At 31.7% G+C, this 57,671-nt stretch carries 45 protein-coding genes (2 of these 45 cut by a window edge); 20 read left to right on the plus strand and 25 right to left on the minus strand.

Annotated features, from left to right (window positions below; genetic code table 11):
* The 19 genes from JEY78_RS11295 to JEY78_RS11385 form a co-directional block, all read right to left on the minus strand.
* On the minus strand, positions 1-521 hold the 5' end (the start) of the coding sequence (locus tag JEY78_RS11295) for a DUF262 domain-containing protein (protein ID WP_291851140.1). 1,210 nt of this gene lie to the left of the window's left edge; 521 of the gene's 1,731 nt are visible here — the first part of the coding sequence; the start codon lies at positions 519-521; the stop codon falls past the left edge of the window.
* Positions 522-532: 11 nt separating this feature from the next.
* Complete coding sequence (locus tag JEY78_RS11300; protein WP_291851142.1) at positions 533-763, minus strand: hypothetical protein; 231 nt, start codon at positions 761-763, stop codon at positions 533-535.
* 21 nt (positions 764-784) lie between these two features.
* A complete protein-coding gene (locus JEY78_RS11305; RefSeq protein WP_291851144.1) occupies positions 785-1,240 on the minus strand; it encodes a hypothetical protein in 456 nt (151 codons plus the stop codon).
* The gene (locus tag JEY78_RS11310; RefSeq protein WP_291851147.1) at positions 1,240-2,094 is read right to left on the minus strand and encodes a hypothetical protein; all 855 of its coding nucleotides are present in this window, start codon (positions 2,092-2,094) and stop codon (positions 1,240-1,242) included. The genes JEY78_RS11305 and JEY78_RS11310 overlap by 1 nt, the downstream gene beginning before the upstream one ends.
* Positions 2,095-2,105: 11 nt before the next feature.
* Complete coding sequence (locus JEY78_RS11315) at positions 2,106-3,374, minus strand: restriction endonuclease subunit S (RefSeq protein WP_291851149.1); 1,269 nt, start codon at positions 3,372-3,374, stop codon at positions 2,106-2,108.
* Complete coding sequence (locus JEY78_RS11320) at positions 3,364-5,970, minus strand: type I restriction-modification system subunit M (RefSeq protein WP_291851152.1); 2,607 nt, start codon at positions 5,968-5,970, stop codon at positions 3,364-3,366. The genes JEY78_RS11315 and JEY78_RS11320 overlap by 11 nt, the downstream gene beginning before the upstream one ends.
* Positions 5,971-6,312: 342 nt before the next feature.
* Positions 6,313-7,269: a DUF4407 domain-containing protein gene (locus tag JEY78_RS11325; RefSeq protein ID WP_291851155.1), complete on the minus strand. Its 957-nt coding sequence runs from the start codon at positions 7,267-7,269 to the stop codon at positions 6,313-6,315.
* Between the two features lie 58 nt (positions 7,270-7,327).
* Complete coding sequence (locus JEY78_RS11330) at positions 7,328-7,864, minus strand: hypothetical protein (protein WP_291851158.1); 537 nt, start codon at positions 7,862-7,864, stop codon at positions 7,328-7,330.
* 550 nt (positions 7,865-8,414) lie between these two features.
* Positions 8,415-8,936: a hypothetical protein gene (locus JEY78_RS11335; protein WP_291851161.1), complete on the minus strand. Its 522-nt coding sequence runs from the start codon at positions 8,934-8,936 to the stop codon at positions 8,415-8,417.
* 55 nt (positions 8,937-8,991) lie between these two features.
* On the minus strand, positions 8,992-9,762 hold the full coding sequence (locus tag JEY78_RS11340) for a helix-turn-helix domain-containing protein (RefSeq protein ID WP_291851164.1): 771 nt from the start codon (positions 9,760-9,762) through the stop codon (positions 8,992-8,994).
* Entirely contained in the window at positions 9,752-10,888 is a 1,137-nt protein-coding gene (locus tag JEY78_RS11345) for a site-specific integrase (RefSeq protein WP_291851168.1), read from the minus strand. Before JEY78_RS11345 ends, JEY78_RS11340 begins: the two co-directional genes overlap by 11 nt.
* Positions 10,881-11,474, minus strand: a complete 594-nt coding sequence (locus tag JEY78_RS11350) for a helix-turn-helix domain-containing protein (RefSeq protein ID WP_291851171.1) — start codon at positions 11,472-11,474, stop codon at positions 10,881-10,883. The genes JEY78_RS11345 and JEY78_RS11350 overlap by 8 nt, the downstream gene beginning before the upstream one ends.
* Before the next feature lie 250 nt (positions 11,475-11,724).
* A complete protein-coding gene (gene mnmE, locus JEY78_RS11355; RefSeq protein WP_291851174.1) occupies positions 11,725-13,113 on the minus strand; it encodes a tRNA uridine-5-carboxymethylaminomethyl(34) synthesis GTPase MnmE in 1,389 nt (462 codons plus the stop codon).
* Between the two features lie 57 nt (positions 13,114-13,170).
* Positions 13,171-13,614 (minus strand): DUF4268 domain-containing protein, encoded by a 444-nt coding sequence (locus JEY78_RS11360; RefSeq protein WP_291851176.1) that lies wholly within the window; start codon positions 13,612-13,614, stop codon positions 13,171-13,173.
* The gene (locus tag JEY78_RS11365; RefSeq protein WP_291851179.1) at positions 13,615-14,196 is read right to left on the minus strand and encodes a tRNA-(ms[2]io[6]A)-hydroxylase; all 582 of its coding nucleotides are present in this window, start codon (positions 14,194-14,196) and stop codon (positions 13,615-13,617) included.
* Between the two features lie 2 nt (positions 14,197-14,198).
* Positions 14,199-16,118, minus strand: coding sequence for a cation:proton antiporter (locus JEY78_RS11370; RefSeq protein WP_291851182.1), 1,920 nt, complete (start codon positions 16,116-16,118; stop codon positions 14,199-14,201).
* Positions 16,119-16,155: 37 nt separating this feature from the next.
* On the minus strand, positions 16,156-17,856 hold the full coding sequence (gene dnaX, locus JEY78_RS11375; protein ID WP_291851186.1) for a DNA polymerase III subunit gamma/tau: 1,701 nt from the start codon (positions 17,854-17,856) through the stop codon (positions 16,156-16,158).
* Positions 17,857-17,917: 61 nt separating this feature from the next.
* Positions 17,918-19,699, minus strand: coding sequence for a long-chain fatty acid--CoA ligase (locus JEY78_RS11380; protein WP_291851188.1), 1,782 nt, complete (start codon positions 19,697-19,699; stop codon positions 17,918-17,920).
* A 79-nt stretch (positions 19,700-19,778) separates the two neighbouring features.
* Positions 19,779-21,557 (minus strand): long-chain fatty acid--CoA ligase, encoded by a 1,779-nt coding sequence (locus JEY78_RS11385; protein WP_291851190.1) that lies wholly within the window; start codon positions 21,555-21,557, stop codon positions 19,779-19,781.
* Between the two features lie 170 nt (positions 21,558-21,727).
* Here JEY78_RS11385 and JEY78_RS11390 point away from each other — a divergent pair, with 170 nt between their 5' ends.
* From JEY78_RS11390 to JEY78_RS11405, 4 genes are all read left to right on the plus strand, one after another.
* Positions 21,728-24,595 (plus strand): pitrilysin family protein, encoded by a 2,868-nt coding sequence (locus JEY78_RS11390; RefSeq protein WP_291851291.1) that lies wholly within the window; start codon positions 21,728-21,730, stop codon positions 24,593-24,595.
* 327 nt (positions 24,596-24,922) lie between these two features.
* The gene (gene pflB, locus JEY78_RS11395; protein ID WP_291851194.1) at positions 24,923-27,148 is read left to right on the plus strand and encodes a formate C-acetyltransferase; all 2,226 of its coding nucleotides are present in this window, start codon (positions 24,923-24,925) and stop codon (positions 27,146-27,148) included.
* Positions 27,149-27,227: 79 nt separating this feature from the next.
* Complete coding sequence (gene pflA, locus JEY78_RS11400; protein ID WP_291851197.1) at positions 27,228-27,980, plus strand: pyruvate formate-lyase-activating protein; 753 nt, start codon at positions 27,228-27,230, stop codon at positions 27,978-27,980.
* 32 nt (positions 27,981-28,012) lie between these two features.
* Positions 28,013-28,792, plus strand: a complete 780-nt coding sequence (locus JEY78_RS11405) for a formate/nitrite transporter family protein (RefSeq protein ID WP_291851200.1) — start codon at positions 28,013-28,015, stop codon at positions 28,790-28,792.
* An 88-nt stretch (positions 28,793-28,880) separates the two neighbouring features.
* Here JEY78_RS11405 and JEY78_RS11410 read toward each other — a convergent pair whose 3' ends face one another.
* The 4 genes from JEY78_RS11410 to JEY78_RS11425 all read right to left on the minus strand — a co-directional run bounded on the left by JEY78_RS11410 (position 28,881) and on the right by JEY78_RS11425 (position 35,267).
* Positions 28,881-29,432: a hypothetical protein gene (locus JEY78_RS11410; RefSeq protein ID WP_291851203.1), complete on the minus strand. Its 552-nt coding sequence runs from the start codon at positions 29,430-29,432 to the stop codon at positions 28,881-28,883.
* 261 nt (positions 29,433-29,693) lie between these two features.
* Complete coding sequence (locus JEY78_RS11415; protein WP_291851205.1) at positions 29,694-30,899, minus strand: threonine/serine exporter family protein; 1,206 nt, start codon at positions 30,897-30,899, stop codon at positions 29,694-29,696.
* An 87-nt stretch (positions 30,900-30,986) separates the two neighbouring features.
* Positions 30,987-34,634: a phosphoribosylformylglycinamidine synthase gene (gene purL / locus JEY78_RS11420; protein WP_291851209.1), complete on the minus strand. Its 3,648-nt coding sequence runs from the start codon at positions 34,632-34,634 to the stop codon at positions 30,987-30,989.
* A gap of 114 nt (positions 34,635-34,748) precedes the next feature.
* Positions 34,749-35,267, minus strand: a complete 519-nt coding sequence (locus JEY78_RS11425) for a GNAT family N-acetyltransferase (protein WP_291851212.1) — start codon at positions 35,265-35,267, stop codon at positions 34,749-34,751.
* A gap of 302 nt (positions 35,268-35,569) precedes the next feature.
* On the opposite strand from JEY78_RS11425, the gene hisG reads away from it, so the two are divergent.
* The 10 genes from hisG (at position 35,570) to JEY78_RS11475 (ending at position 44,147) form a co-directional block, all read left to right on the plus strand.
* Positions 35,570-36,427, plus strand: coding sequence for an ATP phosphoribosyltransferase (gene hisG / locus JEY78_RS11430; RefSeq protein ID WP_291851217.1), 858 nt, complete (start codon positions 35,570-35,572; stop codon positions 36,425-36,427).
* A gap of 17 nt (positions 36,428-36,444) precedes the next feature.
* Positions 36,445-37,728, plus strand: coding sequence for a histidinol dehydrogenase (hisD, locus tag JEY78_RS11435; protein ID WP_291851220.1), 1,284 nt, complete (start codon positions 36,445-36,447; stop codon positions 37,726-37,728).
* A 47-nt stretch (positions 37,729-37,775) separates the two neighbouring features.
* Positions 37,776-38,810, plus strand: coding sequence for a histidinol-phosphate transaminase (hisC, locus tag JEY78_RS11440; protein WP_291851223.1), 1,035 nt, complete (start codon positions 37,776-37,778; stop codon positions 38,808-38,810).
* A 1-nt stretch (position 38,811) separates the two neighbouring features.
* Positions 38,812-39,951, plus strand: coding sequence for a bifunctional histidinol-phosphatase/imidazoleglycerol-phosphate dehydratase HisB (gene hisB, locus JEY78_RS11445; RefSeq protein ID WP_291851226.1), 1,140 nt, complete (start codon positions 38,812-38,814; stop codon positions 39,949-39,951).
* A gap of 85 nt (positions 39,952-40,036) precedes the next feature.
* Complete coding sequence (gene hisH, locus JEY78_RS11450; RefSeq protein ID WP_291851229.1) at positions 40,037-40,624, plus strand: imidazole glycerol phosphate synthase subunit HisH; 588 nt, start codon at positions 40,037-40,039, stop codon at positions 40,622-40,624.
* Positions 40,625-40,648: 24 nt separating this feature from the next.
* Positions 40,649-41,005: a four helix bundle protein gene (locus tag JEY78_RS11455; protein ID WP_291851232.1), complete on the plus strand. Its 357-nt coding sequence runs from the start codon at positions 40,649-40,651 to the stop codon at positions 41,003-41,005.
* Positions 41,006-41,064: 59 nt separating this feature from the next.
* Positions 41,065-41,814, plus strand: a complete 750-nt coding sequence (gene hisA, locus JEY78_RS11460; RefSeq protein ID WP_291851235.1) for a 1-(5-phosphoribosyl)-5-[(5-phosphoribosylamino)methylideneamino]imidazole-4-carboxamide isomerase — start codon at positions 41,065-41,067, stop codon at positions 41,812-41,814.
* Positions 41,815-41,885: 71 nt separating this feature from the next.
* Positions 41,886-42,641 carry an imidazole glycerol phosphate synthase subunit HisF gene (gene hisF / locus JEY78_RS11465; RefSeq protein ID WP_291851238.1) on the plus strand — a complete coding sequence of 252 codons (756 nt, stop codon included), beginning with the start codon at positions 41,886-41,888 and terminating at the stop codon, positions 42,639-42,641.
* A 109-nt stretch (positions 42,642-42,750) separates the two neighbouring features.
* Positions 42,751-43,350 carry a bifunctional phosphoribosyl-AMP cyclohydrolase/phosphoribosyl-ATP diphosphatase HisIE gene (gene hisIE / locus JEY78_RS11470; protein WP_291851242.1) on the plus strand — a complete coding sequence of 200 codons (600 nt, stop codon included), beginning with the start codon at positions 42,751-42,753 and terminating at the stop codon, positions 43,348-43,350.
* A 125-nt stretch (positions 43,351-43,475) separates the two neighbouring features.
* Positions 43,476-44,147 (plus strand): DUF2461 domain-containing protein, encoded by a 672-nt coding sequence (locus JEY78_RS11475; protein WP_291851245.1) that lies wholly within the window; start codon positions 43,476-43,478, stop codon positions 44,145-44,147.
* Positions 44,148-44,202: 55 nt separating this feature from the next.
* On the opposite strand, the gene JEY78_RS11480 is transcribed toward JEY78_RS11475, so the two are convergent.
* Complete coding sequence (locus JEY78_RS11480; protein WP_291851248.1) at positions 44,203-47,019, minus strand: endonuclease; 2,817 nt, start codon at positions 47,017-47,019, stop codon at positions 44,203-44,205.
* A 69-nt stretch (positions 47,020-47,088) separates the two neighbouring features.
* Entirely contained in the window at positions 47,089-48,297 is a 1,209-nt protein-coding gene (locus tag JEY78_RS11485) for a methyltransferase domain-containing protein (protein ID WP_291851250.1), read from the minus strand.
* A gap of 95 nt (positions 48,298-48,392) precedes the next feature.
* Here JEY78_RS11485 and recG point away from each other — a divergent pair, with 95 nt between their 5' ends.
* From recG to JEY78_RS11515, 6 genes are all read left to right on the plus strand, one after another.
* A complete protein-coding gene (gene recG / locus JEY78_RS11490) occupies positions 48,393-50,498 on the plus strand; it encodes an ATP-dependent DNA helicase RecG (RefSeq protein ID WP_291851253.1) in 2,106 nt (701 codons plus the stop codon).
* 420 nt (positions 50,499-50,918) lie between these two features.
* Complete coding sequence (pheT, locus tag JEY78_RS11495; protein ID WP_291851256.1) at positions 50,919-53,345, plus strand: phenylalanine--tRNA ligase subunit beta; 2,427 nt, start codon at positions 50,919-50,921, stop codon at positions 53,343-53,345.
* 357 nt (positions 53,346-53,702) lie between these two features.
* Complete coding sequence (locus tag JEY78_RS11500) at positions 53,703-54,737, plus strand: quinone-dependent dihydroorotate dehydrogenase (RefSeq protein ID WP_291851259.1); 1,035 nt, start codon at positions 53,703-53,705, stop codon at positions 54,735-54,737.
* Positions 54,738-55,565: 828 nt separating this feature from the next.
* Positions 55,566-56,435 carry an ABC transporter permease gene (locus tag JEY78_RS11505; RefSeq protein WP_291851263.1) on the plus strand — a complete coding sequence of 290 codons (870 nt, stop codon included), beginning with the start codon at positions 55,566-55,568 and terminating at the stop codon, positions 56,433-56,435.
* Positions 56,436-56,487: 52 nt separating this feature from the next.
* Positions 56,488-56,850, plus strand: coding sequence for a four helix bundle protein (locus tag JEY78_RS11510; RefSeq protein ID WP_291851266.1), 363 nt, complete (start codon positions 56,488-56,490; stop codon positions 56,848-56,850).
* A 43-nt stretch (positions 56,851-56,893) separates the two neighbouring features.
* Positions 56,894-57,671 carry the 5' portion of a polysaccharide ABC transporter ATP-binding protein gene (locus JEY78_RS11515; RefSeq protein WP_291851269.1) on the plus strand. The gene runs 518 nt beyond the window's last position, so only the first 778 of its 1,296 coding nucleotides appear in the window; the start codon lies at positions 56,894-56,896; its stop codon lies off the right edge, out of view.

A 57,671-nucleotide genomic window follows, 5' to 3' on the forward strand; every position in this document is an offset into this window, starting at 1 on the left:
ACTTCGTACCAAATAACCTTTACATTTTCGTTAAAGTACTTGTATAAGTTTATTGTTTTTAAAAACTCATCACCATTTTCATCTTCTTCAAACCAAGTTTTAACAGCATCATACGCATTGTACATATAGAAAAAATCTATATTATCGTCTGCCAACTCTACATCTAATGTTTCTAAAAATTCTTGACTTTTAATACGGGTTTCATAGCTCAAAGAAAAGTTTATCTTCACTTTTGAAACGATGGTTTGCATATATTTAAATATTAGCAACATAGTGGTTAAACGTTGTTGCCCATCAATTAACTCAAACTTATCTTCTGCTAATTTTTTAACTACAATGGGTTGTAAACAATAGTTTTGGTCTTTATTTTCCAAAATATCGTTTAACAACATTTCTACGTGTTCTTTTTCCCAACGATACCCACGTTGGTAGGCTGGTATAAAAAACTCGCCTTTTATATTAGAGACCAATTTTGGTTCTAACAGTGCATTTTCGGTTACTTGTAACTCTTTTTCTAACATTTTTTTATTTTTTATCCTATTGCTGTTTCAATATTTGCTATTGCTTCTTCTAAATTGTTTAGTGCATCTTCTAAGGCAGTTGCGGCATCTTCCATTTGATACCCATTGTCTGTTTCTTGAAGCCCTTCTGGAAGGTTATCAAACTTTTCTTGTTCTTCACTTGCAATTTCTGAAATTTGGTTTTTTAATTCTTCAATTTGTTTTATTGCTTTTCTTAATTGTGTGCGTGTTTTGTTATTCATTTTTTATTTTATCTTTTTCAATTATTTATTTTCACCTCTACTTTCTCGAAATAAATCAACTTGCCCCATCAAATTATTTATCACATTATCAAAAAAAGAACTCTTGAAAAAGTTGCATAATTTTTCCGAAAATTCGTTCTCATTATTGAATTCTCCTTCATTTGAAGGATTTCTTTCAAACAAAATTAATTCTATAGGGTAAGGACTATCTGAACGTTTAGGAACAACCTCGAATAGCTTGTAATTATATCCTTTTCCAATATAGGCAACCAAATAAAATGAATAACTTAGGGTTTCGGAAGAGTTATCTCCTTCGGGAATTTTCGCTGTTTCTGTAACAAAAGCATTAAAATATTTTGGATACTTTTCTTTAATGGCGTCCACAAATAAATTCATTATTTGTCTTGGTGTAGTTTCTACTTTTGAAGTATTTTTCCCCTCAGGTAAAATCTTAATAATTTCTTCTTTAGATTTCATTATAAATTCATTTTAAATGTGATTGGTAAATGATCGGAATAAGCCTCATCTTTTAAGCTGTAATCATCATTAATCAAGGTTTCAATATTATTCTTTTCAATTATTCTTAAAGACTTATAATCAAGTAAATTAATTAAAGATGGTCTCAATATAACTTTATCGAAAACATTCCAATACGTTAAAGTTACATCCCTAGTTTTTCTAAAATAATATGAGCCAGGTAATTTTCTTTCTCCAGTTATATAATTCCTATCCCCCATAAAAGACCACATTGGATTATAGAAATAATCATACTTTTTATACCAATCCGTTCTCTGATTATTTAATGCCTCATCTGCGGAGAGCACAGCATTAAACGCATCTGGTTCAATCATTCCTGGTTCAAATGGATTCATATTAAAATCTCCTAATAATAGAAATCTATTATGACCAATGTCCTTTCTATCTTTCATTGTTTTTAGATCTAAAGAAATCCGTCTAGCATCTTTAAATTGAGTCTCTGAATTACATTCCAATTTACTTGGCAAGTGAACACCTCCAACAATAATTTCCTCTTGACCATCTATATTTAACCTTGCAAAGGTTATACGTTTAGTATCGTGAATTTCCACCAATTGAAATTCATCTATAGATAAGTTTGAATAAAAACGTGGCGTCAAATTAGTTTCACGCCCATCATTAACAAAAATTCTTTTCAATTTTGTATAAGATTCAATTAAAGAATCATCAACATTTTCTGCTTCAATTAATAAAAGAATATCAGCTTCAATTTCTTCGTCTAAAACTAATCTTGATATTTCCTCTTCAAAATTTTTCTTACGATCTATATTCCAACTTAAAAAACTAATACTCATTTTTTATTTTTTTAAACTTTCACCTCAACCTTACCCGTTAACAAATCTTGCATTAAACCTGCTTTTAGTTGTTGGTATTTGGCTAAAGTTTGTTGTTCTGTTTGGATTTTTTCTTGAATAGATTCAATCCTCATAGAAATAACCTTTTGTTCTTTTAACGATTTGGAAAAAGGAATCTTTATTTTCTGAATATCTTTCAGTGTGATCCTTTTAAGAGCACTTCCCGATAATAGGCTATAGAGCGCTTTATCAAAAAATTCACTTTGTAAAGTCCAAGATAAATATTCAGAATCTATAAGCTCGTTTACTCTAATTATTGCAATTGATGATAATAACACAATTCGTTTATCATCAATAAAATGTATAACCTTACCGATAGTTCCATCTTTAGATAATAAAACATCTCCAAATATTGGGCTACAATTCTGTCTTACTAACAACTCAAAAACTTCGGGTAAAATCTTTGTGCAATTTGCATAATTAAAAGTTCCATCAATCATATCTTTAACATTACCAATTGGCATTCCTTTTTCTTGGGGAACAGGACTAAAATGAGAGCCATCTGTAACTAGTTTTGTAAGATTAGTTAATTCGTCTATCTCCCAATCCTTAGGAACCATTCCCAATTCACTTTGTTTATAAAATTCTGGAGCGTCATGGTAGGTTGGGCGGAGTTTACCAGTTTTTAGGTCTATACCACGTGTAAATAAATCGTGCATTAAGCCTTGTTTTAAGGCTTGGTATTTGGCAATCGCGGCTTCTGTTTTTTCTATCACCTCATCGCAGGTTGATAGAATATTGGCTATTTTTTGTTGTTGGGGAAGTGGGGGAAAATCAAATTCAAAATTTAAAATATCCCCACCTTTTAAGTTATTTATAGCTGAGCCTGCTAGAGTAACATCAATATATTTTTGATACTCTCGGCTTTGGAATAATTGGTAAATATAATTTGGTTCAGAATTAATACCTGGACGGAATCCTGCACAAAAAGCTCCTACACAAAAATTGTTGGTGGAACCTTTAAACTGTGCACTTTTACCCACAAGTCTCTTACTGCCATTCGACATACATACTGCTATGTCATTTTTTTCTAATTTTTGAGCAGAAGAAACGCAATTATCATCAACTATTTGAACATCTTTAAATACTAATTTCCCCTCTTTAATATTGTTAGATCTTAATAAATAGAACATGTTACTTTTATAGCTATCTCTTAAATCATAGGGAGAATAAGATACGCCACGAACAACATCGCAATAACTCAATAATTTATCCCTCATAACCCAATTCCATTAAAAAGTTATTTAATTGTGTAGCAGCTTTTTCACGGCCGTTTAAAATACTTGTTAGTGTATTGCAGTATTTGGTATAACGGTTTTCCAGTTCGGTAATGAGTTCTCTTTCGTAACGGTTTACATAATCCATTACTGTTGCGTGTAAGGTTGCTTTCCAACGCGTTAATATTAACGCTTTGGCTTCCTCATGCGTAATTTTTTCTCTTGCTTTCTCCACCAAAGCTTCTTTTTTCTCTTTAATTTCTTTTATTGTAGCATTGCAGTTTTTTAACTCGTTAGTTAATTCGGTATGACGTGCCAGTTTGGTTTCAATGGCTACTTTTTTATTTTCGGTGGTGGTTTGGGCTTTTTCTTTTTGGGTTAATTGTTGCTTTAACCCTTCGACTTGTCCTTCGACAGGCTCAGGATGACTTTGCTTAGTATCCGAAACAGCATTTGCTTTTATTCTAATAGTTAAGGCTTTTATTTCTCTTTTTAAGATGGTGATTTCGCCATTGTAGCTTTTAATATCGTCTTTTAGGTCTTTTAAAACTTCCTTTGGAAATACTTCGTAGTTTTCTTCTTCAAATTCACCTTCTTCCAGTTCATTTACTTCATTAAACATCGCTTCCAATTCATCTCTTCTAGCTTCATTATTTGCCAATTCTTCTAATACTTCTGGAAACTGTGATTGTAAAATGTCATCGGCAGGAATTAACTCAGCATTCCAACCACTTGCAGACACGGATTTTAAATCAGTTTCTAAACTACTCCAATAGGCTGCAAATGCACCACGGCTTTTATGAAGATCTAAAATTCCTAATTGGCTAAAGTCTTGTGCTATGCTTACCGAAAAATCTTTCTGAATTTCAAAAATATTTTGTTTTACAGGCAAGGCTTCAAATTTGGCTAAATTTTGTTGCCACCACGTATTTACACCACTTTCGTATTGGTTGCGTTTGTTTAAAATATCTGAATGTTCTAGTAACAAGGTTTTAATTGTTTCTTTCGTATCAATATTTTTTACAAATTGAGAATAGCCTTCTTTTAAAGGTTCAAAAAGTTGTTTACGAATATTTGGATAATTGTTCCAATACGCTTGTAACTCGTTTACTTCAACTGTTGGAATACCACCGTGTAAATGTGCTTTTACATCTTGCGGTTCAGCAGGTGGACTGTTATCTACATATCTACGAATGTTAAAGTTGTAATCTTCTTTTTCAAGTGCTGCTTTGGAGATTTTTTTAGCATAACCGTCTAAATTTTCTTTATTTTTATAGATGTAGGTTATTTTGGCAATATCCTCTGGGCGTAGCTTGTTTTGGTTTTTCCCTTCTTTGTATTCTCGGTCGGCATTTATAAATAATACCTCGTTGCAAGAACCTGCATTTTTTTTGTTAATTACCAATAAAGAAGCAGGAATACCAGTACCATAAAACAAGCCAGAAGGCAAACCAACCACAGCTTCTAAATAACCGCGTTCTACCAACCATTGGCGCATACTTTTTTCTTCGCTCCCTCTAAACAATACACCGTGTGGCATTACAACCGCCATACGACCATTGTTTTTTAACACACTTACCATGTGTTGCACAAACATAAAGTCGGCTTTTTTCTTTTTAGGCATCCAAAAATGAAAACGATCACGGAAGTTTTTTATATCTCCGTAATTGTTTGAAAACGGAGGATTGGCAATTACAATGTCAAAGTTTTTCAATTCACCATTGTCCACATGCATAGGATCAGCTATGGTATCACCTTGTAAAATCTCAGCATCAAAAATATCATGAAACAGCATATTCATTTTACATAAAGACCAAGTTGTACCGTTTAGCTCTTGTCCTGCAAAACTTAAACGAGATGCATCGCCATAACGAGATGTTACATAATTTTTAGCTTCAATTAGCATACCACCAGAGCCACAAGTAGGATCGTAAATTGTTGCTTCTGGTTCAGGTTCTAATATGTTTACTAATAATTTTACAACTTCATTAGGCGTATAAAATTCACCTCCTTTTTTACCTGCGCTATCTGCAAAATATTTAATTAGATACTCGTAAGCAGCACCCAATATGTCTGGAAACTCAAAACGATCATCGGTTAATACTACTTTATTAAAATGTGTAATAAACTCAATTAATTTTTCATCATTTAATGCATTTTTACTTTTCCCGATGGTTCTATTAAAATTAACGTTGGTTAAAACACCTGTTAATTTATCTGGATTAGCTTCTTCTAAAGCTTCTAGTGCTTTATTTAGCGCATCTCCAACATCTTTTTTAAGGTGTAAAACGCCATCATTTATTTCTTGTCCTTGTTCATTGATGGTTTTGTAATTCCAACGTGCTCTAACAGGTACAAAATATTCGTACGCATTTACCTTTTCCAGGGCTTCTTGAATTTTAGCTTCTGGTATTCCTTTTGCTTGTAACTCTATTAACCGAGTTGCTTTATCTTGTTCAAATTTATCACTCAGTCGTTTTAAAAATAACATTCCAAAAATGTATTCTTTAAACTCCGAAGCATCCATATTTCCTCTTAATATATCACAGGCATCCATAAGGAAACCTTCTAACCAAGACAGTGTTAGTTTTTTACTCATATTAGTTTAATTCGTATTTGATATTTATTGTTTGTAGGCATTTTTTTTGATTTTTTTTTAGGTATTTTGAAAGTTTAATAATTATTAAAAAAATTTGATAGTTGGAAATATCAAACGACCATAAAAGTAATTAAATTAAATAGGCTAAAAAATAAGAATTACTACTTTTTATTCTCTAATGGTATTGCATAAAAAAGTTTAAATTATTATAATAATAATTTAAAAACTAATATATTTGAATTCTAGGTTATTTTCATAGGTAACCTATCTTTTTCATAGCAATTTACCCACCTCTCTTTTTATGCAATTTTTGAGGTGGGTTTTTTTATGAGGTTAAAATTGTTAGATATCATTACCTGGTTTAGATAATTGCTTTATGGCATTAATTCGCACGTCACGTTGATGTATTATTGTAATATCATAGTCTGTTTGTGTATCATTTCCCCATTTGCTTGATACTACAAAAAGTTCAATGAAAACCAAAAATGAAAACCATAAAATCCAAACAAATAAGGCTACTTTTGAATTAAATAAAATGTTAATCATCATTTCAAGTTCATCCAAAAAGCCAACTTTGCTTTTAAATTCTTTTTCTAATTTTTCTCTCATACCTATTTTCATAAGGTTATATGAATCTCTTTTAGAAGAAAGCTCTTTAATTTGCTCGTCTAATTTTGGAATTAATTCAGCTTTTGGATTTACAATAGATTCAGAACTAAAACTTCTTTCAGTAATTATAGTATCCACTTTAATGGTTGAAATATTTCCATTTTTATCTTTAATTACTCTATCTGTTTTAGTTGGTTTTCGTGTAACAACTGTGCCAGGCATAACGATAGTTGGTTTTCGTGTTACTTCATCAATTAAAGTTAAACGTTCGGCACCTTTTTGATTGTATAAAGAATCTAATCTTAATAATTCATTATTGATTTCAGTAACTTTATTGGGTAATGATTTATTAACTCTCTCAATTATTGAAGCTTCTTTTTGAAGTTCAATATCATCTTTAAAAATCATTTGATCAACAATAATAGAACCTAAAATTGCCATAACTAAAGCTATAGCTACTCTGAAATAATGAGCTATTTTGTTTTTACCAACGTTTAAAATAATTTGTTTTTCAATTTGGATAACAATAAATATCATAATTAAGGCCCCAATAATTGAGCCTTTTGTATTTAAATGCATATATCTATTAGCAAAAGAATATCCTATAAATCCCCATATTATTGAAACAATTAGGATTGCTGAAGTGTATTTTTTTACAGATTTTGCACTTGCTTCACTAGAGTTTTTCATTATATCGTAGTTGTATCCTGTAAGAAAACAACCAAATCTTATCCACCACGTTCTCATATTAAACTTCAGTATTTAGAATTTTATTAGACAATGATGCTAATCCGCGATTAAATCCGCGAGTATATGACAGTTTTAATCTAACTATTAAACCCTTTTTATCTTTTGTTTCCTCCTCAATTTTTAAAACTTCCTCAAAATTTTGAACAATAATAGATTTTTTACTTTCTAATTCATCAACAATATCAATTAATCCAGCATCATTTCTTGATTTTATGTGGAAGTCTAGGGTTTTTAATTTAGTTGTGTAATGATTTTTAGCCTGTCTAATTTTAATATATAAATCTTCAATTAAAAGATCAATATTCTCTTGTTTGTATGATGAATCTGGATTGATTAATGCATCTTGATAGCCTCTTTGTTCAAAATCTGTTGATGCGTAATCAAAAATTTGATATAAACCATAGGACTCTTTATTTATTGCAACATCTTGTAAATCCAAAGGCTCAGATTTGTCAATGAATTGTTCTTCTAAAGGTTCTTTTTCCTCAATTATTGGATTTGATTTATCTAATCCTAAAAAACTTAATAATCCCATATTATTTTTATTTAAAACTTACTTAATATATTTTACTGGAACTTTGTACTTTGCATGCCCTTTGTCATGACACTTTTTACATAATGTAATAAGATATCGGGCATTATATTCCCAAGGTTTTTTATAAGTTCTTGAAAGTTCTGAAAAGTGATACTGTTTATGGTGTATTTGTAGGTTTGTTTTGGACTGACATACAACGCACATGTTTTTATCTCTTTCCAAAATTCTCTTCCTAAAATCTAGCCAACGGATATCTAAAAGTAATTTTCCATAGATTTCTCTATTTAAATTATTATTAATGACTTCATTTTTTATATCCTTTTTGAACATCAACTTAGTTTATAAACTTTAGACTTTAATCTAGGCCATACAAATAACCACAAACAAATTAAGCTAAAATTCATTTTAATTATTTACGGGTTTCCGTATAATATGTAATTAAAAGCGTTTGAAATATTTTATTTTGCCAGTTTTTAGCAGTACAAAATCTATTTTTTGGCATTAAAAGAGTTCATTTAAGGCCTATTTACTTAAAATATAAAAATAGTTTTTATGAAATTAAACTAGAAGGATTGAAATAATTTGGATCTTTTAGATAAATAATAGAACTTGTTTCCATATCAAAATGGGGTAGGTAACCGTCATATCTGCGTTCCATATTTTTAATTAAAAAATAACGTTTGTTTACGGAATTAGTTATCTGTTGAATATTTTGAATAAGTATTTGAAAATCTTTTTGTGTTACATTTTTATCCTCTTCTGAAGTTATATAGCCTTTAGCGAAGTCATATAATGCTTGTCCAGCAAGTGTATTTCCTACTCCAGCAAGGCTCATTTGATTAATTTTAGTTTTTTTATTTATAAAGGCATTTAATTTTTTTATTTCTTCTAATAGTTGGGTATGATTTTCTGATATTAGATTATTTTGTACAGAAGATTTCTCATTTGGTTTTGAGTTTTTATGATGATGATTTTTACTTCTACAACTAGGGGAACAAAATTTTTGCACTTTTCTTCTTTTTGGTATAAATTTGGTTTGACAAAATTCACATATGTAAAATTCTTTTTCCATAACATTTTATAATTTAAGCGTTAAATGAACGCTCGTTTGACGCATAATTTAACTTTTATCTATTTTTGAGGATGTATTCGTTGGCTTTTTCGTTTAAATCATCTTTAGTGATTCCTTTTCCTTTTTCAAGCCAAGCTAAAATCTCCGATTTTTTAAATTGCAACTTTGCACCTTTTTTGTAAAATGGAAGTTGCCCTTTATGCTTTAAATCATAAATAGTTGCAACAGCATAATTAGTCAATTCAGCAACTTCTTTAACGTTTAAAAATTCATCATTTTCATCGTTGTTCTGACTTATTTTTGTTTTGCTTGGTTTTGCAGGTGGATACATTTTATTTTCTAACTTTTGATAGAGTGGAGTATTCCGAACATCGCTAGTATATGAAATCAATTTAAACTTTGATAGATCATTTAAATTGTACATTAATTCATATAAATTATAATTATTGGTCATTATTCGTGAGGTTTCCAATAAAGCATCATGTGCTGCAATTCCAGAAATGATAGTATCTAAAGTTTTTTCAAGTTTGATATTTGAATTTTCTAAAAGTGGAAGTATTTTCAAATTAACAATATTATTGATGCTATTCTCGTCATAAATTTCAAACCTTTTATTGAACAAATTGGTTACTTTAGAATAAGGATCTAGTTTTAAGTATTCAAATTTTTTGATTTCAATTGTATTTGTTTCTTTTAAATACTCATTACTCGTATAATTATAAGATTGTAACGCCTTTTTTGCTTCCAAAAGTGTTGTATAAAAAAGATGTTCTCTTTCTTCAAAAGCCTTGTTATAACTATTTTGGTAGAGTTGATTATAATCCATTTAAATCTAAATTTATTCTATTAGCTGCTGCTATTTTGTTTTTATCTAAAACTTTTGTGTAAATCTGAGTTGTATTTACGTTTTTATGTCCCATTAACTTAGATACGGTATAAATATCTGTTCCGTTCGCTAATTGCAATGTGGCATAACTGTGTCTAAAATTATGAAAACTAATTTTCTTATTAATTTTAGCAGCTTTTACCCAAATTTTTACAAATCTGGCTGTTTTTGAATATTCTAAACCTGTAAAAATGATGCCTTCATTTTCACCTTCTTTCAATAATATTTCATAAGCTTTAGTTGAAATAGGATGGTTATAAATATTGCCAGTTTTTTGTTCCTTTAATTTTATATAATAACCTTGGTGAATGTCCCCAAAAACGGTTTCCCAAGTTAAATTTTTAATATCAATAAATCGCAATCCTGTTAAAGCTGAAAAAAGAGCAGCTCTTTTAATTTGTGGGAACTGTATATCAGTATTCCATAGTTTAACAAGTTCTTCCTCAGTTAAATACTCTCTAAATGTTTGTTCTTCTTTTATATATTCAGCGTGTTGAGAAAGGTTTGTGCTAATTATTTGTTCTTTGAAAGCTCGTTTCAACACAAAAATGAAATGTTTATAATATGATGCCGCACTATTAGTTGATAGCGTTGATTTCGCAGACTTTATTGATTTTGTGGTTAACAAAAAGGTTCTATAGTTTTTTACAATTTCAATTGAAATATTTTTTGAGCTAACTTTATTACCTAAGAATTTTTTGAAATATGCATAAGAAGCATTCCATGTTAAATAATTATTTCTGCTTCCTGAATTTAAATACTCGTCTACAATACTTTTATAATACTGTACAAAATTAATGTTACATTCAACATTTTCCTTAAACCCAAATTCTTTGTTTCGTATTTGCACCAATCGTTTGGCTCTAATTATTTCGGCAAACTCAATGGTAGTTTTATTATGTTGTTTTTCAACTTGGTTGATTGGGTTATCGTGAATGGTAAGTTTTAGAAATTCTCTTCGTGTTTCTTTCCCCGTTTTTGGACTTATAATAGGAGGGAAGTAGTCTAAATATAAACTGGATTTTTCGTTAGCAAGTGGTTTTTGTCTTAGAGTTACATTAGCCATTTTTTTGAGGTATTTGAGGTTTGCCAAATATTTTGATGATATCTTTTTTTAGTACGTAAACAAACCTTCCTTTTTTTATTTTTTTAATATCTTTTTCAATAATATGACGGTCAACTGTTCTGTTTGATAAATTATAATACTTTGATATTTCACCTACGCTAAAATAACCATTATTATTTTTTTTAGGGCTTTCATTTAAAATAATTTTTTCTGAAAATTCATTTTCAAACTGGTTATTAATCAATTTTTTCAAATCTTTTTTTCTAATAATTACTCTGGTTCCTAATTTCGCAGCTTTCAGGTGTTTATTTCTAATCAGTCTTTGTACAGAAGACATGCTTATGCCAAGTAAAACCATTACATCTTTCATACTTAAAAGATCTTTTGCTTTTAAAGCACTTAATTGTTCATCAAAAGGAATTATTTCTTCATTCTGAAAAATTGATTTTTCAATATTATGTAAATTCTTTTTTCTTTCCTTTTTCCTGTAGTGCTCTTGATTGCATTTATGGCAACAATATTTAGTTTTTAAGGTTTTTGCCATAAATTGTTTTCCACAATAACTACATTTTTTGGCTATTTTCATTTTTGAATATTATTAGTTTTTTTGGTCCATTTAAGTCCTGATAAGTCTATGTCGGTCCTGATCGGTCAGAAACTCCTCAACATACGTCAAGTCAATAAAATTATTTTTCTTTTATTTAAAAAAGGTACAATAAAGGTACAAAAGGAGCCAAAAAACTACAATATTTTACAAAATGAGAAGTGCTAAAAACAAAGGGAAATTGTTGATAACTAAGGGTTTTTGGATGGTTTTTTATGTAAAATTTTGGTAATTATTTACCGATACAAAAATTAGCAAAAATATTACCTAATAAATCTTCGGTAGTAACTTCTCCAGTAATTTCACCCAAATGAAATAATGCTTGGCGAATATCAATGGCAAATAAATCGGTGCTTATTTGTAAGTCAATTCCTTTTTGAACTTCTTTTATGGCATTGTAGGCATTGTTTAAAGCTTCAAAATGGCGAGAATTACTAACAATAGTTTCATTGTTACTTAATGCGCCTTTGTTTGCTAATTGTGTAAGTGTTGTAGTTAATTCGTGAATGCCTGTTTTTTCTTTTGCAGAAAGTATAAGTAGGTTTGAGAAGTTACTATTCAGAACTGAAATTTGTTCATTAGTTAATAAATCCGCTTTATTGATAATGGTTAATATTTTTTTTGAAGGATATTTATTTTCTAAATCTTGAATTCTTGAAGCGAGTGATTCAATTTTTGAGCTATCAATTAAATGCAGCACCAACTGTGCTTTTTCAATATTTTCGAAGGTTTTTTGAATTCCAATATTTTCTACAAAATCTTCAGTAGCTCTTATTCCTGCAGTGTCTATAAATCGGTATGTTACTCCATCAATAGAAATTTCGTCTTCAATAGCATCTCTAGTAGTTCCTTCAATATGACTTACTATGGCTTTTTCTTCATTTAAAAGTGTGTTTAATAAAGTCGATTTTCCAACATTTGGTTCACCTACAATTGCCACAGGAATTCCGTTTTTAAGCACATTTCCTATTGCAAAAGAATCTATTAGGCGTTTTAAAACAGTACTAATTTTATTCACTAAATTAGTGAATGCTGTTCTGTCTGCAAATTCAACATCTTCTTCAGCAAAATCTAATTCTAACTCAATTAAACTAGCAAAATTCAGCAGTTGTGTACGTAATTCCTGAATTTCGTTGCTAAAACCGCCACGCATTTGTTGCAAAGCTACTTGATGTGATGCCGCGGAATTTGATGAAATTAAATCAGCTACAGCTTCCGCCTGACTTAAATCCATTTTACCGTTTAAAAAAGCGCGTAAAGTGAACTCACCTGGATTGGCATTTCTAACACCGTTTTTTATGAATAATTGTAATATTTCTTGTTGAATATATACGGAACCATGGCAATTAATTTCAACCACATTTTCTCCTGTATATGAGTTTGGATTTTTGAAAACAGAAATTAAGACTTCATCAATAATACGTTGATTATCAATGATATTACCTAGATGAATGGTGTGAGATTTTACAGTTGTTAAATCTTTATTTCCATATTTAGATTTAAAAAATGCATTCACAATTTCTATAGCATTTTCACCAGATAAGCGAATTACAGCAATTGCTCCAACTCCTGAAGAGGTTGCAAGTGCAATTATAGTATCATTTGTAATAGCAGTATTCATAAATGCAAAAATACAGTTTTAAAATAGTATTTAGAAAGTAAAATTTACAAGGATAATTTATTGATAGATAGCTTGTTTTATAAAGTCTTCATAATCTTCATAAAACTCTTCAAATTGATGCATAGCTTCATTAAAAAATAAATAGGCGCCTTGCCACGTATTTTTATTGTAAATATTAAACTCACCATTAAATTTCACATATATTCTGTGAATAATTTTTTCAGTATCTAAAACATAAAGTTCATCAAAAATAATATCTGGTAAATAATCGTCAGTTAAAATGTGTTTTAACTCAAGTACTTGATCAAAAAGAAGTTCGTTTTTAGTTTTATCATACGATTCAATATCTAAACAAACCAAAGCTTGTTTTTTGTCTGCAACAAATTTAAAGTTGAAATCTTTTATTTTGGTATTGTATAATAGCCATTTTCTTGGAAATGATTTTCCAAAGCTAGTCCAAAATTCTTTGCGCAATTGTGCCGATTCTTCTTTGCTAAACATTTATCCGTGAATAGTTTCTTGAGTTCCTAAATTTTTCATTAATTCAGCTTCATATTCCAACAAGTCATTCCATTTTTTATCCACTTCTTTACGTTCACCAAATGTACGAGCAAAATTTAAAAATAAGGTATAATGATTTGCTTCTGAAGCCATTAAGTCTCTATAAAATTTTGCTAAATCTTTATCCTGAATGTTTTCCGAAAGCAACCTAAAGCGTTCGCAACTTCTGGCTTCAATTAATGCTGCATATAATAATCTATGCACTAATTGCGTGGTTCTACTGCCGCCTTTTGGGAAAAACTTCAATAAATTATTAACGTATAAATCTTTTCTGTCGTGCCCTAATTTTATACCTCTTTTTAACAATCGCTCGTGCACCATTTTAAAGTGGCTCATTTCTTCTTTTACCAATGCAACCATTTCTGTAACCAAATCAGAATATTCTGGAAAACTCATAATTAATGAGTTGGCCGTTGATGCTGCTTTTAGTTCACAATGTGCGTGATCAATTAAAATTTCATCAATATTTTTTTCTGCAATATTTACCCAACGCGGATCGGTCGGTAATTTTAATCCTAACATACTTATGTATCAAATTTAAATTTAAGTTCTTCTAAACTACTTTCTGCGCCTACCAAGGTAATAATATCTCCTAAACGCATACGCGTGTAACCATGTGACACCAATAAATGGCCTTTTCGTTTTATAGATAACACTAAAACATCTGATGGTAAGCGTAAATCTCTTAAACGAATTCCGTGAATATCTTTATTACGAATCTCAACATCCATAGAATCTTGCCCATCATCCATACCCAATAACAACGAAGTTGCGTTTGGAGAACGAACAAAATGATCTAATAAACTTACCATTGCCGTAGCAGGTTCTATAATTAACACTCCTAATTTATGAAATTTTTCAAAATTTTCACGTTTATTTAATCTCACAACTACTTCTTTTGAACCAATGTTTTCATAAATAAGTTCAGCAATTTTATAATTATCCTCATCAGAAAGCATTAATATAAAGGCTTCGGTTTTATGGAGTTCTAATGTTTTTAATGACGTATAGTTTATAGATTTTAAGTCAATTACTTCAAAACCTATAACATCTTTTCTATTTCTTTTATCTGTATTTACAATTCTAGCTTCCCATTTATGTTTTTTTAATTGATTAGCTAAAGCTATAGATTGATTTTCTAGTCCGAAAATTAAAGCATCACTTGTTCCATCATAATTGGATTTTTTTGATTTTAAATGACTTTCTTTTACAAAATTTAAAGACCATTTAAATAAAGGAGGCCCCACTAATTGATTTATTACGATTATGGCAATAATAATGGTTTCAAATTGATATCCCCAAGTAGGAAATTCATGAGAAATAATAGTGGCTAATCCCAATGCTACTCCAGCCTGTGTTAAATAAGGCATCCAAGCAATAAATGTATATTTTTTAGGGTCTTTGGCTGCAAATACACCAAACATACCTCCAAAAACCATGGTTATTAATCTTAAGAAAAATAACCCAACGGCAATACCGAATACACTTATTAAAGTTTGAATGGATAGCGATGCGCCTGTAAGTGTGAAAAATACAATATAAATTATTGGACTTATTTCATCTAAAACTTCAGAAAATTCTATTCTATGTTTGCTGTAATTTGTTAAGTAAAAACTTGCTATAATGCATATTAGTAATGGCTCTAGCGAAAAATCATGATGAAAATATTCCATTGATTTTATATGTACAATTTGAGATAAAATATACACACTGTAGCCAATAGCTATAATTAAAATGCCTTTAATTTGACTATCTAACTTGGAGAAAAATGGGATTTGTAAAATTTTTCCATATAAAAACCCAATACCAAATGATGCTATTAATTCTAAAAATAGAATGACAAAAAAGAATATTCCAGTTTCTTCATCATGAATAAAAGCTTTGGCTACTGCTAAGCAAATTGCAAAAAGTATAATTACAAGTACATCTTTTACAACGGTAACGCCCATAACAGTTTTTGTAAAAGGGCCGTTTGCTCTCATTTCATTAATAACGGCTATTGCAGAAGATGGTGAACGTGCAACAAAAATGGTTGCAAATAATAATGAAATTCCAATTTTATGTTTGGATGGAATTCCTTTCATAAAAGGAATTAAATCTGCAATAAAATATATAACAACAGTACTCATAACAAAAGTGATAACTAGTTGCCCAATGGTCATCCACTTTATGCTTTTCATTCTGCTTCGTAAATCATTTAAATATAATTCAGAACCTGCAGAGAAGGCAATGATAGAAAGTGCAATTTCATTTAAAAAATTAAGGTTTTCTAGAGCTTCTTTAGATATAAAATTTAATAAAGATGATCCAGCAATAATACCTGTAATGATTAAACCTGTAATTAAGGGAAATTTAATTTTTTGGAAAACTTTAGATATTTGATTTGCAGCAATTGCTACAATAAAAAATCCCACTAAAAAGTTTATTAATAATTTTATATCCAAATTTTAAATTTTAAGAATGGTTAGCAAGTAAAAAAAACTAAAGATCTAAATCAAACGTAGTTTTTAGCAGCTCCATAGCTTTATTTTTTTCTTTTAATTTCTCGAATTTTTCAAAAGGGGTATACGCGTATTTTTTCGTTTCCTCTTCATTTAAATCAATAACTAAATCTACTTTAAAGTTATTTAATTTTTCTTTAATAAATTTCATTAACGGATTTTTACCAGATTCTAATTGGTCTCTCATTAATGTTGTAGGAACTTCAAAATGAATGGTGTTATTTACAACTTTTGGTTTATTGGTAGTTAAAATGGAAGCCAATATTTTTTTTCCATCCTTTAGCAAATTAGCACTGTATTGATTCCAAAGAAGAATTACTTTATTTTCAGAAAAATCGTCACAAGGTAACCCTTCAACTGTCTCTGCATCTACTTCAATTTCAGCAATTTCCTTGTCTCTGTGAATACTTTTTAAAGATAGTGCGGAACGTCTTCTTACGGTGTTTAAAACCGGTTTAACAATTTTTTTTTCAGTTGTTAAATCGTTGTTTTGAAGGCTGTTAGAAACTTCTTTTTTTACAGGGGTTACAGGAACTTCAATAACTTTTTTAACTCTTTTTCGTGTGTTTTTAAAAGTGACTGATGCAATTATGTATGGTTTGTTATTTTTTTTTTCTCCATCAAAAGTGATAGAGGCTAATTGCATTAAAGTGAGTTCAACTAACAACCGCTGATTTTTACTGGTTTTATATTTTAAATCGCAATCATTTGCTAAATCCATAGCTTGTAATAAAAATCGTAAGTCAGATTTTTGCGATTGTTCTAAATATTTCATTTTGGCATTATCACCAACTTCTAGCAATTCCAGTGTAATTTTATCTTTAGCAACCATTAAATCTCTAAAATGAGAAGCCAATCCGTTTATAAAGTGATGCCCTTCAAAACCTTTAGAAAGTACGCTGTTAAAATGGAGTAAAACTTCAGGTATTTTATTTTCAATTAGCAAATCGGTTGTTATAAAATACTCATCGTAATCTAGCACGTTTAGATTTTCAGTAACCGCTTTTCTAGTTAATTTATTACCCGAAAAACTAACTACTCGGTCAAAAATAGACAAAGCATCACGCATAGCGCCATCTGCTTTTTGCGCTATAATATGAAGTGCATCATCTTCTGCAGTAATATTTTCTTCTAGCGCAATTTTTTCTAAATACTTTTTAGCATCTAACACACCAATTCTTTTAAAATCGAAGATTTGACAACGTGATAAAATAGTTGGAATAATTTTATGCTTTTCGGTAGTTGCTAAAATAAAAATTGCGTGTTTTGGAGGTTCTTCTAATGTTTTTAAAAAGGCATTAAAAGCCGCTTGAGATAACATGTGAACCTCATCAATAATATATACTTTATATTTTCCTGTTTGTGGTGGTATTCTAACCTGATCGGTTAAGCTTCTAATGTCATCAACAGAATTGTTAGAAGCCGCATCTAATTCAAAAATATTGAAAGCAAAATCTTCATCCAAATTGGATGAAGTTGTGCTATTCTGATTTATTTTTTTGGCTAAAATACGTGCACAAGTAGTTTTTCCAACTCCACGAGGACCTGTAAAAAGCAAGGCTTGCGCTAAATGATTGTTTTTTATAGCATTTTCAAGCGTGTTTGTAATAGCTTGTTGCCCAACAACTTCCTCAAAAGTTTGAGGTCTGTATTTACGGGCTGATACTATAAAATGTTCCATTTTTCTTAATTAGGTTATTGTGCAAAAATATAAAACGTATGGTTGATAACGTAATTAAAACTTATTTTATTTCGTAAATTTTATTGTATAAATGTTGGTATTTTGCTAAAATTTCAGTTCGTTTAGGTTTCATTGTAGGTGTTAAAAGTCCGTTATCAATTCCCCAAACGTCTGGTGTTAATTCAAAACGTTTAATGGTTTCCCATTTTCCAAAAGCTTCGTTTCCTTTATCAATTTCTAATTGAATACGTGCAATTACACTTGGATTTGCAATTAAATCAACATTATTTCCAGAAATTGGTTCATGATGTATTTTTGCCCAGTCGCGTAAAAATTGAAAGTTTGGTTGAATTAAAGCTGCCGGCATTTTTTGTCCTTCCCCAATAACTAAAATTTGTTCAATAAAACGAGATTGTTTCATTTCGTTTTCAATAAAACCTGGAACAATATATTTTCCACCAGATGTTTTAAATATTTCTTTCTTTCTACCTGTAATTTTTAAAAATCCTTCGTCATCAAATTCACCTTTATCACCAGTATGAAAATAATCACCAGTCATAACACTTGCAGTTTTTTCTGCGTCCTTGTAGTAACCTTGCATAACATTTGGTCCTTTCACCAAAATTTCACCATCTTCTGCAATTTTAACTTCAACATTATTAATAAGTTTACCAACAGTACCTATTTTAAGCCCCTTGTTCTTATATTCATTAACAGAAACTACGGGAGAAGTTTCTGTAAGTCCATAGCCTTCCCAAACTTGCATTTGAGCCGCTGAAAAAACTTTAGCCAACCTAGGTTGAAGAGGAGCGCTGCCAGACACCATTATTTCTAAATTTCCACCCAAAGCTTCACGCCATTTACTAAAAATTAATTTATTAGCTATCGCAAGTTTTTTTTGATACCACCATCCATTTTTACCATAAGGCTCATATTTTAATCCAAGATCTACAGCCCAAAAAAACAAAAATCGTTTTATACCTTTTAATTCAGAACCTTTTGCAATAATGCTATCATAAACCTTTTCTAATAAACGAGGCACAACGGTCATTAAATTAGGTTTTACTTCTTTAATATTTTCACCGACCTTTTCAATACTTTCTGCAAAATAAATTGAACAACCCGCATTTTGATACAGGTAAATTAACATTCGTTCAAAAATATGACAAACAGGTAAGAAACTAAATGTAACTGATTCGCCTTTTTTAATTGGGATTATTGGAGTACAATCCATTACGTTACTAACAATATTTTCATGAGATAACATTACACCTTTTGGTCTTCCAGTGGTTCCAGAAGTGTAAATAATAGTGGCTAAATCATGAGGCTCAATAGAATTTTTAATTGATTCAACATCATTTTGATTACTGGTATCTTCACCCAGTTTTAGTACTTCTTCCCAATTTTTACAATTTTTATCATTTTCAAAAATGTAAATTTCTTTTAAGGTTGGAACTTTAGATTTTATAGCATTCGCTTTTTCAAATAATTCAGTATCTGATAAAAAACAATACGTAATTTCAGCGTGGTTAAAAATATATTCGTAATCTTCTTTTGAAATTGTTGGATAAATTGGAATGTTAATTGCTCCAATTTGCGTAATTCCAAAGTCAATTATATTCCATTCAGTTCTATTATTAGAGGAAATAAGACCAATTTTATCACCTGGTTTTACACCTAAACGGAGTAAGCCTCTACTTATAGCATTTCCTTTGTTTAAAAATTCTTGAGAGGAAGTTGAAATCCAGTTGCCATTTTTTTTAACATTAAATGCTTTCTCTAAATGGTAAGTTTCTTGCTGGTAATAAGCAAAATCGAATAATCTTTTAATTTCTATTGACATTTGGTTTAGTTTAATTGCAATTTGCAAAGTATAAAATATAATAGTCTTGTACAAGCTACTATGTTACCTAAATATAATATTATTTTTGATAGATAGTATTGTATAAATTTTTAAATTTATGTTTAATTTCTTTTCGCTTCATTTTTAGTGTTGGTGTAAGCAATCCATTTTCTATAGTCCAAACTTCTGAAGTTAGTTCAAATGCTTTAATTTTTTCCCAATCGCCAAAGTTCAGATTTGCTTTATCAATTTCTTTTTGAATTCTTTTTAGAATCTTTTTATTGGTAATAATTTTTTCAAAAGAAGTTGTATTAATTTCTAATTTTTTATGTTTAATCCATTCCACTAAAAATTCAAAATGGGGTTGTATTATAGCAGCAGGCATTTTTTCTCCTTCACCAATAACCATTACCTGTTCAATAAATCGAGATTCTTTTAGTTTGCTTTCTAAAACAGCGGGAGCAATGTATTTTCCACCAGAGGTTTTAAACATTTCTTTTTTTCTGTCGGTAATTTTCAGAAAACCATTTTCGTCCATTTCCCCAATATCTCCAGTATGTAAAAAACCATTTATAATAGTTTTTTTAGTGAGTGCATCTTCTTTGTAATAACCCATCATAACATTGCTGCCTTTTACTAAAATTTCTCCATCTTCAGCAATTTTAACTTCAATATCATCTAATACTTTTCCTACAGATCCAATTTTAAAACCTTGATTTCTAAAATCGTTGATGGAAATTCCCGGAGAGGTTTCTGTCATTCCATAACCCTCAAAAACTGGGATTCCTGCAGCTGTAAAGACTCTAATTAAAAGTGGTTGCAAAGGGGCGCTACCTGAGACTAAAAATTTAATATGGCCACCAAAAGCTTCTTGCCATTTACTAAAAACTAGTTTTTGAGCAATTTTTAATTGAAAATGATACCACCAGCCATTTTTTTGATAAGGTTCATATTTCTTACCTAAATTTAATGACCAGAAAAAAAGCATTTTTTTAATGCCTTTTAATGCGCTGCCTTTGTCAATAATTTTGTCGTAAATTTTTTCTAAAAGTCTTGGAACAACTGGTATAAAATGAGGTTTTACTTCTTTTAAATTATCAGCCAATTTATCAATAGATTCTGCAAAATATATTTCAAAACCCATCATTTGATAATAATACATTGCAAATCTTTCAAAAATATGGCAAATAGGTAAATAACTTAAAACTCTTAAGTTTTCTGAATTTAAATCTAATGCGTTGGCACTGACCAAGGTGTTTTCAACAATATTTTTATGTGAAAGCATTACACCTTTAGGAGTTCCTGTTGTTCCTGAAGTATAAATAATGGTTGCTAAATTTATGGGTAAAACCGCTTCTTTTAAACTATTTACGTCGTTTTGATTTGCAGGATCTTCCCCTAATTTTAGTAAAGATGTCCAGCTTGATACGTTTTCAATCGTATCAAAAGAATAAATATCAATTAAGTTGGTTTCTTCTTTTATTTTAAATACTTTCTCATACAATTCTTTGTCGGATACAAAGCATAAAACCGAGTCGGAATGTTGAATTATATATTGATAATCTGAGGAAGAAATTGTTGGGTATAGTGGAACATTAACAGCTCCAATTTGTAAAATGGCAATATCTAAAATATTCCATTCAACCCTATTATTAGTAGTTACAACGGAAATTTTATCGTTAGGTTTTACGCCTAATCTTAGCAAAGCACGGCTTACGGCATTTGCTTTTTCAAGGTATTGTTTTGTTGAAGTAGCAACCCAATCATCCCCAATTTTTGAGTTGAAACATTTTAATTGAGGTTTCACCTCTAATTGATTGTACGCAAAATCAAACAATCGAGTTTTTTTCGTTGTCATAATATATATATTTGGTACTGCGCAAAGTAGAAATAAAAATGGAATTTGCAAAAAATAATTTTTTTATTAAAAATAATAAAGTACAGTTAAAGGTTAATTTTGAGTATTTAGTGATAAATGATTTTAAATATAATGTTTGTATATTTATCGTAATCTAAAATAATTGTATGATGACAAAATTTAAATTAAAACTATCCGTATTATCTTTATTAATTGTATCGTTTTTGGTACTCTCATGTAAAGATTCTTTAAAACAAAATACCGCTGAGGATGCTAAATTCTCTATTGAGTTTGAAAAGTATGAACTTGCAAACGGTCTTGATGTGATATTACATCAAGATAAAAGTGACCCAATTGTATCGGTAGCCATTCAATATGGAGTGGGTTCCAACAGAGAAAAAACTGGTAGAACAGGTTTTGCTCATTTATTTGAGCATATGTTGTTTCAAGAGTCTGAAAATGTTCCACAAGATCAATTTTTTAAAAAAATTCAAGATTTAGGAGGAACATTAAACGGAGGAACTTGGAAAGATGGAACAGTATATTATGAAGTTGTTCCAAATAATGCTTTAGAAACTGTATTATGGTTAGAAAGTGATAGAATGGGGTATTTAATTAATACCGTAACTGAATCTGCTTTTTACAACCAACAAGAAGTTGTTCAAAATGAAAAAAGACAACGTGTAGACAATAATCCTTACGGACATACAGACTGGGTGTTAGATAAAAATATCTATCCAGAAGGCCACCCTTACAATTGGCAAGTGATTGGTGAGTTAGAAGATTTACAAAATGCCACTGTGCAAGATGTAAAAGATTTTTATAATCAGTACTACGGACCAAATAACGCAACACTAGTTTTAGCGGGTGATTTTGAAATGGCAGATGCGAAAGCGTTGGTAGAAAAGTATTTTGGTGAAATTAAAAGAAGAGAAGAAGTAAAAAAACTAGAACCTCAACCTGTAACAATCACTGAAACAAAACGTTTCTTCCACGAAGATAATTTTGCTACTGCACCACAATTAAATATGGTTTGGCCAACATTACAACAATATACAGATGATGCATATGCGCTAAATTTTTTATCAGAAATTTTATCAAGTGGTAAAAAAGCACCTTTATATAAAGTGTTGGTGAAAGAAAAAGACTTAACATCAAGAACAACTGCGTATAATAATTCGCAAGAATTGGCAGGTGAATTTCATATTATAATTACTGCTAATGCAGGTAAAGATTTAAAAGATGTGGAAGCTGGGATTTTTGAAGCATTTAAACTCTTTGAAAAAGAAGGTGTTACGGATAAAGACGTAGAGCGAATTAAAGCTGGTTTAGAAACAGGTTTTTACAATGGTATAAGTAGTGTTTTAGGAAAATCGTTCCAATTAGCACAATACAATGTTTTTGCTGGCGATCCTGCATTTATTGAAAAAGATATTGAAAACATTAAAAAAGTTACCAAGGAAGATGTATTACGTGTTTACAATACATACATTAAAGATAAACCCTATGTAATGACAAGTTTTGTTCCAAAGGGTCAGCTAAATTTAATTACTGAAAATTCTGTAAAAGCAGAAATTGTTGAAGAACAAATTAAAGAAAATGTAGTAAAAACTGTGACAGATGTAAAAGAAGAAATTATTAAAACACCTTCTAAAATAGACAGATCAAAAGCACCTGAAACAGGAGTTTCACCAAAACTAAAAATTCCAGCAAGTTGGAATGCAACATTATCAAATGAAATGAAAGTGTATGGAATTGAACAAAATGAAATTCCAACGGTAAACTTTAGTTTGGTAATTGATGGAGGTCATTTATTAGATAATAAAGCCAAAAATGGTATCGCAAATTTAATGACCGATATTATGATGGAAGGGACTGCAGATAAAACTCCAGAACAATTAGAAGAAGAAATTGAAATGTTAGGGGCAAGTATACGAATGTATACAACCAACGAATCTATTGTAATTAGTGGAAATACATTGGTTAGAAACTTTGATAAAACAATGGATTTAATAGAAGAAATTTTATTGAAACCACGTTGGGATGCTGAAGAATTTGCAAGAATAAAAACCAAAACTATCAACCAAATAAAACGTTCTGATGCAGATCCTAACTCAGTTGCAGAAAATGTGTATAATAAAATATTATACGGAGAAGATCATATTTTCGCGTATCCAACTAGTGGAACAGAAGCTTCAGTTGAAGCAATTACAATGGATGATTTAAAAGCCTTTTATGCCGCTAATTTTTCACCTTCAATAAGTAAATTTAATATTGTTGGGAAAGTAACAAAAGAGCAAACTTTAAAAAGTTTAAAAAAATTAGAAGCAAACTGGAAAGCTAAAAAGGTTGAAATTCCAGCGTTTCCAATTGCCAATAATAGAGACAAAGCATCTTTGTATTTTGTTGATATACCAAATGCTAAACAATCTGTAATTAATATTGGTTATATAGGTTTACCTAGAACTGATGCCGATTTTTATCCTGCTGAAGTTATGAACTATAAATTAGGTGGTTCATTCTCAGGAAATGTAAATTTAATTTTACGTGAAGAAAAAGGGTATACCTATGGTGCAAGAACTGGATTTAGCGGTTCAAAAACACCAGGTACTTTTACAGCAAGTTCAAGTGTTAGAACAAATACTACTGGAGAATCTGTTCAAATTTTTAAAGATGAAATAGCTAAGTATAAAAAAGGTATTAGTCAAGAAGATTTAGATTTTACTAAAAACGCATTAATAAAATCAAATGCACGTAGATTTGAAACACAAAATTCTTTATTAGGAATGTTACAAGAAATTAGCAACTATAATTTAGCGCCTAATTATATTGAAAAAGAGGAAGAAACAGTAAATAATATGACTTTAGAACAACACAAAGCGTTGGCTAATAAATATTTAGATGAATCTAAAATGGTGTATGTTGTTGTTGGAGATGCTGCAACACAATTTGCACAATTTAAAGCCATGGGATTTGATGAAGTAAAATTAATTACAAAAGATGCCAAAGAAGTAAAATTAGAAAATGTAAAGCAATAGTTTTATTTTTAAAGTAAAAAAAAAGGGATGCCATGTAGGCATCCCTTTTTTTGTTTAATTCAGTTTTTCAAAGGTGAAATACTAAAAATAAGCCAAAAATTTAGGCTTATTTTGCCCACAATGATTTTTTTTAATTTTTTTTAAATAAAATGATTTTTTTGGAACTATATACTTCAAACGTTTTAGTAAAACATTGAAAAAACAAAAGATAAACATCTCTTTTTTTATATGATATTTATCATATTTTTCATTTTTAAATGCCCTAATTTTGCGCCGTTATTGAGAATTTCAAGAACTATAAAAAGAATCAAAATTTAAAATAAATACATGAAAACTAAAAAATTTAACGAAGGAATTTGGAATGAATCTATAAATTTAAGAGACTTTGTTACAAAAAATATTACCCCTTATCATGGAACTTACAACTTTTTAGTAGGCCCAAGTGACAAAACCCAAAAATTATGGGAAATCTGTAAACTAGGAACAAAAGAAGAAAGACAACGTAATGGAGTTCGTTCTGTTGATACAGATGTTATTTCTGGAATTAATGCTTTTAAAGCTGGTTATATTGATAGAGAAAATGAAGTAATTGTTGGTTTACAAACCGATGAATTATTAAAAAGAGCAATGAAACCTTTTGGAGGTTTTAAAGTAGTTGAAAAAGCATTATCAGAACACGGTTTAAAACCAAATGATAGTTTATCAGAATTATTTTCAAAATATGTAAAATCCCATAACGATGGTGTATTTGATGCCTATACAGATGAAATTAAAAAATATCGTTCTTTAGGGTATTTAACTGGGTTACCGGATAATTATGCCCGTGGAAGAATTATTGGAGATTATCGTAGAATTGCGTTGTATGGAGTTACCCGTTTAATTGAAGCAAAAAAGCAAGATTTAGCGGCAATTACAGGTCCTATGACAGATAAAGTGATTCGTTTGCGTGAAGAAGTTTCGGAGCAAATTAAAGCTTTAAAGGAAATGATAGGAATGGGTAAAGCTTATGATTTAGATTTATCTCGCCCTGCAGAAAATGCACAAGAAGCTGTACAATGGACGTATATGGCGTATTTAGCAGCTGTAAAAGAACAAGACGGAGCTGCCATGTCTTTAGGAAATGTGTCGTCATTTTTAGATATTTTTATTGAAAGAGATTTAGAAGCAGGTTTAATTAATGAAGAGGAGGCACAAGAATTTATTGATCAGTTCGTTATGAAATTACGTATGGTGCGTCACCTGCGTATGGAAGCTTATGATGAAATTTTTGCTGGTGATCCAACGTGGGTAACTGAAGCAATTGGAGGAATGTTAGCAGACGGAAGAACAAAGGTTACAAAAACTTCGTTTCGTTTCTTAAATACCTTATACAATTTAGGAGCATCTCCAGAACCAAACATTACTATATTATGGTCAGAAAGTTTGCCTCAAAACTTTAAAAACTATTGCGCAAAAGTTGCGATTGATACTTCTTCAATTCAATTTGAAAATGACGATTTAATGCGTAACACTCGTGGTTCTGATGATTATGGAATTGCTTGTTGTGTATCTTACCAAGAATTAGGAAAATCAATTCAATTTTTTGGAGCACGTACCAACTTAGCAAAAACAATGTTGTTAGCTTTAAATGGTGGTCGTTGTGAATTTACAGGAACTCAAATTGTAGAAGGTATTCCTGAATATACAGATGAATATTTAGACTTCGATAAAGTAATGGCAAACTTTAGAATTGCAATGAAAGAAGTAGCAAGAGTATATAATGATTCTATGAACATTATTCACTATATGCACGATAAATACTATTATGAAAAAGCGCAAATGTCATTAATTGACACAAATCCTGGGATTAATATTGCCTACGGAATTGCAGGTTTGTCAATTGTAGCCGATTCATTATCAGCTATTAAATATGCAAAAGTGAAGCCAATTAGAAATGAACAAGGTTTAACCATAGACTTTGAAATTGAAGGAGAGTTTCCAATGTACGGAAATGATGATGATAAGGTAGACTTTTTAGCAAGTAATGCAGTTGCAGAATTTAATAATGAATTAAAACAATTACCTGTGTATAAAGATGCAGAAGTTACTATGTCTGTATTAACCATTACATCTAACGTTTCTTACGGTAAAAAAACGGGAGCAACACCTGATGGTAGAGCGCAAGGAATTCCTTTTGCACCAGGAGCTAATCCAATGCATGGTCGTGATTGTAATGGAGCAATTGCTTCCTTAAATTCAGTGTCAAAAATTAATTATGACGATTCTAAAGATGGAATTTCTAATACATTTTCAATAGTTCCAAAATCATTAGGATCAAACGAAGAGGAGCAAATTGAAAATTTAGCAACTACTTTAGACGGATATTTCTCAAGAAATGCACAACATTTAAATGTAAATGTATTAAATAAAGAAATGTTAATGGATGCCATGGAAAACCCAGATAACTATCCACAATTAACCATTCGTGTTTCTGGTTATGCTGTAAATTTCGTTCGTTTAACAAAAGAACAACAATTAGAAGTTATTACACGTTCGTTCCACGAATCAATGTAATACGATTTATATATCTTGAAAGCATTGAAAAGTTATCATAACTTTTCAATGCTTTTTTACTAACTACTAAAAAAATATAATGATCAAAACAACAGAAAATACTATTAGAGTACATTCGATTGAATCGTTTGGAACTCACGACGGGCCAGGTATTCGATTGGTTGTTTTTTTACAAGGTTGCAAACTAAAATGCTTGTATTGTCATAATCCAGACACCATAGAAACCTCAGGAGGAACTGAATATGAAGTTGAAGAATTGGTTAAAATATCGCTTAAAATGAAACCTTACTTTGGCAAAAAAGGAGGGGTGACCGTTTCAGGTGGCGAGCCATTATTACAAGCAAAAGAATTAATTCCATTTTTTAAAAGGCTGAAAGAAGAAGGTATTCATACCAATGTTGATACGAATGGGCGAATTTTAAACAGTTATGCAAAAATATTAATTGATGAGTATGCCGACTTGGTAATGCTTGATATTAAACATATGACCGAGGAAGGTTATGTGGCTTTAACAGGTGTTAGTTGTAAAGAAACCACATTTAATTTTGCTGCGCACAGAGAAGCGTCAGGTAAAAATATGTGGTTGCGTTACGTATTAATTCCTGAAATAACAGGGAAACCTGAATTGTTACACGATATGGGAAATTATTTCAAAGATTATAAAACAATTGAAAAAATTGAAATTCAGCCATATCACAAATTAGGAATACATAAATGGGAAGCTTTAGGTTGGGATTACCAATTAAAAGACGCGCGTGAAAATACACCGGAAGAATTAGAGGAAGCGGCAGCTATCTTAAAACAATATTTTAGAGAAGTAAAAATAAATTAAGAAGTGTTGTAAAAGCAACAAAAAGTTTTAAAATGAATACACCTAAAGAAGTTATAGAAATTGTAGGGAAAATTGCAGAAGCTAAAGGTAATTATAAAGTACGTAAAACCTTAATTTTAGCCTTTTTGGCAGGTGCTTATATTGCATTTGGTGGTTTATTAGCCATCATTGTGGGTGGTGGTTCACCCGGTATTGCAGCAAGTAATCCCGGAATTACAAAGTTTCTTTTTGGCGCAATGTTCCCACTTGGACTTATTTTGGTTGTAATTGTAGGCGCTGAACTTTTTACAGGTAACAATGCTTATTTTATACCAAATGTGCTCCATAAAAAACAAGGTGTTTTTACGGTTCTTAAAAATTGGGGCTTGGTGTATGTTGGGAACTTTATTGGTGCTGTATTTGTGGCGTATGTGATTACACATTTAACTCATTTAGTAAGTAGTGCTCCATTTGTAGATTCTGTGTATCAAATTGCTATCGGAAAAACAAGTCATACGTTTTTAGTAACTTTTTTAAAGGGAATTGGAGCAAACTGGTTGGTATGTTTAGCGGTTTGGCAAGGAATGGCAGCAAAGGATACTACAGGAAAAATATTGGCAATTTGGTTTCCAGTAATGGCTTTTGTGGCAATGGGATTTGAACACAGTATTGCTAATATGTATTTTATTCCATTAGCTATTTTTGAAGGAGCTGATATTACGTGGACAACCTTTATTGTGAAAAACTTAATTCCAGCTACATTAGGAAATATGGTAGGAGGCGCTCTCTTTGTTGGAATGCTTTACGGCTATTTATTTGGGAAAGAAAAGTAATTTTTACTTTAAGTTAGCCTAAAATAAAGATAAATATTTTAAAAGCCTTTTCAAATGTAATTGGAAAAGGCTTTTTTTATAGATACAATTATTTATTTAATTTTTTAACGCTCATTACAAAAACGCCTAATTTGGTATTTAAGCCATTTATTGGAGTTGCTAATTCAAAACTTGTAGAATCTTGTGAAATGGTTTGTGAAGTAAGATTATTATATTTTAAATCGGATTTTCCTTCATCTTTTTTATCTGTTGAAATTTGAATTTCATTGGTTTCAGCATTAATATATTGAAGTTTTACAATATCATCATTTTTTACAAAATCATTAAAAAATTGATTGACTTGTTCAGAATTTTCTCTCAATAGTTCACTTCTTATAGCCCATGAAAATGTTTTGGCGGTTAACTGAAGCCTATTACTATTTAAACTATCTAGTTTTATTTGATAAGTAGTTTCAATAGTGGTTTTTTCCTTGCTAAAACTATTTTTTAAACTTAAAACACTCATATAGTGCCAAGCTAATAAAATTAGAATGACAGCAATTAAAGCGGTATTTAATTTATGTTTTTTTATAAACTCCCATATTTTTGAAGGTTTATTAGAAGTAATTGCAGTTTCTTGATTATTTTGTTCTGTTTCCATAATATAAATTAGGTATAAATGATATCTGTTAGACCATATAAATGTAAATAAGTCACACTTATAATAAAAAATAAAATTAATCAATTTTATAAATTAATTTATGAACCTTTATATGAATCTCATAAGTTGTCAACAGTTTTAAAAAGTCATTTTATGAACACATAGAATAGTTTTTTATTTCAATTTTAAAAAAAGAAAAATTAAATATAAGTGTCAAATAAAAATGAAGAATTTCTTTTGAATAAATAAAAATAATATAACTTATTTAGTAGAATGTTGGTTTCTAAACACTCCTGAAAATAAAAGTCCACCAATAATTCCCATTAAAATAAAAACTACTTGTTGGTATAAATTATCCGCACTTATAATCGATGAATTTAAAAAGGAGTTGCTCAATCCCATAAACGATTTACTACCAGGAACAAGCATAACTATGCCTTGCGTTAGATACACTGTTTTAGGAGATTTGGTGAATCTGCTAAATAAATTACTGATGGCTACAGCAGCAATTGTACCAATAAAAGTACTTAATAAAACACCGAAGCCTGAAAACAACACAGTCAGAAAAAATACTAAAACGCCTGTAAAAACACCTAATAACATATCCTTTTTACGAACCTGAAAAATAGCTAAAAGACTAATTGAAAATAGGGGAATTCCACAAAACATAATCCATTGAGGCATTGTAGAACTATGAACTAAAAGCTTAAAATCAATAAAAGAAGACATCACAGCCAACCCTAATAAAACGCCAAAAAATTGTTTAAATAAAGAAATAATGGAATCGAATAATTTAGCGACTCCAGACACCAAATTTTTTGAAGTAATTTCTTCTAAAGCCGTTGTTATAGCTAAACCGGGAATAAAAATTATAATAGCAGAAAGTATGGTGATACCAACATTAAATTCGGGAAAAACTAAATGCAATAAGCAAGCAAGAATGGTAACCACAAAAGAAATTAGGGATTCTAAAATAGTTTCTAAATAATTTGATTTACTTGATAAATACACTATAAAATAAACCAAAGCGCCTAATAATATTGAAAAAATAAATGAGACCCAATTCGTACCAATCATTAAACTAAATGCTCCAGAAGCTATAGCATAGGATAAGGTTTGAACTAAATGATTTACTTTTTTTGTTTCTGTATGAATTAATTTTAATTCATTTTCAACTTCTGAATGCTCAATTTTTTTTGCTATTATTTTATTGGTTATTTCTTCCACATGAGATAATGCACCTAAGTTTAATACGCCAGGAGGAATGCATTCAATATAATTATAGGTTTGTTCATCTTCGTAAAAAACATAATTTATCCAAGTCGGTAAATCCATAAAAGTCCCTGTTATTCCTTGCGCTTTAGAAACTTTAGTTAAATAGGACTGAATTTTATATGAAGGAATGCCATACGTATGCAAGGCTTTTCCTAATTCAATTATAAACTTGTACTTCTCAGGTATTTTCATGATTCACATAATATAGAGAGAAAAAAGACAGTCTTTTAAAACTGTCTTTTTGTAAGGTTTTATTTTTAGAAAAAATGGAAGTAAAGATTATTTTGTTAACCATTTTCTGGCATTCACAAAAGCTTCAGCCCAAGGCGAAACTTCGTCTTTTCTACCTGCAGGATAATGTGCCCAGTTCCATTGAAAAATTGAACGCTCAATATGTGGCATCATCACTAAATGTCTCCCATCTTTACTGCTCATCATTGCCGTATTAAAATCAGAACCATTCGGATTTGCTGGATAATTTTCATAGCCATATTTAGCAACAATATTGTAAGCGTTTTTTTCCATTGGTAAATTAAACTTTCCTTCTCCGTGAGAAATCCAAACACCTAAAGTACTACCCGCTAAAGTTGAAAGCATTACAGAATTGTTTTCTTGAATAGTAACTGAAGTAAAATTACTTTCGTGTTTATGAGAATTGTTATGTAACATTTTTCCGTGAACTTCGTGTTCTGGATTAATCACTTCTAATTCCATAAATAACTGACAACCATTACAAATTCCAACAGATAAGGTGTCTTTTCTTTTAAAGAAGTTGTCTAAAGCTGTTTTTGCTTTTTCGTTGTATAAAAATGCACCAGCCCAACCTTTTGCTGAACCTAATACATCTGAGTTAGAGAAACCTCCAACAGCACCAATAAATTGAATATCTTCTAAGGTTTCACGACCGCTAATTAAATCGGTCATATGTACATCTTTTACATCAAAACCAGCTAAGTACATAGCATTTGCCATTTCGCGTTCACTATTACTTCCTTTTTCGCGAATAATAGCCGCTTTTGGACGCGGTTTTGTAGCGTCAATCTCTGGAAGTTTTCCAGTAAACTGACTTGGGAATGTATACTGTAACGGTTGCGTTTTATAATTATCAAAACGATCTTTCGCCAATCCGTTTGCAGTTTGCTTATTATCTAATAAGTACGATGTTTTATACCAAATATCTCTGTATGTAGGAATGTCTAATTTACAAGGTCCAAAATCTAACGTTTCTTCGTTTGTTACTGTTCCTAATTTATAAAATTCAACAGTATTAGCTTTTAATGCAGCTTCAACACGAGCGTCTTCTTTTGCTTGAAAAACAATTCCAATATTTTCAGAGAATAAATACTTTATAATGTCTTTTTCTTCAAAAACGGAGAAATCTATTTTTAAACCGAGATTAGTATCAGCAAAACACATTTCTAATAACGTAGTAATTAAACCACCACTTCCAATATCGTGACCTGCAAGAATATTGTCTTCTAAAATTAACTCTTGCATGGAATTGAATGCTCTTTTGAAAAAATCAGCATCTTTAATAGTAGGAGCATCGTTTCCAATAGCATTTAACGTTTGTGCAAATGAAGAGCCTCCTAATTTAAATTCATCTTGTGAAAGATTGATATAATAAATTGAACCACCCTCTTTTTGTAAAACAGGTTCCACTACTTTTTGAATGTCTATACAGTTTCCAGCAGCAGAAATAATAACCGTTCCCGGAGCAATAACCTCCTCATTCGGATATTTTTGTTTCATGGAAAGGGAATCTTTTCCTGTTGGAATATTGATTCCTAATTCTATGGCAAAATCAGAACAACTTTTAACAGCTTTATACAATCTAGCATCTTCTCCTTCATTTTTACAAGGCCACATCCAGTTAGCTGAAAGTGACAATCCTTTTAAACCATCTTTAATTGGCGCCCAAACAATATTGGATAATGATTCTGCTATGGCAGTTCTACTTCCTGCAGCAGGATCAATTAAGGCTGCTACTGGCGAATGACCAATAGATGTTGCAATTCCTTCTTTACCAGTATAATCTAATGCCATTACACCACAATTATTTAGTGGCAATTGCAACGGGCCTGCACATTGTTGCTTGGCAACTTTACCACCCACACAACGGTCTACTTTATTTGTTAACCAGTCTTTACAAGCCACAGCTTCTAATTGAAGGACTTCTTCTAAATAGGTTGAAATATTTCTAACTGAATAAGTTAAACCAGCATAGTTATAAGTAACCGTTTTATCGTTCATAATGGTTTTTGGAGAACTTCCAAACATATCCATCATTTCTAAATCCATTGGTTTTTCACCCGTAGTTTTAGATTGAAACGTAAAACGATGATCATTGGTAACTTCACCTACTTCATAATAAGGAGAACGCTCACGATCTGCAATTTTATGCAAATATTCAGCATCTTTTTCACCAATCACCAATCCCATACGTTCTTGAGATTCGTTTCCAATAATTTCTTTTGCAGAAAGGGTAGGGTCACCAACAGGTAATTTATCTAAATCTATCAAGCCACCCGTTTCTTCTACTAATTCAGATAAACAATTTAAATGTCCACCGGCTCCGTGATCGTGAATAGAAACAATGGTATTCACATCACTTTCAACCATTCCACGAATAGCATTTGCAGCTCTTTTTTGCATTTCAGGATTGGAACGTTGCACAGCATTTAATTCAATACCACTTGCAAATTCACCAGTATCTGCGGATGAAACTGCAGCACCACCCATTCCAATTCGGTAATTATCTCCACCTAAAATTACAATTTTATCACCTGCTGTTGGTTTATCTTTTAAAGCTTGATCTGCTTTTCCATATCCAATTCCACCAGCTTGCATAATTACTTTGTCAAATCCTAGTTTTCTCGCTTCCTCTTGGTGTTCAAAAGTTAATACAGAACCTGTAATTAAAGGTTGACCAAATTTGTTTCCAAAATCGGACGCTCCGTTAGATGCTTTTATTAAAATATCCATAGGTGTTTGGTACAACCATCTACGTTCTTCCATTCCCTTTTCCCAAGGTCTGTTTTCTTGCAAACGGGAATAAGAAGTCATATAAACCGCTGTTCCTGCTAATGGTAAAGAACCTTTTCCACCAGCCAAACGGTCTCTAATTTCCCCACCAGAACCTGTTGCAGCACCATTAAAAGGTTCTACAGTTGTTGGAAAGTTATGTGTTTCTGCTTTTAAGGAGATGACTGATTTGTATGCCTTTTTCTCATAAAAGTCTGGTTTGTCTGCGGAATTTGGTGCAAATTGTTCTACAACAGGTCCTTCAACAAAGGCAACGTTGTCTTTATAAGCAGAAACAATAGTGTTAGGATGTGTTTCAGAAGTTTTTCTAATTAATTTAAATAGGGAAGAAGGCATTTCTTCGCCATCAATTATAAAAGTTCCGTTAAATATTTTGTGTCTGCAATGTTCTGAATTTACTTGTGAAAATCCGAACACTTCTGAATCGGTTAATTTTCTACCAATTTTATCACTAACGCCATTTAAATAGGCCACTTCATCATCATTTAAACTCAAACCTTCTTGTTGATTGTACGCAGCAATATCTTCAATGGCTAAAATTGCAGCGGGTTGCGTATGAATATCAAAAATGGTTGGATTTAACGCCTCATATTTTTGAAAAATCATAGGATCAAATTTTTCATCTTGTGTTGAAGTTGTAAATTCTTCAATTCTAATGATGCCTTTAATCGCCATATTTTGTGTTATTTCAACGGCATTTGTACTCCAAGGAGTAATCATAGCAGCACGTGGACCAATAAAAAAAGCATCTATTGATGCCTCATTTATGTGTGGTTGATTTCCAAAAAGCCAAAATAATTTTTTTGAATCTTCTGCCGTAAGTTCTTTTGACGTTTGCACAGCATAAATTTTGCTATTTGTGTTTCCAAAGAAGTGAATCATATATCGATTTTTTTAGTGATTTATAAGAAAATGCAAATTTAATCAAATATTTAGAATCATAGTTGTCCTAATTTTGAATTTCTTTATACTTATCAATAGAGTTTTAAACATTCATTAAAAATTAATGTTATATAAAAGCAATTCCTCTTCATCATTTGGAATTTTAATGGTAGCTTCATAAATCAGGCCTAATTTTAGAATTAATTTTTGGGAAATTACATTTTCTTTGGTAGTGATGGCGTTTACTTTCTTTAAATTAAAGGTGTTTTTAGCGGCATGCAACAATTCTTTGGATGCTTCAAAACCGTAGCCATCATTATTATAAGCTGGTAAAAATGCAAATCCAATATCAACGCCATCAATACCTTCTCTATCGTATAATCCACAACTTCCAATTTTTTCACCATCTAATTTTCTAATAACGGTATAATTACCAAATCCAAGTTTTTCATATTGTGGTAACATTCTGTTTTTAATATATTCTTCAGCTTCTTTAATGGTATGCACATTTCTATCGCCAATAAATTCAATCCATTTGGGCGTATTTAATAATTCAAGAAAAAATGCAGCATCTTCAGTGGTCGAAGGGCGTAAAATAAGTCTATTCGTTTTAAGGTTGTTATTTTTAATCATGTTATATAGTTAGTGGTTATTTTTAAACATTTTGTTATATAATTAACAAACTATTATTTTTTGTAAATAATTTACAAAGCGCATTGGTGTATTTTAAACAAATGTATATATTTGCATTATAAAAATTAAGAAACAATGCGTTTTATTCAATCACATCATCATCATTTCCATACTTGCACTCGAGCGAGCTAGAAATGTATTGAATAAAAATAAAAAAGATATATTTATAACCCGTTTGAGTCAATCAAGCGGGTTTATTATTTTAATACCTTAAAGGTTGCTCAAACATAACAACAAAAAAAATGAGTAAAATTAAAATTGCAGTTCAAAAAGCAGGGAGATTAAACGAAGATTCCTTGCAATTATTAAAAGATTGTGGCATTTCTATAGATAATGGAAAAGATCAATTAAAAGCTTCAGCAAGCAACTTTCCTTTGGAAGTTTTATACCTTAGAAACGGTGATATTCCGCAATATTTAAGAGATGGCGTAGTGGATATAGCTATTATTGGTGAAAATGTTTTAATAGAAAAAGGAAATGATATTAATATAGCGGAGCGTTTAGGGTTTTCTAAATGTCGCGTTTCTTTAGCAGTTCCAAAAGGAACGAAGTATAAAGGAATTAAAGATTTAGATGGCATGCGTATTGCTACTTCCTATCCGAATACGGTGGAACAATATTTCAAAAAATTTAATGTAACTCCAGATATTCATATCATTAGCGGATCGGTTGAAATAGCACCAAATATTGGCTTAGCAGATGCTATTTGCGATATAGTTTCCAGTGGAAGTACCTTATTTAAAAATAATTTAAAGGAAGTGGAAGTGATGTTAAAAAGTGAAGCTGTGTTGGCAGTTTCTCCTAACATTTCAGAAGAGAATAAAGTAATTTTAAAGAAACTTCAATTCAGAATTCAATCGGTTTTAAAAGCACAAAGCTCCAAATATATTTTAATGAATGTACCTAATAATAAAGTACAAGATATTATTAAATTATTGCCAGGAATGCGTAGTCCAACGGTTTTACCTTTAGCAGAAGAAGGATGGAGTTCTATTCACACCGTAATAGAAAAAAATTCATTTTGGGAAGTGATTGATGAATTAAAAGCCAATGGCGCAGAAGGATTATTAGTAATACCTATTGAAAAAATGGTGTTATAAAAGCTAAAATTGACACAATGAAAAAAGTTATAAACCCTCCAAAAAGTGACTGGTTAGCATTATTACAGCGACCAACACAAACTGTTGAATCTATTGAAGAAACAGTAACAGCTATTTTTGCAGATGTAAAAAGAAATGGAAATGATGGCGTAAAAAGATATACTTCCATTTTTGATGGCGTTGAACTAGATGATTTATTTGTTTCGGAAGCAGAAATTGAAGAAGCCACTCAATTAATTTCAGAAGAATTAAAGCAAGCTATTACTGTAGCAAAAGCAAATATTACAGCTTTTCATACTGCTCAAAAAACCGCTAAAGTGGTGATTGAAACTACCGAAGGTGTTGAATGTTGGCAGGAAAAAAGACCGATTCAAAAAGTAGGATTGTACATTCCAGGTGGAACAGCCCCTTTATTTTCATCGGTTTTAATGTTAGCAATTCCAGCAAAAATTGCAGGTTGTAAAGAAATTGTATTATCTACACCGCCAAATAAAAAGGGGAAAATTCATCCGGCAATTATTTATGCGGCGCAACAATGTGGCGTAACAAAAATTGTAAAAGTGGGTGGAATTCAAGCCATTGCAGCATTAACATTTGGTACGGAAACCATTCCGCAAGTGTATAAAATATTTGGACCTGGAAATCAGTTTGTTACGGTAGCTAAGCAATTAGCAACTAAATATGGTGTAGCAATAGATATGCCTGCAGGGCCGAGTGAATTATTAGTGGTTGCAGATGAAAGTGCCAATGCAGATTTTGTGGCGTCCGATTTATTAAGTCAGGCAGAACACGGAACTGATAGTCAGGTTATTTTGGTTTCAACATCATTAGAAAAATTAAAGAATGTTGAAATTGCGCTAGAAAAACAGCTGGAGCAATTATCAAGAAAAAAAATAGCTAAAAAAGCCATTGAAAACTCCAAGCTAATTTATGTAGAAACGAAAGAAATTGCGTTGGAGTTGATTAATGAATACGGTCCTGAGCATTTTATAGTTTGTACTCATAATAACGACTTTTATGTAAACGGAATAGAAAATGCAGGTTCTGTTTTTATTGGAAATTACACTCCTGAAAGTGCGGGAGATTATGCTTCGGGAACAAACCATACCTTACCCACAAACGGCTATACAAAAGCATATTCTGGGGTAAATTTAGATTCGTTTTTAAAAGCGATTTCTTTTCAGAAAATTTCAGAAATAGGAATTCAAAAGATAGGGAAGGCCATAGAAGTTTTGGCACAAGAAGAAGGATTAGATGCGCATAAAAATGCCGTTACTTTGCGATTAAACAGTTTAAAATAAATAATTTAAGAATATTTTTTAAATTTGAAAATAAATAATTGTTACCTATGAAAATTGAAAAATTACTAAGAGAAAACATTAAAAACATGTCACCATACTCGTCTGCCAGAGATGAGTTTAAAGACGATGTGACCAACATGGTATTTTTAGATGCCAATGAAAATCCATTTGAAAGTGGTGTAAACAGATATCCAGATCCACAACAAAAAGCCTTGAAAGCAGAACTTTCAAAACTTAAAAATGTTCCAGTAAATCAAATTTTATTGGGCAATGGAAGTGATGAAATATTAGATTTAATTTACAGAGCTTTTTGTGAACCAAAAGTAGATAATGTAATTACATTGCCACCAACGTACGGAATGTATAAAGTGTTGGCAAATTTGAACAATATTGAGGAAAGAGAAGTCTTGTTAACCACGTGTTTTCAACCTAAAGTTAAGGAAATCTTAGAGGTGGCAGACAAACACACTAAAATATTGTTTTTATGTTCTCCTAATAATCCAACAGGTAATTCTTTTTCAAATGAAGCTGTTGAGGTATTGTTAACTACTTTTAAAGGGTTGGTAGTTTTAGATGAGGCTTATATCGATTTTTCTTCTGAAAAAAGTTGGCTGGAACGGTTGAATGAATTTCCAAATTTAATAATCACACAAACGTTGTCTAAAGCCTATGGTTTGGCAGGAGTTCGGTTGGGAGTCTGTTATGCATCAGCAGAAATTATTGCTATTTTAAATAAAATTAAGCCACCGTATAATGTAAACGAATTAACCCAGCATAGAGCCTTAAAACGATTGTTGGTGATTAAAAAAGTACAGGAAGAAATTGACGCGCTGTTGGAAATGCGTGCAAAAATGATGGAAAAACTAAAATCACTTCATTTTGTTGAAAAAGTATATCCTTCAGATGCCAATTTTATATTGATAAAAGTGGATGATGCAGTGAAAAGATACCAACAATTGTTAAAAAAAGGAATTGTAATACGAAATAGAACTACTCAACCTTTATGTGAAAATACATTAAGGATTACGGTAGGAACAAAAAGAGAAAACAAAGCAATGTGCAGTGTTTTAAATGAACTATAATATGAAGAAAAAAAAGGTATTATTTATAGACCGAGACGGAACTATTATAAAAGAGCCTGCAGATGAGCAAGTTGATGCTTTTGAAAAAATAATCTTTTATCCTAAAGCATTTACCTATTTAGGGAAAATAGCAAAAGAATTAGATTTTGAACTGGTGATGGTTACCAATCAAGATGGTTTAGGAACAGCAAGTATGCCGGAAGCAGATTTTTGGCCTGTTCAAAATTTTATAATTCAATGTTTTGAAAATGAAGGTGTTAAATTTGAAAAAGTGTTTATAGATAAAACATTTGCGAAAGATAATGCGCCTACAAGAAAACCGAATACCGGTTTATTAACTGAATTTTTCTCCGATGCTTATGATTTGGAAAATTCATTTGTTATTGGTGATCGATTAACAGATATTGAATTAGCCAAAAATTTAGGAGCTCAAGGAATTTTTATCAATGATGACACCAATTTAGGAACGGATGAAATTACGGTCAAAAGAGCTGAACTAGATCAGTTTATTGCCTTAGAAAGTAACGATTGGCAAAAAATTTACGAGTTTTTAAAATTGGAAAACAGAACTGCTGAACTCACAAGAAATACCAACGAAACAAAGATTTATATCAAATTAAATTTAGACGGAACTGGTAAAAGTGAGATTGCAACTGGTTTGGCATTTTTTGATCACATGCTCGATCAAATTGCGCGTCACGGGAGTATGGATTTAATCATTAAAGTACAAGGCGACTTAGAAGTAGATGAACACCATACTATTGAAGATACTATGATTGCTTTAGGTGAAGTATTTGCCAAAGCTTTAGGAAATAAATTAGGAATTGAACGTTATGGATTTTGTTTGCCAATGGATGACTGTTTAGCGCAGGTGGCGATTGATTTTGGAGGAAGAAACTGGTTGGTTTGGGAAGCAGATTTTAAACGTGAAAAAATTGGTGAAATGCCAACAGAAATGTTTTATCATTTGTTTAAATCGTTTACAGATGGTGCGCGTTGTAACTTAAATATTAAAGCGGAAGGAACCAATGAGCATCATAAAATTGAAGGAATTTTTAAAGCTTTTGCAAAAGCAATGAAAGCCGCTGTTAAAAGAGATTCTGAAAAAATGATTTTACCAAGCACCAAAGGGCTTTTGTAAAGTAAGATTTTAAACATTAGAAGTATGAGGGAAATCTTATAATTCAACTTTTAACTTCTAATATCTAACTTTTAAAATTAATAAATTGAAAATAGTCATTATAAATTACGGAGCCGGAAATATTCAATCTATCAAATTTGCCATTCAACGTTTAGGATATGAAGCGGTTTTATCGAACGATGAAGCGGAAATAAGAAATGCAGATAAAGTTATTTTTCCAGGAGTTGGAGAGGCAAGTAGCGCTATGGAAATGCTAAAAGCAACGGGATTAGATAAAGTAATTCCAACCTTAAAACAACCCGTTTTAGGAATTTGTTTAGGAATGCAATTAATGTGTAACTATTGTGAAGAAGGTGATACGCAAGGTTTGGGAATTTTTAATTGCGATGTTATTAAGTTTGATGCAACAGAAAAAGTACCTCAAATTGGTTGGAATCAAATAGAAAACTTAAAATCAGATTTATTTAAGGGAATAAAAGAACAAGAATATATGTATTTGGTACATAGTTTTTATGTGCCTTTAAATAACGAAGCCATTGCAACTACCAATTATGGAATTAAATATGCCTCAGCTTTACAAGAAAAAAACTTTTACGGCGTACAATTTCACCCTGAAAAAAGTAGCAAAGCAGGAGCGCAAATATTACAAAATTTTCTAATGTTAGATATATAATATTAAATATTAGAAGTTTTTGCTATGAAAAAAGAAATATTGAATAGAACAAAAAAGTTTGCAATTGACTGTTGGATGTTTTGTGAAAAAGTACCTAAGTCGAGAGAATATAATGCTTTTGTAAACCAGTTGATACGGAGCTCTAGTTCTGTTGGGGCAAATTATAGAGCGTCTCAAAGAGCAAAATCAACAGCTGATTTTATTAATAAATTAAAAATAGTGGAAGAAGAGGTTGATGAAAGTGTTTATTGGTTAGAAATATTTGAAGAAGTTAGTTCTGAATTTTTAGAAGAAATACAAGTTTTAAAAAAAGAAGGGAATGAGTTGTTAGCAATTACGGTAGCTTCCATAAATACGGCAAGAAGAAATAATAATAAATAAGTTAAAAGTTCAATTATAGATGTTTCAAATATCAAACATCTAATATCATATATCAATAAATGAGAATTATACCAGCAATAGATATCATCAATGGGAAATGCGTACGCTTGTCAAAAGGCGATTATACAACCCAAAAAATATACAATGAAAATCCGCTAGAAGTAGCAAAGATGTTTCAAGATCACGGCGTAAAATATTTACACTTGGTAGATTTAGATGGTGCAAAAGCAAGTCATATTGTAAACCATAAAGTGCTGGAAACTATCGCTTCAAACACTCATTTAAGTATCGATTTTGGTGGCGGATTAAAATCGGATGACGATTTACGTATTGCTTTTGAAAGTGGCGCATCTCAAATTACAGGCGGAAGTATTGCAGTTAAAAATCCTGACACGTTTAAAAGTTGGTTGCAAAAATTTGGAGCTGATAAAATTATTTTAGGTGCGGATGCGTTGGATGAAAAGGTGGCAGTGAGTGGTTGGCAAGAAGAAAGTAAGGAAGAATTGATTCCTTTTATTCAGAATTATAGGAAAGAAGGAATACAATATGTTATTTGTACAGATATTTCAAAAGATGGGATGTTACAAGGACCTTCGTTTGAGTTGTATCAAAAAATATTGAATCAAACAAGTGTTGTCACTTCAAGCGGAGTCGAGAAGATTAAACTAATTGCCTCAGGAGGAATTTCAACGTTTAATGAATTGCCTCGTTTGGCTGAAATGGGTTGCGAAGGAACTATTGTTGGGAAAGCCATTTACGAACATAAAATTAGTATGAAAGAGATAGAAAAATTTATATTACAAGGTTAGATATACAATATTAGAAGTTTAAAATAAATTAAGACTTCTAATATCTAATTTCTAACTTATAACTTTAAAATATGTTAACAAAAAGAATAATACCCTGCTTAGATATAAAAAACGGAAGAACCGTAAAAGGCGTTAATTTTGTAGATTTACGCGATGCTGGTGACCCTGTTGAATTAGCAGAAATATATGCCAATGAAGGCGCAGATGAGTTGGTGTTTTTAGATATTACCGCTACAGAACAAAAAAGAAAAACCTTGGCTGAATTGGTCATGCACGTTGCTGAAAAGGTAAACATTCCTTTTACTGTGGGTGGCGGAATTTCATCGGTGGAAGACGTGGAAGTATTACTGAATTCTGGGGCAGATAAAGTTTCTATTAATTCTTCTGCAGTAAAAAATCCGCAATTAATTAACGATTTAGCGGCAAAATTTGGCAGTCAATGTGTGGTAGTTGCTATTGATGCTAAACAAATACATGGTGAATGGATGGTGCATTTAGTTGGTGGAAAAGTACCAACAGAAATAAAATTATTTGATTGGGCAAAGGAAGTGGAACAACGTGGTGCTGGTGAAATTTTATTCACCTCTATGGATCACGATGGTACTAAAAATGGTTTTGCAAATGAGGCATTAGCACATTTAAGTGAATTGGTTAATATTCCAATTATAGCTTCAGGAGGCGCCGGGAATATGCAACATTTCACAGACACTTTTATTGAAGGAAAAGCAGATGCCGCGTTGGCTGCAAGTGTTTTTCACTTTAAAGAAATTGAAATAGTAGATTTAAAAAACGAATTAAAAAGAAATAATATTCCGGTAAGGTTATAAGATGACATCACCCTGAACTTGATTTAGGGTCACATAATAATTTAACATAATTTGATGAGATTCTGAAACAAGTTCAGAATGACGATTTGAAGAAATAAAAAATAATAAAATGAACATAGATTTTAATAAAAATAACGATGGACTTGTTCCAGCAATTATTCAAGATGCCAAAACAAATAAAGTATTAATGTTAGGCTATATGAATGCAGAAGCATTTGAAAAAACTACAGCAACCAATAAAGTAACTTTTTTTAGCAGAGCTAAGAGTAGATTATGGACAAAAGGTGAAGAAAGCGGTCATTTTTTAAATGTTGTTTCTATAAAAAATGATTGTGATAATGATACCTTATTAATTCATGTAAATCCGGTTGGTCCAACGTGTCACACAGGTTCAGATACTTGTTGGAATGATGTCAATGAACAATCGTTTGGGTTTTTATCAGAACTTGAAAATGTTATTACAAGCCGACGAGAAAATGCTGATTCTCAAAAAAGTTATGTAGCTTCATTGTTTGAAAAAGGCATCAATAAAATTGCACAAAAAGTAGGAGAAGAAGCCGTGGAAATTGTGATTGAAGCGAAAGATAATAACGATGACTTGTTTTTAAATGAAGGCGCAGATTTATTGTTTCATTACCTAATTTTATTGCAAGCTAAAGGATATACCTTAAAAGATATTGTGAGCGTTTTAGAAGGCAGACATAAGTAATAAAACGTCACCCTGAACTTGATTCAGGGTCTCATAATTATTAACTTGTTGTATGAGGTGCTGAATCAAGTTCAGCATGACGACTGGTAAATATTAATAACTTTAAAAACTGAAATTTAACTCATATGACTTCAATATCAAAAACGACCATCGATTTTTTAAAAGCGTTAAAAGAAAACAACAACCGCGATTGGTTTACAGAACATAAAACGGAGTTTCAGCAAGAACAAAAAAAGGCGAAGGGTTTTTACAATGCTGTCATGGAGAAATTGAAGCAGCACGATGAAATTGAAAGTGTAAAAATATTTAGAATTTATAGAGATGTGCGTTTTTCACCCGATAAAACTCCTTACAAACCTCATTTTGCAGGAAATTTTGTGAGAGCTACCAACAAACTTCGAGGTGGTTATTATTTAAGAATACGGCCAGGGGAAAGTTTTTTAGCAGGTGGTTTTTGGGAACCTAACAAAGAAGATTTACTAAGAATCAGAAAAGAATTTGAAATGGATGCTTCAGAAATTCGTGAAATTATAAGTAATCCCACCTTTGTCACCTATTTTGAAAAATTGGAGGGTGATGCTTTAAAAACAGCACCACGTGGTTTCGATAAAGAACATCCAAATATGGATTTAATCCGAATGAAACAGTTTATTGTCACACGTAAATTTACGGATGATGAAGTTTTAGCCCCTAATTTCTTACAGGAAGTAAATGAAAGTTACAAAGCGATGCGCCCGTATTTTAATTATATGAGTGATGTGCTTACTACGGATTTAAATGGAGTTTCAATACTTTAATAAACTTTAAAAACAATCATAAAAAAAGCGACTCACATTTTGAGTCGCTTTTTTATTAGTTAACAATTATTTTTTTTGTTGAAAAGTACTGGTCGTTAAATACTTTAATGATATACAATCCAGTTGGAATATTTTTAACTTCTATTTTATTTTTAAAAGTGGTACGAGTATCCATAGCATACAGTAATTGTCCCATAAAATTAAATAGTTGAACTTTATGGTTGCCAAATTCTTTTTTAAACGAAATGGTTACAGAATGCGTATTGGTGGGATTTGGGTACACCGAAAACAAGTTTTCAACAAATTCTGGCACAGATAAAGAACTTACAGTATGCGTTCCTAAACCATCCGCGATATCAGTAGCAAAAGAATCCCATTCCGAAACCGTGTAGGTAGTATTAGGAGCTGTAATAGTGCTTTTTCTACGTAATGTAACATTTTCTGCAAAAATTGAGGAGCTAGGGTAAACTCCAACAATATCAATTAATACATTGTTTTTAAATAATCCAACAGGATCATTTCCATTAAATGAGATTACACCAGAAGTTACATCTGTAGCACTTAAAATTGTTGCATTTGCTGAATTGTTAGAAATTACGAATACATCATTTGTAGCTAATATTCCAGATAAATTTATTGGTGAGCCCCATGCTGCACCATTCATACTTAATTTTAATGTATAAGTCGATAAATCTACAGGACTCCCAGTAAAATTAGCTATTTCAATGGCTTTATTATTGCCAGAACCCTCTAAATATTCAGATATAAAAAGTTCGGAAGCTGTGATGGAAGTATTGGTTGTAGTAATAGTTACAGTATTACTTACTTCTGAAGTATTTCCTGCAGCATCTTTAGCATATACGGTAAAATGATAAGAGGTATTTGCTATTAAACCAGTAACATTGTATGAATTTGTTGCGGTAGCTGCTAAAAACACACCGTTCTTATAAATATCATAATGAGAGACACCAACATTATCTGTTGAAGCTGACCACGATAATGAGGCAGTTGTATTTGTAATAGAAGCGGCATTTAAATCAGTTATGGCAGTAGGAGCTTCTGTATCTGCAACACCTGAGTAGCACGACCAAGAAATATCATCAAACATAACACGATTACTTGTTGCGCTATTGCCATCAATAGTGATGATCACATTCCCACTGGTATTAATACCTGATATGGTTGTGGTTTGTTCTGTAGCATCATATGGAATGGTTCCTACTAAATTACCATTTACTTTTACATTAAACGTTCCAGAAGTACCTGTAAATACCAATTGTGTAGTCATAGTTAAATTGGCAATTCCATTTGCTGTAGTCGGAGAAGTGATTGCACCATTTCTAATAGTTATGGCTTTTCCATTTAAAACCTGATCTGTACGAGCATCCGAAGCCACCCAAGCACCGCTGGTATCACCAGTCCAGTTTACCGTTGTATAACTGGAACTATTGGTACTTAAATTAGTAAAGCTTTCCGTACCACAAACTATAGGCGTATCGGTTGTTGTGCCATTTACAGCGTCACTGGTAGCTGAAGCATTGCCTGCAGCATCTTTTGCACTAATGGTAAAGCTATAAATGGTTAATGCTGTTAATCCTGTTACAGTATAAGATGTTGCTGCGGATGTAGCAGTATATGTACCATCTACATAAATATCATAATTGGCAACTCCAATAGCATCTGTTGATGCTGTCCATGTTAATTTTATAGAAGCATTTGTTTCATTGCTAACAATAACATTAGTAGGAATTGTTGGAGGAGTAACATCAATAATATTGGTGGTAGTTGCAGTTTCGGTGTTACTTACTAACGAGGTATTTCCATAGGCATCTTTAGCATACACAGTAAAGTTATATGTAGTATTCTGCGTTAATCCGGTAATTATGTGTGAATTTGTTGCTGCGGAATTATACAACACACCATCTTTAAAAATTTCATAAGAGGTTACCCCTACGTTATCTGTAGAAGCTGTCCAATTTAAATCGATAGTGGTATTTGTTTCATTGGAAGCAATTAAATTAGTGGGAGCAGAAGGAGCTTCTGAATCAGGTGTTGAGCTCCAAATTTGCGCCACATATTCAGGATGGTCAATAAAAGGGTTTCTATTATTTTGTCTGGTATAAATAGCATTATTTCTAGCAATTTCATAAGAACTCACTGGATCTTGCTGATGCCAAGTCATTAAAATAGTTAAAAAAGGTTCGGTAAAAACTTTATCTGAAGTATCATCAAACATGGCGTAAGCAACACCCCAAGTAGTGAGTTCATTCTCATATCTGGTGGCAAAATAGAAGTACATCCGAGCAATATCTCCTTTAAATTCATCAATAGGTTCAAATACAGTACCGGTATAACCAGCGGCATATCCAGTATTTGAAGCGGCGCCAAGTTTAGATCCATTTAGTGACGTATAGGTAGCTGTTCCCACCATTCCGTGTGGATAATTGGAGCGTATACTATTTACCTTTCCGTCAGTGGCTATAATAAAATGTGCGTCATTCCGTTCAGGAGAAATCTGATTGAATACTGATTGCGGTATGATGTGCTCTCTGTTATAACAGTTACCTTCAACACTATACGTTCCACATTGATCCGTAGTGATGGTATAATTATAAGGATCTGAAGATGATGGATTTTCAGAATACATATCTAAAATAGTACCATCATTTTCATAAAAATAATCTCTATCGGAGGTTTCATAGGTTACCCATAAACCTGAATACCCATTATCGGTATGCCCGTTAATAATGGTATGAAGTTGGGTTTTTAATGTATAGCCAGTACCAATAGCACTATCATAATAACCTGCGGGAATTTGACAATATACTGATAAGGGGACTAATAAAAAGAAGCATAAAAGTTTTTTCATCATTGGGTTTAGAAAATTTCAGCCCAAATTTACAATCCTATTGTTAAATAAGTTAGATTTTTTAATAAAAATCTAACTTATTCTTTCTAATAATGCCATATAAAATCCGTCAAATCCTGATTTATAGGCAGATACTTTATTTTGTTTTTCCAATTGAAACTCTGGATGATTTTTTAAGAACAGTTGCACTTGTTTTTCGTTTTCCGAAGGTAAAATAGAACATGTAGCATACACCATTTTTCCACCCACTTTAACCAACTGCGAATACTCTTCTAAGATTTCAGCTTGCGTTTTAATGATATTGTCCACAAATTCTGGTTGTAATTTCCACTTGCTATCTGGATTTCTTTTTAAAACCCCAATACCGCTACAAGGGGCATCAATTAAAACTCTATCTGCCGTACCTTTCATTTTTTTAATCACCTTTAAAGAATCTATTTCTTTGGTGGTAATATTATGAACACCGTTTCTTCTGGCTCTAATTTTTAGTTTTCTTAACTTACTTTCGTAAATATCTGTAGCAATTAATTGCCCTTTATTTTCCATCAACGCTGCTAAATGTAAGGATTTTCCTCCAGCACCAGCACATGCATCAATCACTTTCATTCCTGGTAGAACATCTAAATATTCCGCCACTAATTGAGAAGAAGCATCTTGTACTTCAAAAAAGCCTAATTTAAACGCTTCGGTTACAAAAACATTGGCGCGTTCTTTTAGTTTTAAAGCATATTCATATCCTCTAATGGTTTCGGTTTCAATACCTTCATCTTCTAACTTTTTTTGCAAAGCTAATTTGGTGGTTTTTAACGTATTTACACGTAAAATAACTTCGGCTTGTTCATTTAATGCACTTATTTCTTGAGTCCATTTTTCAACGCCTAATTCTTTTACACATAATTCATCCATCCAATCTGGAATAGATTCTTTAAACACACGTTCTTTTTGAAGTTCATCAAATTTTCCTTTAATTCTGCGTTCTGGAACCCCTTGTAATTGATTCCATTCCGGCAGTTTATAGCCTTTTAATACCGCTAAAACTGCAAAATTTTTCCAAACATTTTCAGTAGTGTAATGAGATTTTGTTCCTGCAATTTCATTATACAAACGTTTCCAACGCACCATATCATAAATAGTTTCCGCCACAAATTTACGGTCTCTTGCGCCCCAACGTTTGTCTCTTTTTAATGCTTTTTCAACAACTTTATCGGCATATTCTCCTTCATTAAAAATTAATTTCATGGAATCTATAACCGTAAACACTAAGTTTCTGTGTAATCTCATATTAAAATTTTGGACTGCAAAGATACATAATTAGATTATAAGATTTTGCAATTGTTTATTGTACATTGAATTGTTACCTTCGTATTTTATAAAAAATGGCAATTTACACAGGAAATACTTCTATCGCTTATTTAAAAGGTGTAGGCCCTAACAGAGCAGATTTATTAAAATCGGAGTTAGGGATTCACACGTTTAGTGATTTGGTAAACTTTTTTCCGAATCGGTATTTAGACCGTACACAGTTCTATAAAATTAGTCAATTACAGCAAAATGCTGCGGAAATTCAGGTCATTGGTAAAATAACTTCTATAAAAACGGTTCAGCAAAAAAAGGGAAGTAGGCTAGTAGCCACCTTTGTAGATGAAACGGGCGCTATGGAATTGGTTTGGTTTAGAGGTGTTAAGTGGATTAAAACAGCCTTAAAAGTAAATACACCTTATGTTATTTTTGGAAAAACAAATTACTTTAACGGAGCTTTTTCAATGCCACATCCAGAAATGGAATTGTTAGCAGATTATAAAAAAAGTTTGCGAACAGCGCTGCAACCGATGTATCCGTCTACAGAAAAATTATCAAATAAAGGGGTGACCAACAGAGTCATTTCTAAAATGGTAGAAAATTTGTTTGAAGAATTAAACGGCTCATTTACAGAAACATTATCGGCAGAACTGCTTCAACAATTAGGATTTATTTCTAAAACAGCCGCTTTATTAAATATTCATTTTCCTAAAAGTCAGGAATTATTAACCAAAGCGCAACAACGCTTAAAGTTTGAAGAATTATTTTTTATTCAACTGCAACTCATTCGAAAGAAAATCATTCGAAAAGCAAAGATTAAAGGCTATAATTTTGATAAAGTAGGGGATTACTTCAATCATTTTTATGCCAATAAATTACCGTTCGATTTAACCAATGCTCAAAAACGGGTATTAAAAGAAATCCGTAAAGATATGGGTTCTAATGCTCAAATGAACAGATTGTTACAAGGCGATGTAGGTTCTGGAAAAACAATTGTAGCATTGTTGAGTATTTTAATAGCCTTAGACAATGGCTTTCAAACAGCGTTTATGGCGCCTACGGAAATTTTAGCCACACAACATTATAATTCTTTGGTTGAATTATTACAAGGCATGGATGTCACCGTTAAATTGCTAACGGGTTCTACCAAAATAAAAGAACGGAGAAGTATTCATGAACAATTGCAATCGGGTGCATTGCACATTTTAATTGGTACGCATGCATTGATTGAAGACAAAGTGCAGTTTCATAATTTAGGATTGGCAATTATTGATGAGCAACACCGTTTTGGTGTTGAACAACGCTCTAAAATGTGGAAAAAAAATGAACTGCCACCGCATGTATTAGTCATGACCGCCACGCCAATACCTAGAACCTTAGCTATGAGTGTGTATGGCGATTTAGATATTTCTGTCATTGATGAATTGCCACCCGGAAGAAAAGAAATTGTGACAGCACACAGATATGATAAAAACAGATTGTCGGTTTTTAAATTTTTGAAAGAAGAAATTGCAAAAGGTCGGCAAGTATATATTGTGTATCCATTAATTAATGAATCCGAAGCCATGGATTATAAAGATTTAATGGATGGCTACGAAAGTATTTCTCGCGAGTTTCCAAAACCACAATACCAAATAAGTATTGTACATGGAAAAATGAAAGCCGATGATAAAGAATATGAAATGCAACGCTTTTTAAAAGGGGAAACTCAAATAATGGTGGCAACCACAGTTATTGAAGTAGGTGTGAATATTCCCAACGCAAGTGTCATGGTGATTGAAAGTGCCGAACGTTTTGGATTATCACAATTGCATCAATTACGTGGTAGAGTTGGGCGAGGAGCTGAACAAAGCTATTGTATTTTAATGACTAGTTTTAAATTGTCTGAGGATGCTAAAATAAGGCTTCAAACTATGGTAGATACGAGTGATGGCTTTAAAATATCAGAAGTCGATTTAAAATTACGAGGCCCTGGAAATTTAATGGGAACACAACAAAGTGGCGTGTTAAATTTAAAAATTGCAGATATTATTAAAGATGCAGATTTGTTGAAATTAGCCAGAAAACAGGCGATTGCATTGCTCACAGAAGATCCTTCTTTATCAAAACCTACGCACGCAATGATGAGAACAGCCTATATTGAAATCACCAAAAAAAGTACCCTTTGGGCAAATATAAGTTAACCTTTACACGCAACTATGTATCCATAACCTCTTGTTATTTGTATGCATAGTGTTTCAAAATGTACTGCAAAAAAAGAAGGTTAATATGAAGTAAAAGAGTAGTTTATGTGGCTACCATCTTACTTCACACAAACCTTCGATAACAATCAATCAAAAAGTTATATGTTGAAATTTAATACAAGTTCCAAAAGTGGAATGCTACCGTATTAAATTATTTAGTGTAATTTTTAAGAACTTTCTCTGCTACAAGTATACAATAACGAAATCGATATAGATGTTAAAAAAAATATAAAATATGAATATTAAATTGTGAAATAAACGTTAATTAATTTTATAAATAAGATGAAAAAGTAACGCTTGTAGTTACCCATCTAAATTGTATTAATTATCTTTGCAGTTCGTAAAAAAAATAAAACAGAAATGAAAATATCATATAATTGGTTAAAACAGTTTTTAAAGATAGATTGGGAGGCAGAAAAAACGGGTGAATTATTAACCGATTTAGGACTTGAAGTAGAAGGTATAGAAACCGTGGAGTCTATTAAAGGAAGTTTGGCAGGCGTAGTGGTTGGGAAAGTATTAACGTGTATTCAACATCCAAATGCAGACCGCCTAAAAATCACGACTGTAGATATTGGATTAGAAGCACCTGTGCAAATTGTTTGCGGAGCTCCCAACGTAGCTGCAGGACAAACAGTACCAGTAGCCACTATTGGAACAACTCTATATGATGATAAAGGCGCACCTTTTGTTATTAAAAAAGGAAAAATAAGAGGAGAAGAAAGTCACGGAATGATTTGTGCTGAAGACGAATTAGGTTTAGGCGCCAGTCACGAAGGAATATTAGTTTTAGAGGATACCTATAAAGCAGGAACACCAGCTTCAACAGTGTTTAACGTAGCATCAGATCAGGTTTTTGAAATTGGCTTAACGCCAAACAGAGCCGATGCTATGAGCCATTTAGGAACTGCACGAGATTTAAGAGCAGGGTTAATTCAAAATAAAATATCCTTAGAATTAATTTCGCCTTCTGCCAGTAGTTTTAGTGTTGATGATAGAACCTTAAAATTTGATGTTGTTGTAGAAGATACAGAAAAAGCACCAAGATATGCAGGGGTAACTATTTCTGGAATTACAGTGAAAGAATCTCCAGATTGGATAAAAAACAGACTAAAAGCTATAGGATTAAGTCCTATCAATAATATTGTAGATGTGACTAATTATGTATTGCATGAATTAGGGCAGCCACTACACGCTTTTGATGCAGCGAAAGTAAAAGGAAATAAAGTAATTGTAAAAACCTTGCCAACCGGCACTGCATTTACAACCTTAGATGGTGTTGAAAGAAAATTACACGAAGAAGATTTAATGATCTGTAACGGCAATGAAGAGCCAATGTGTATGGCGGGTGTATTTGGTGGATTAGATTCTGGCGTGTCAGAAAATACCCACGCTATCTTTTTAGAAAGCGCGTATTTTAATCCAGTAGCTATTCGTAAAACAGCCAAAAGACATGCTTTAAATACCGATGCTTCTTTTAGATTTGAAAGAGGAATTGACCCGAACATTACGGAATACGCATTAAAACGTGCTGCCAATTTAATTTTAGAAGTGGCTGGTGGTAAAGTATCTTCAGAAATTGTGGATTTATATCCAAAAAAGATAGAAGACTTTCAAGTATTTCTTTCTTTTGAAAAAATGAACCGACTGATAGGAGCAGAAATTCCTAGAGAAACGGTAAAAAATATTTTAGCTTCTTTAGATATTAAGTTTAACAGTGTTACCGAAGCTGGAATGGGGTTAACAATTCCTGCTTATAGAGTAGATGTTACCAGAGAAGCTGATGTTATTGAAGAAATTTTACGTGTATATGGCTATAATAATGTGGAGTTTTCACATAAACTAAATACGTCTATTTCTTTTTCAGATTTTGATCCAACTAAAATTGAAAACATTGCAGCCAATCAATTAATGGCACAAGGATTTAATGAAACTATGGCCAATTCTTTAACAAAGCCTAGTTATGTTACCTTATCAGATGCGTTAAATGAAGATCACAATGTTCAAATTTTAAACCCGTTAAGTAATGATTTAGGTGTCATGCGTCAATCCTTATTATTCAGCGGTTTAGAATCTGTTTCTTATAATATCAACAGAAAAAACAGTGCGTTAAAATTCTTTGAATTTGGTAAAACCTACCACCGTTTTGAAAGTGGCTATAGCGAACAAAAACACTTAACCTTATTTGTTTCAGGAAACCGTGCTAAAACACGTTGGAACACCACAGATCAACCGTCAGATTTCTTTTATTTAAAAGGAATTGCCATCTCTTTGTTAGAACGTTTAGGTATTAAAAACGTAAAAACAAGTCCTACAAAAAATGATGTTTTCTCTGAAGGTATTACCTTAAGTTTAGGCAAAATTAAATTGGTAGACGTAGGTGTTGTTAAAAAGCCTATTTTAAAAGAATTTGGAATTAAGCAAGCGGTATTATTTGCCGATTTTGATTGGGAAAACGTTTTAAAAGTAGGCGGTAAAACGCAGGTAAAAGTAAGTGAATTGCCAAAATTCCCATCGGTAAAAAGAGATTTTGCATTGTTGTTAGATACCACAGTTTCATTTGGTGAAATTTACAATTTGGCATTTCAGGCAGAGAAAACCTTCTTAAAAGAAGTCGATTTATTTGATGTGTATGAAGGCGATAAATTAGAATCCGGTAAAAAATCCTACGCGGTTAGTTTCTTATTACAAGACACTTCTAAAACCTTAAATGATGTACAAATAGATAAAATTATGCAAAAATTGCAACAAACTTTTGAAAAGAATGTGGGTGCAACCTTGCGTTAATACACTATAAACAACTATTTTAAAATGACGGCAGTAATGGCCGTCATTTTTTTTGTTCCAAAGCGTTTTTATAGGCTGGAGAGGTGCAAGGGGTGTGTTTTTGAACATCGTCAATTCGAGTGCCGCAATGTAATGGAGGTGTATCGAGAACCGTTCCGCCTTACTTCTCGATACAATTTTATTTCGCTTGGCTACATAAAACCACTCGAAGTGACGGGTTGAAATTATTGTCAGTTCTAGCCCTTCAACTGCACAGGAAACGCTGAAGCTTGAACAGCTAGCCTTGTGTTATTATATTTTTTTTAATAATAGCCAGCAATCAAAACACTTTTATTAATTTTGCACAAACCATAGCACATGTATAAAAGTATCATCCGGCCTTTATTTTTTCTTTTTGATCCAGAAAAGATTCATCATTTCACTTTTTCACTTATAAAAACACTTTCTAAAATACCAGGAATACCATTAGTGTTTAGAACGTTGTTTCAAGTGAATGATAAAAAATTAGAGCGTCAATTATTTGGATTAACCTTTAAAAACCCGGTGGGATTAGCCGCTGGATTCGATAAAAATGCGGTATTGTACAATGAGCTTTCAAATTTTGGCTTTGGATTTATTGAAATAGGAACCGTAACCCCAAAAGCACAGGAAGGAAACCCTAAAAAACGGGTGTTTCGATTAAAAGCAGATAACGGCTTAATTAACCGTATGGGGTTTAATAACAATGGGATAGCGACAGCTATTGAAAAGTTAAAACACAATAAAGGAAACGTATTGATTGGTGGAAATATTGGAAAAAATACCGACACGATGCCAGCGGAGTATACCAGCGATTACTTAGCATGTTTTGAAGCCTTACATCCGTATGTAGATTATTTTGTACTGAATGTAAGTTGTCCAAATGTGGGGAGTCATGCCAAACTAACAGATAAAGATTATTTGGTAGAATTAATTACAGCGGTTCAAAAAGTGAATGCTACACACGCTCAACAAAAACCTATTTTATTAAAAATTGCCCCAGATTTAAATACCGTTCAGTTAGATGAAGTGATTGAAATTGTGGCAGCAACAAAAATAGATGGTATTATAGCATCTAATACCTCTACCATTAGAGAAGGACTCAAAGCAACACAGGAACAACTAGCAACTATAGGCAATGGCGGATTGAGTGGGAAACCAATAAAAGATAGAAGTACCGCAGTGATTAAATACTTGGCCGACACATCAAACAAGGCATTTCCAATTATTGGTGTTGGAGGTATACATTCAGCTGAAGATGCCTTGGAAAAATTAGCGGCTGGCGCAGATTTGATACAGATTTATACCGGTTTTATTTATGAAGGCCCTGCCTTAGTTAAGAAAATAAACAAAGCTATTTTAGCGAATGCATAATTGCTTCTGACACGGTTTATTTCCCCTCTCGAGAGGGGTTAGGGGTGTGTTATTCATAACAAATTTTAAATTCAGCAGGAGCAGATTGCTTCATTTCACTTTTTTTTATTAGGAATGACGTTCCTTTTGTCATTCCGACAACGGAGGAATCGCATAATAGCACTCATTATGATGAGATTTCTCGACTGCGCTCGAAATGACAATACAACAATGCTTGTCAGTTCGAGTGCCGAAGTGCAACGGAGGTGTATCGAGAACCGTTCCGCCTTACTTCTCGATACAATTTTATGCCATTTCATTTCATAAAACCACTCGAAGAGACGTAGCAATGTATTCGTCATTGCGAGGAGCGATAGCGACGAAGCAATCTGTAAGTTAAGTGTTTCATTTCCCTATCAAAAGATAACTTCAGTTATTTCTTCCGCATTGCTTCACAAATATCTTCGCAATGACGTTTCAATGTCAGTTCGAGCCCTTCGACTGCGCTCAGGACAGGCTGAAGTCGAGAACCAGTTATGGATTTCCCCTCTTGAGAGGGGTTAGGGGTGTGTTTTTAAGCAACGTCAGTTCAATTGCCGCAGTGCAACGGAGGTGTATCGAGAACCACGTTACTCATTTCTAATACAAAAAATCATTTTCCCCACATAAGTTCAACGTTCAGCATTGACTTAATATATGTAGGAGTATGTAAACAACGTTCCTTTTGAGATAACGAAATTAAAAAGGAACCTAATTTTTTAGATTCCTTATAAAAAAGTATATTTACACTCAATTTTACATAATAAATAAGCCAAAAACCTCAATAAAATAGGCTGATTACGAGTTTTTATGAATAAAAAGACCACAGATACCAACGAATGGTTATTTGAAATAACCCCTAAAAATAAATTACTAGCCCTAAACTTAAAAGAAGTTTGGCAGTATCGTGATTTACTACTCCTTTTTGTAAAAAGAAATATTATTACAGCTTATAAGCAAACAATTTTAGGTCCACTGTGGTATTTAATTCAACCGTTGTTTACCTCGGTAATTTTTACATTAATATTTAATAATGTTGCCAATATATCTACGGGTAGTGTACCGCCGTTTTTGTTCAATTTGGCGGGGATAACAATCTGGAACTATTTTACTTCCTGTTTTTCAGGCACATCAAACACTTTTAGCGCCAATGCAGGAATCTTTGGAAAGGTATATTTTCCAAGGGTCATTATGCCACTCGTTGCAGTAATTTCCAATTTGGTACGATTTGGAATTCAGTTGTTTATTTTTATGGCATTTTTCTTATACTATTATATAAACGGGGCAGCCATCAGTATTAATATATATGTAGTTTTATTTCCAGTAATGGTTTTAATTATGGGCTTGTTAGGCTTAGGTTTGGGAATGATTATTTCGGCCATGGTGACTAAATATAGAGATCTTAATATTTTAATTGGCTTTGGAATGCAGTTGTTAATGTATATTTCAGCAGTGATGTATCCAGTGTCCTATTTTGTAGAAAAACTACCAAAATATGCGTGGGTGGTTAAATATAATCCATTATCCTTTGTAATTGAATCTGTAAGATATATGTTATTAAATACGGGGGTTTTTGATGTTAGTATGTTTATATATACGTTAATTACCACCATTATCGTTTTATTTTTAGGCATAATCATTTTTAATAGGGCTGAAAAGAGTTTTATTGATACGATTTAGGGAGTTATATGTTGTTGGTTATAAGTTATAAGTTGAAAAAGAAAAATAAGCTATGAAAAGTTATAAAGATTTAGATATCTATAATTTGTCTTTTGAATATGCGGTTGAAGTTCATACAATGACGCTAAAATTGCCAAAATATGAATTATATGAAGCAGGAAGTCAATTAAGAAGGTCATCAAAAAGTATTGTGAATAATATAATTGAAGGCTATGGAAGAAGAAAGTATAAAGCTGATTTTATCAAGTTTTTAATATATGCACAAGCTTCTTTATTAGAAAGTACGAGCCAGTTAGAAATGATAAAAAAAATACATAACACAGAAGGAATAGAAAATATTATAGAAAATTATAAGAAGTTGGGGACTAAAATTTTTAGTTTTATTAATTATGTTGATAATAATTGGAAAACTTAACCTACAACATAAAACCAATAACTTATAACATTGAACGAATACAATGAGTAAAGTAATATTAAAAATAGAAAACCTAAGCAAACAATATCGCCTCGGCTTGGTAGGCACAGGTACGCTGGGTGATGATTTAAAACGCTGGTGGGCAAATATACGCGGTAAAGAAGACCCATTTTTAAAAATAGGCGATGTAAATGATAGAAGCACCAAAGGTAGCAGTGATTATGTGTGGGCATTAAAAGATATTAATTTTGAAGTGCAACAAGGAGAAGTTTTAGGGATTATAGGTAAAAATGGCGCAGGAAAATCTACCTTATTAAAAATATTGTCTAAAATTACCAGCCCAACTACCGGAAGTATAAAATCTAAAGGGCGTGTGGCTTCTTTATTAGAAGTAGGCACAGGCTTTCATGGAGAAATGACGGGTAGAGAGAACATCTTCCTAAATGGAGCTATTTTAGGGATGACCAAAAAAGAAATTAATGGAAAGCTAGATGAAATAATTGAGTTCTCAGGATGCGAAAGATACATTGATACGCCCGTAAAGCGTTATAGTAGTGGAATGACAGTTCGTTTGGCATTTGCCGTAGCCGCTTTTTTAGAACCTGACATTTTAATTATTGATGAAGTATTGGCAGTAGGCGATGCCGAATTCCAAAAGAAAGCCATTGGTAAAATGCAAGAGATTAGTAAAGGCGCAGGGCGTACCGTGTTGTTTGTAAGCCATAATATGGCAGCGGTTCAGAGTTTGTGTACTAGGGGTATATTATTGGAAAATGGTATGATTTCCTTTAGTGGGACTACTGAAGATACCATAGCAAAAT

This window comes from Lutibacter sp. (genome assembly GCF_016342705.1).
Taxonomy (GTDB): Bacteria; Bacteroidota; Bacteroidia; order Flavobacteriales; family Flavobacteriaceae; genus Lutibacter.

Coding starts and splice junctions, on each gene's coding strand:
- JEY78_RS11300 (WP_291851142.1), bottom strand. CDS start 763: ATGAATAACAAAACACGCACACAATTAAGAAAAGCAATAAAACAAATT.
- JEY78_RS11305 (WP_291851144.1), bottom strand. CDS start 1,240: ATGAAATCTAAAGAAGAAATTATTAAGATTTTACCTGAGGGGAAAAAT.
- JEY78_RS11310 (WP_291851147.1), bottom strand. CDS start 2,094: ATGAGTATTAGTTTTTTAAGTTGGAATATAGATCGTAAGAAAAATTTT.
- JEY78_RS11315 (WP_291851149.1), bottom strand. CDS start 3,374: ATGAGGGATAAATTATTGAGTTATTGCGATGTTGTTCGTGGCGTATCT.
- JEY78_RS11320 (WP_291851152.1), bottom strand. CDS start 5,970: ATGAGTAAAAAACTAACACTGTCTTGGTTAGAAGGTTTCCTTATGGAT.
- JEY78_RS11325 (WP_291851155.1), bottom strand. CDS start 7,269: ATGAAAAACTCTAGTGAAGCAAGTGCAAAATCTGTAAAAAAATACACT.
- JEY78_RS11330 (WP_291851158.1), bottom strand. CDS start 7,864: ATGGGATTATTAAGTTTTTTAGGATTAGATAAATCAAATCCAATAATT.
- JEY78_RS11335 (WP_291851161.1), bottom strand. CDS start 8,936: ATGGAAAAAGAATTTTACATATGTGAATTTTGTCAAACCAAATTTATA.
- JEY78_RS11340 (WP_291851164.1), bottom strand. CDS start 9,762: ATGGATTATAATCAACTCTACCAAAATAGTTATAACAAGGCTTTTGAA.
- JEY78_RS11345 (WP_291851168.1), bottom strand. CDS start 10,888: ATGGCTAATGTAACTCTAAGACAAAAACCACTTGCTAACGAAAAATCC.
- JEY78_RS11350 (WP_291851171.1), bottom strand. CDS start 11,474: ATGAAAATAGCCAAAAAATGTAGTTATTGTGGAAAACAATTTATGGCA.
- mnmE (WP_291851174.1), bottom strand. CDS start 13,113: ATGAATACTGCTATTACAAATGATACTATAATTGCACTTGCAACCTCT.
- JEY78_RS11360 (WP_291851176.1), bottom strand. CDS start 13,614: ATGTTTAGCAAAGAAGAATCGGCACAATTGCGCAAAGAATTTTGGACT.
- JEY78_RS11365 (WP_291851179.1), bottom strand. CDS start 14,196: ATGTTAGGATTAAAATTACCGACCGATCCGCGTTGGGTAAATATTGCA.
- dnaX (WP_291851186.1), bottom strand. CDS start 17,856: ATGGAACATTTTATAGTATCAGCCCGTAAATACAGACCTCAAACTTTT.
- JEY78_RS11380 (WP_291851188.1), bottom strand. CDS start 19,699: ATGTCAATAGAAATTAAAAGATTATTCGATTTTGCTTATTACCAGCAA.
- JEY78_RS11385 (WP_291851190.1), bottom strand. CDS start 21,557: ATGACAACGAAAAAAACTCGATTGTTTGATTTTGCGTACAATCAATTA.
- JEY78_RS11390 (WP_291851291.1), top strand. CDS start 21,728: ATGACAAAATTTAAATTAAAACTATCCGTATTATCTTTATTAATTGTA.
- pflB (WP_291851194.1), top strand. CDS start 24,923: ATGAAAACTAAAAAATTTAACGAAGGAATTTGGAATGAATCTATAAAT.
- pflA (WP_291851197.1), top strand. CDS start 27,228: ATGATCAAAACAACAGAAAATACTATTAGAGTACATTCGATTGAATCG.
- JEY78_RS11405 (WP_291851200.1), top strand. CDS start 28,013: ATGAATACACCTAAAGAAGTTATAGAAATTGTAGGGAAAATTGCAGAA.
- JEY78_RS11410 (WP_291851203.1), bottom strand. CDS start 29,432: ATGGAAACAGAACAAAATAATCAAGAAACTGCAATTACTTCTAATAAA.
- JEY78_RS11415 (WP_291851205.1), bottom strand. CDS start 30,899: ATGAAAATACCTGAGAAGTACAAGTTTATAATTGAATTAGGAAAAGCC.
- purL (WP_291851209.1), bottom strand. CDS start 34,634: ATGATTCACTTCTTTGGAAACACAAATAGCAAAATTTATGCTGTGCAA.
- JEY78_RS11425 (WP_291851212.1), bottom strand. CDS start 35,267: ATGATTAAAAATAACAACCTTAAAACGAATAGACTTATTTTACGCCCT.
- hisG (WP_291851217.1), top strand. CDS start 35,570: ATGAGTAAAATTAAAATTGCAGTTCAAAAAGCAGGGAGATTAAACGAA.
- hisD (WP_291851220.1), top strand. CDS start 36,445: ATGAAAAAAGTTATAAACCCTCCAAAAAGTGACTGGTTAGCATTATTA.
- hisC (WP_291851223.1), top strand. CDS start 37,776: ATGAAAATTGAAAAATTACTAAGAGAAAACATTAAAAACATGTCACCA.
- hisB (WP_291851226.1), top strand. CDS start 38,812: ATGAAGAAAAAAAAGGTATTATTTATAGACCGAGACGGAACTATTATA.
- JEY78_RS11455 (WP_291851232.1), top strand. CDS start 40,649: ATGAAAAAAGAAATATTGAATAGAACAAAAAAGTTTGCAATTGACTGT.
- hisA (WP_291851235.1), top strand. CDS start 41,065: ATGAGAATTATACCAGCAATAGATATCATCAATGGGAAATGCGTACGC.
- hisF (WP_291851238.1), top strand. CDS start 41,886: ATGTTAACAAAAAGAATAATACCCTGCTTAGATATAAAAAACGGAAGA.
- hisIE (WP_291851242.1), top strand. CDS start 42,751: ATGAACATAGATTTTAATAAAAATAACGATGGACTTGTTCCAGCAATT.
- JEY78_RS11475 (WP_291851245.1), top strand. CDS start 43,476: ATGACTTCAATATCAAAAACGACCATCGATTTTTTAAAAGCGTTAAAA.
- JEY78_RS11480 (WP_291851248.1), bottom strand. CDS start 47,019: ATGATGAAAAAACTTTTATGCTTCTTTTTATTAGTCCCCTTATCAGTA.
- JEY78_RS11485 (WP_291851250.1), bottom strand. CDS start 48,297: ATGAGATTACACAGAAACTTAGTGTTTACGGTTATAGATTCCATGAAA.
- recG (WP_291851253.1), top strand. CDS start 48,393: ATGGCAATTTACACAGGAAATACTTCTATCGCTTATTTAAAAGGTGTA.
- pheT (WP_291851256.1), top strand. CDS start 50,919: ATGAAAATATCATATAATTGGTTAAAACAGTTTTTAAAGATAGATTGG.
- JEY78_RS11500 (WP_291851259.1), top strand. CDS start 53,703: ATGTATAAAAGTATCATCCGGCCTTTATTTTTTCTTTTTGATCCAGAA.
- JEY78_RS11505 (WP_291851263.1), top strand. CDS start 55,566: ATGAATAAAAAGACCACAGATACCAACGAATGGTTATTTGAAATAACC.
- JEY78_RS11510 (WP_291851266.1), top strand. CDS start 56,488: ATGAAAAGTTATAAAGATTTAGATATCTATAATTTGTCTTTTGAATAT.